The organism is Lyngbya sp. PCC 8106 (genome assembly GCF_000169095.1).
Lineage (GTDB): Bacteria > Cyanobacteriota > Cyanobacteriia > Cyanobacteriales > Microcoleaceae > Capilliphycus.
This window is the reverse complement of sequence record NZ_AAVU01000040.1, coordinates 1-57671: the sequence shown is the minus strand read 5'-3', so window position 1 is coordinate 57671 and position 57671 is coordinate 1. Positions and strand designations below refer to the sequence as shown.

Sequence of the window (57671 nt, the reverse complement as noted above, 5' to 3'; positions counted from 1 at the left end):
CGTCTTTAGAAATAGGGAAGCACTCCAGACAAAATAAAATGGGTAGATGAATTAAAACGATCTAAATATCCGCTTTAATTTCCCTCTCATCCGATTGATAATCTAGAACCCCTTGTATTCCCTATCTGCTTTGATAACAGCATCGCCAAACATCAGAACAATAGGTTGATAGCTTCATTAAACCCCCAAATCAAGGGTTACAAAATGGTTTAATCTTGACCCCGGCTAACTCCCACAGGTTGAACGTATTAAAGCTTGGAATTCCGTTAATAATTCACCAAAAAGATACCTACACTCCTTGCTTTTTCCGGGTTCACCTTCTAGATTATTCATCATATTATCCGGATTTTGACCTCCCTTCATCGGGAATAATAAATAATACACTAATGTAATTCCTATGACAACCGAAACCTTATTTGACTATCAACCCAAATATGTAACCACTGCCCCAGAGGTACATCATTCCACCGTCAGACGTTCCCGTTTCCACAAAGGGATTATTCTACTATTGGTAATTAGTGGTTTAATGAGTGTCTATGGGATTCAACTTGCCAAACTTCAAATTCTTCAAGGAGAATATAATCGACTTTGGGCAGAAACAAATCGTCTACGTCTGGCATCAGTTCCCGCTAAACGGGGTGAAATCATTGATCGCAAAGGAGAAGTTCTCGCCACCAGTCGTTTATCCCGTTCCGTTTTTTTATGGCCTCAAGAACAATCCCCCGAACAATGGCAAAAAACCGCTAAACAGTTAGGTGGAATACTCAAAATTCCCGAAACCAAAATTTTAGAACAACTCGAAAAAGCCGGATATCGTTCTCGGCTTCCTGTGCGAATTTATCAAGATATCAATCCTTCCATGTTCGTCGCCTTAGCAGAAGAAATGGGCAAATCAAGAGGGATTGAAATTCGCGGTGAGTCTAGACGTTCTTATCCCAATAATAATTTAGCCTCCCATCTTTTAGGATACATCGGAGAAGCTACACTGGATGAATTGAAGGCAAATTCCGATTATCCAATGGGAATGATTGTCGGGAAAAGCGGAGTTGAATACAAAGCTAATTCTGAGTTAGAAGGGGTTTGGGGAAATCGTTTAGTCGAAGTTGATGCCAAAGGAAATGAAATTCAAGAATTAGGCTTACAATCACCCGTTTCAGGAAAGTCTGTTCAACTGACTCTCGACTATAAATTACAGAAAATAGCCGAGGAAAAATTAGGCGATCGACGGGGGGCGGCTGTGGCAATTGATGTCAGAACCGGGGCGATTTTAGTGATGGCTAGTAGTCCAAATTACAATCCAAACCAGTTTACTCGTCAGTTAACAGCAAAAGAATGGAATCAACTGCAAGGGTCAGAAAATCCGCTTCTTAATCGCGCCATGCAAGGGTATCCGCCTGGAAGTACCTTTAAAGTTGTTACCGCCACTGCCGGGATCGAGTCGGGTAAGTTTAAACCCAATTCTACATTAATGACTTCGGCGGCGATTACTGTGGGGAATACTTCTTTCCACGAATACAATAATGCAGGGTATGGGGTAATTGGATTTCAAAAAGCATTAACCGTTAGTAGTAACACTTTTTTCTATCAAGTGGGGATGAAAGCAGGCCCCGAACAAATTTCAAAATGGGGTCGAGAATTAGGGATTGGCGGTTCAATTGATTTAGATCTTTTAGGACTTGATAGTGGAAATCACGGTCAAATTCCGACACCGGCTGAAAAGGAACAAAACTATGGTGAACCCTGGTATGTTGGGGATACGGTTTCGATGTCAATTGGTCAGGGATTAGTATTAGTAACGCCGTTAGAATTGGCGGTGATGACGGCAACAGTTGCTAATGGGGGATGGCGAGTTCAACCTCATTTACTGGCTTCTCAAACCAATACACCGGAAACCGAACGGGTAAAAACCTCGATTTCTCCGGCTACATTAAATGTGATTCGTCAAGGGTTAATTTCTGTGGTTAAAGAAGGAACCGGACGCCGTTTAAATGATGGTTCTATTCCTTTAACGGGCGGAAAAACAGGGACGGTAGAAATCCCTGGAAAACCCGATAATTCTATGTATATCGCGTTTGGGCCGGCGGATAAACCAGAAATTGCGATCGCGGTTGCCGTCGAAGCAGGGGGTTATGGTTCAGTGTCTGCCGCCCCCATTGCCCACGAGATTTTTAAAGGTTATTTCGGGCCGCCCAAACCCAAACCCGCAGCCCAGAAAAAATAGAAAAAATAAACGTTCTTCAACGAGAATACCTAGAAATAGTTTACGAAGCCCGGACAAAAAATGCTCAACTTAATTGTTGGGCGTTTTCCCATTTTCTAGATCATAATTCTGACAAGCTAAGAGTAATTTTTGCTGTATTCGTTGACGGATACTATCTGGAGAAATTACTTGACAATCTTCATAATACGGTGCAATTTCCCGAAGAAACCAAAAACTACTAAAAATATTTCTCACCACTTTTCTTGTTCGGGGTTTACCTTCAATTTCACTGACAAAAGTATCATCCAGTTTACGTTGGTAACTAAACGCTAATCCTTGATAGACTTGAAACTCAACAGCTAACCGTTCTAAGTCAGACATCCAAACTTTATCGATAGAAATGACTGCTGCATCTTGAATCCGATCTAATCGTAATGACCAATTATGCCGCAGTTCTTCAACATCCCGATTTCCCTCCGATTCCTGACAACGACAGACTAAATATTCGCGTTTTTCAATCGGCATAATTCGGGCGTGTAAAATGGTATAAGTCCACTGACGTTCTGCGGCATCCCGATAGGATAACTGAAAAGGTTGCTGACGGTGAATCAGATTATCTATCTTTTGTCGCCAAGCGGGTTGAGGGTTATTCAGAAAACGTTCAATTTCAGTCCGAAACGGAATCGTCAGTTCACTGCGATCGCACAACAATTGGGCAATTGCAACTGCTTCTTCCATTTTTCCCGCATCCATTAATGCTAACCTCGCAGTATCCAAAGCTTTGATCCGTTCGGGTGACCAATCGTTATTTGCGGTGATCAGCAGTTTGTGACGGGCGATCGCTTCCACTAACTTCGAGATATTTGGGCGTTCACCCCACGTCATCCCATACTCCAACGCCAGGGCTTCAAGTTCGGCTTTGTCTCGTTCTGAAACTGACAACGTAATTGATTGACCTTTACGACTCATATTTGTCCGTATACTTTTTCTGTATTTTTCTTGACACTCTTTTATTTTCACCGATATTATAGGCAATATCAACAACTTACGGACACAACTTATGGATAAGTCCGATGACAAAATTACCCTCAAACCCGTTTATTCCTGTCCGGCGGACGAGACTCCCTCAGATGTCAAACTTCCCCCCGGTTGGTGTTTAACGTGGCATCAAGTCGAAACTCTCAAAGCAATCCGTAATCCCAATATTGACGTGATTATGAATACTGCTTTTACCGGAGATGGCAAAAGTTTAGCGGCTTATTTAGAAACACTTTCAACCAATTTTTATGCAATTGGGTTGTATCCAACGAATGAACTTTCTCGCGACCAAGAGATTCAAATTCAAGGATATATTGAACAGTTTAAACCCAAATATGAACCCCGTGTCAACCGTTTAAGTAGTGCAGAGTTAGAAATTTATGCCGAGAATGAAAAGCTGAGAAAATCGGCGGCGATCGCTACTCGTTCAGGTCAATCTGAAATCCTCTTAACTAACCCAGATCTGTTTCACTACCTCCATCAAGGTTCCTATCTAATGCCAAAAGATAGTCCAGATAAACTCTGGGGAAAAATAGATAAAGATTTTGATGTTTTTATCTTTGATGAATTTCATGTATTCTCTGCGCCTCAAATTTCTAGCGTCATTAATACGATGCTGTTAATTAAAAACACCAACCGCAACAAAAAGTTTGTATTCCTCTCCGCTACTCCAGAATCTCAGTTAACCGAAAAATTAACTCTCGCCGGATTTCGGATTAAACAGATTAACCCTTTAGAAGAAAATAAGTATCAATTTCCCAATTCAATTGAGGAGTCTAAACAGTTAGAATCTCAAGGATGGCGTAATATATTACGAGAAACTGAACTTAACTTTATTTCCCTAGAATCAACCGCAGGCGCGTCAGAAACTTGGTTAAAAGAAAATAGCGATCGCATTCTGGATCACTTTTTACAGCATCCCGGTAGTAAAGGCGCAATTATTCTCAATTCCATTGCTGCTGTCAAACGATTAGTGCCATTTTTTCGCGATGTATTTGAACCCAAAGGGTTAACAGTGGGGGAAAATACCGGGTTATCTGGGAAAGCCGAAAAAATGCGATCGCTTGCCGCAGATTTAGTGTTGGGAACCAGTACAATTGATGTCGGGGTAGACTTCAAAATTAACCTCCTCATTTTTGAATCAGCCGATGCGGGGAACTTCATTCAACGCTTAGGAAGACTGGGAAGACATAGCGGCTATGAACGCCAGGTCGAAGAGATTAAATTTCAGCAATTTACAGCCTATGCTTTAATCCCGAACTTCCTCGTTGAACGCCTGTTTTCAGGGGATGAATCTCCCTTAAAACCCAATGATATTTATGATCGCTGTTTCTTCTATGACCAAATTCGAGAAAAGTATCGCCAAATTAATGACTTTCGAGGATATTATCAAAAATGGGGTGCAGTTCAGTCGGTGATGTTGTGTTGGAAATTAGGTCATAAAACCATTAAACAGCAGTATCAAGGCAGTCAGCAACAATTTAAGCAAGATTGTCAGCAAGTCTTTCAAACCAGTTTAGGAAAAGTCGCAGGAAGAATTAAAGCGTTAGGGGAAGAATGGCGAGATGATTTTGATCGCAAAACGGGGAATCCAATTGTTGACGAAGCGGCGAGTTTTCGAGGTTCGAGTGCCTTGCAATGCGGTTTATATGATTTAACAGAATCCAATGAAGTGGATCGGTTTAAAACCTATGATTTACCCGGAATTTTAAGTCATCTGGAGATTGAAACGATGACAGAAGTTGCATTTAAAAGATTACGTCAAGAAGTCGTCAATCGTACTGAAACACCCATTCCTAAAGGTAGATTTGAATATTGTTTAGGGTTTATGAAATTGTTGCGTTACCGTGAGGAACGATTGAACTGGAAATTTACTTATTCGGGTGATTTACAGGTGGTGGCTGACTCTTGGGATGTTCAGATATTAAAAGGGATAGAAGTTTGGCAACCTGAGAATTATTGGATCGGTGAAATTAACAAGCGACTGAAGCGAAAGGCGTTGGTTTGCTATGTGTTGCGGTTTCCGGTTGCTGAGGTAAGGATGCGGTTGCGTCTACCGATGCACTTTCAAATTTATCCCATTAGCGATCGCAACAGTATTCATGGTAGCGCACCCTATGCGATCGCCTTTGGACAGTCGGCTTTATTAATTGATACGTTAGCTAGTTGGCTGAAAAGCCAGGGAGGTGAAATATGGATGGCTTAGGGTTTCAATCCCTCATAGGGATTTTAGCGATATTACGCAGGGTAGAGCAACGAACGCCAGTAGGTTCACAAGGCATTGTTTCAATCCCTCATAGGGATTATTACAAAACTTTTTGTATTTCTACCCTTATATTTAAGGTTACAGAACGACTGTAAAAATTGCAAGAGTTATGTTCAAAAATCAGCAAAAACTTGTGAAAAAGTTACTACTTATGAAGTTTAATCAGATGGTTATGTCAGCTACCGGGTATACTGAAGTAGAGAACGCTCCACGATCTGGTGAGAAACGAGCGCGAGTAGGAACACAGAGCTGTACGCCTCGCCCTCCTTGATGGACGGTTTTTAGGCTTGTCTCTTATCTACAACCTCTCTTCTAGTGACCAAATTCGTGGGGTTTGTTCTCCTAACTGTTTAGAAGGACAAAAAAATGCCAAAAAAACGTAACTCTGAAAACTCAGAGCAGCTTCAGCTTTTCATCCCTTATTCTCAGAAGCCATTTTTAGAGTATAAGAAAAAGGTGCGTGGGAAAGACGCCAGGAAAGGCTTTGATTTAATCGAGGAAGGTGTGCGACTTCTTCAAGCCCAGCTTGATCAAGATGGGATTCACTCAGCAGAAGCTAAACCGGCAATTCAGCAGTTCTTAATCCTAACTCAAGGAGATAAAACAAGACTCCGCTAGAGCTAGACCATACTACGTTTAAGTTTGAATTAATGAGGCTCTACAGTTTTTTTATAGAGCTTATAGAGCCTCTTTTTCTGAATTTTCACTTGATTCAAATTTATTCAAAAGGCTTTAAAGCTGTATCCTTTGTATATTTATTCAACAAGTCACAGAATTTATCGATTCTATCAGGAAGTAAGTTATGGCTAAGAAACGTCACAAATCAGAACCCGAAGGACAACAACTCTCTCTGTTTGATCAACCGGAAGTTATCAATACAGAAATAGATGAGGATGATAGCTGGTTAGAAGATGAAGAATTTGGTCTAAACTTTGAGTCCTATGACCCCATCTTTGAACCAAAAATCTCTGAACTCTTAACCCTAAAGTTACTGCGAGAAGCGATTCATTCACAAAATCCTGATGATGCAGTGATGACAGATTTTGCCGAGTATGTTCTCCCTAATTTACTCAGAGTTGCAATTGGAGTAACCGCAAAAGGAGGTAAGTATTTCGATGAACTCGATGAAAAACGAGAAGCTGAGGGAAAAACAAAAGTTCGTCGGGATAATGCAGGTGATCAATCTTTAAATACACATCTCCTGAATGGTTTATTTCCAGCCAATTTAATCGAACAACGCTTAGAAAAACTAGATACAACAATTAAACGAGTTGTCGGAGAACAAGAGAGACGGTTAGTTATTGCTGGATTTATTCTCCATGACTTTGAAAAATTTCCCGATGCACCTGAAAACTGTCGTCAACTTCCAATAGAAGAACATCGCCAAATTATCACTGATAAAGTCCAACAGTTAGGATTAGACTATTTTATTAATCCAGACGATCCAAATGCTTATCAAGATTATATTGATGACTTACTTTGTGTGGCGTATAATGCACAACGACGTTGGGATACAAATTGGAATTTTTCAGTGTTTGGGTTGAATCCTCAGTTACGCGATCGCACATTGGTTTGTTTATCGGAGTTAACCTGTTTAGCTGATTCTCTGGCTTCAATTATTAAACATCCTCAAGATGCTGAAAATACTCGACTAAAAGAGTTAATTCATAGCCTCAGTGACGGACAAGTTCAGTTTACCTATCACAGTATTGCTGAAAATAGAGGAGTATTAACCAATATTGTCAATAACGCCTTAATGGAGGCGCATACAGCATTAAATACAGAAAATAAAACTTATTATGAACCCTTACTTTACTTACCCACAGGTGTTATCTATCTCACACAAAAAAACTCTCCTCAAATCTCAGCTTCAGAGATTCCTCAGCGAGTGATTGATAAAATAAAAAGTTTTTGTTCTCGGCGATTAGTTGACAGTCAAATGGGATTTGGTCGAGATGGTAAAGGCATGAAATATGCTGATTATTATGAACAGTTTTTTGATACAGTTGGCTTAATGAAGGTCGCATTAAAAGCAACATTACGTGTTCTCAACCCTAAAAAAAGTTCTGTCGCTAAAAGTCGCAGTGATAATTTAGTCAGATTTCAACAACAGAATGTATTACCTGCTGATTATAATTTTATCTTTGAAGACGATATTCGGATTGATCAGATAGCGGAATTTGGAGATGTTATCAGTCGAAAAATTTGGGGAGAACAAGTTAATAAAATAGAAAAAGAAAGGAAACAGAACAAAAAACTACCAGAATTACCTCATCTTGACTTAATTCACGAAGTCGCTAAATTCTGGAAGTTAGAACAATATTCCCCTCAAATTCGAGAGATTCAAAAGATTAATGAAAGTCTCAAAGCAAACAAACTTAAAGGAAATACAGGCGGAGTTCCCTATGAATGGTATTTTCTTGCGGCTAAATATATTCAGAATAATCCAGGTATTGAAGATGTTCGAGAACACTGTGAACAGGTTATTGATTACATTAATCAACTCATTGAACCGATTGTAAAACAGTACACTTTACCCGATGGTTGGGACGACTTGCGAGAGTGGGTGATGCGAGTCGTGATGTTACCCGGAAAACCCACAACTGATTCATTGTCAGCCGATATATTTCTAAAGGAGTTAAACCACTATCAACTTGCCAAAAAATCGGGACGAGGACGGCAATTAATTTGTTCAATTTCCCACTCTCCTTATAGCGTTACTGAACAAATGGAGTCAGCCGTTTTATTTACGCCGCAAGTGTATACAAATAAACAAATGTTGGGAGGTTCTAATGCCAAGCGTAATATTTCCAGTATTGCAGGAACAGAAATGATGTTGAGACAGATTTTAATGAATCAAACTCAAGCAGTCGGTAAGCGGTTTGAGGATGGAAAATACCGTTATCTGTATTTTTATCCGACCTATTACTTTACGCCAGAGACGAACAAATTTCTACAACAAGCTTATCAAAATATTGCACAAACCCGATTTGATACTAGCATTCGCAATCACTTTATTAGTAAAGATTTACAGGCAAATTTTGAACGCAGTCGTTATCAAAGTGTTGATAGTTTTTTAATCGATGAAGCCTTACAATATAAGAAAGAGTTGCCGGAAACCGACTCAAATCACAAAAAAGATCGCACCTTTAAGCTATCTTATCCAGAGGATCAACCGTTAACATTTTACTTCATGGCACTGCCACCGGGACGCGATCCAACTGATACAGAGTCTTGGGTAATGCCGACTTGGTTAGCGTTTGCATTTCCGATGATTTTAGATGTAAAAACAGTTGTTTCAGAGTCACCCATTCCCCCTTTTAATGATGGTGCAGAATTTGAAGAAAGTGTATTCTTAGATAGTGCGCCGCAAGCTTTTCGAGTGCTAACAAAACGGGATAGATTTCGGTTAGACTATATTTTAGAAGGATGGGAAGAAGCCGGGAAAAAATATTCCTCTCCTCTAAATGTTTTAACCGCAGCCTATGCCATTCATCTTGATGTTAACGCTAAACAAGGCAAGTCTGGCTATGATGCCAACTGGGGAAAATTATCCGAACTTGCTAATGATTTTGAAACCAGTCCTTTGTCCGTTTTTGCCTATTTGAATCAATGGGTGAGACGACAAAGTGTAGAAACCGCAAGAATAGAAAAAATTAGGCTTTATGCTTACTATTTTTATCCTTGCTTTGATCCCTATGTTGTGTATAATTTAAAAGAGGATAAATTGATTGTGGAAAAAGAATCTAGCCTAAACCATCCAAAAACATTAACCGAACTATACCGCCAGTTTTATCGGGCAAATAAGCGATACAATCCGAAAGCAAATGCAGTTTTAAAGCCGATTGATATTGCTTCAAAAACCATCCTTGAAGCCGATCCAAGTTTTCGAGGAGAAGCCTTAATTTCTGTAGTTGCGGCTGAGGTGTTTAAACTGATGGATCGGGTTCATGCTTCCACCGCAGAAGGACGCTGGATCTATAGTCATCGTGAAGAAGAACGTCAAGCTGTTTTAGTGTTTGCAAAGTATTTTGTTGAGGATGTTTTCTATGGTTCTTTTAAAGGTGATCGCGCCCGTTTAGCAGGTCGTCAAATCAACTTAATTCGAGATACCTGCGAATTTCTTTATCGTCTAGAAGATGACAAAGAGAATAGTAAATTAGAGGCTTCAAAACAATCAAAAAAAAATGAATAAGAATAAACCTAAGCTATTTTTTTTAGATTCTAGCTAGAAGTAAACTATCACCCTTTTAAGTTATGTATGGGTAGTGACCAAGATAGTCACACTGGAATGATTTTCCTTGAATAAATAAACAACTCACGTTACAACAATAAAGGACAATTATGGCAATTCTAAAAACCATTGATGCTAAACACTTTCATACTGAAATCCCCTACAAACCGATGGGGAAATATGTTCACTTTCTGACTATTCGTGTGACTGAATCCTATCCTCTATTTCAAACTGATGGCGAATTGAATAAAGCGCGAGTTCGTGCCGGAATTGAAGACCGTAACCCCATTAGCCGCCTTTCTATGTTCAAGCGGAAACAGTCTACTCCAGAACGCTTAGTAGGTCGAGAATTGCTGAGAAAATATGAATTTATGACGGCTGAAGACTGCGAATATAACGTTAAATTTGCGATGGATAATCCCGACTGTATTATTTATGGTTTTGCCATTGGCGACTCCGGTTCAGAAAAATCAAAAGTTGTTGTAGACACAGCATTTTCAATTACAGCGTTTGATGAATCTCACGAAAGTTTTACCCTGAATGCACCCTTTGAAAATGGAACAATGGCATCAAAAGGAGAAAATGGTTCAACACCTGGAGAAGTAACCAGTCGAATAAACCAGCAAGATCATATCAAACCTCAAGTTTTCTTTCCGAGTATTGTCACACTCAAAGATCCGACAGAAGCCAGTTTTTTATATGTGTTTAATAATATTCTCCGAACTCGTCACTATGGCGCCCAAACCACTCGCACAGGACGCTTAAGAAATGAACTGATTGGCGTTGTTTTTGCTGATGGAGAAATTGTTAGTAATCTGCGTTGGACTCAAGCCATTTATGATCAGTTAAAAACAGATAATAAATTAGGTGATCTCGATCCTTTAGATGAAGATGATGTAATTTCTGCTGCGACAACAACTATTGAAAAACTGATGGAAGACGAATTTATTGTTCACACTGACTTTTTGGGTGAAGGGTTTACACCGTTACTGAAAGAAGTGAAAGCTTTAACCCGAAGTGAAGAAGGAATTATACAGATTTTACAACAAGCGGATACTGAAGCGAAAGCTTACGCTAAAAAGCATATTAGTTCAAAGAAAAGTAAATCGAAAGGAAAAGCAACTACTGAAGCAAACTAATCATTATGGCAATCATTCAATCCTATCAATTAGAACTGCATGATAGTCTCTATTTTGCGACTCGTGAAATTGGGCGATTGTACGAAACTGAACCCATTTTACATAACTATGCCCTTTGTTACGCACTGGGTTTAATCGATAGTGAAACTCACGCAACAACGGTTTCTGAGGAACATTCCTATCGCTATTTTTGTGCTGAACAAGTTCCTCAATACGAGGCACATCTAACCTCCTTAAACCAACAGGGAATTTATGTCACTCCCGCCCGTGCAGTTTCTCATGCTGCGGTTCTCAATACTTGGAAATATGCGAACAATAACTATCATGTAGAAATGGAGAAAACCCAGAAAAATATTCCCAGTTTTGGACGAACAAAAGAAATTGCACCCGAAAGTATTTTTGAATTCTTCGTAATTTCTGAAAAACTTTTGCAATTACCAAAATGGATTCGGTTAGGAAAATGGATGAGTAAAGCTGAGGTGACAGTTTTAAATACCCAGGAGGTTAAATCTTCTACTTCCGAACAGCAATTTACTTTTCCTTATCCCTTGAACCCTTTAGATGTCATGTTTACTCATCAAGTTATTAGCTACGATGTGGTAAATATGCCGCCCGTTAGCCTCATTAAAAATGTGCAAATGAGAGGAGAATATTATCAGTTAAGTGAACCCCTGAAACTTAAAATTCCTGCTCGAATGAAATATCATTTTAGAAGCAATTAGGATGGAAAATGCGTTTCCTTGAACTAAATCAATCTTATACCTTTAGCAAAATCTTTGAACTCGAAATTTTAGCTAAAGATCTAGCAACACATTTTGGATATTCCCTAACACTCAAATGCCTTACAGCCTTGTCTTGAACCTCATTCCTTTGTCTTCGATTTCTCCAACTTATCTGAGTGGAAGACATTTACACGCCTTATTTCTAACGCTTGTTAGTTCTGTTGATAAACAATTAGGGGATTATTTACATGAACCAAAAACAGAAAAATCTTTCACCTTGAGTCCTCTACAAACTTGTTCAAAACACCGACGAGTTGAACAAACTTTACAGTGGGAACATTCTCAACCTATTTCTGTGGGAACACCCTGTTGGTGGCGTATTTCTTTACTGGATGAGGGTTTATTTAGCAAACTGACTCACCTTTGGTTAAATCTCAACCCTGATCAACCTTGGCATTTAGGTTCAGCTAATTTAAAGATTACCAGTGTTTTGGCAACGCCACAATCAACCCAACCCTGGGCGAATACTTGTTCCTACTCTCAATTATACCAGCAAGCCTCTAATAGCGATCGCTCAATGACGCTGATTTTTTGTACTCCTACTGCTTTTCGTCAAGGAAAATTTGACACATCTCTCCCGACTGCGGAAATAATTTTTAATAGCCTTTTAAATCGCTGGAATAAATACAGTGGGATTGAATTTAAACAACTTCCTCTTAATTCGATTTTTCCCAGTTTTTTCAATATCAAAACTGAAATGGTTGCTGACTCTCGCAGTAAATTTATTGGTTGTGTTGGTAAGGTGAATTATCGGTTATTGGGTAATGTTGAACCGGAGATCATTCAACAGGTGAATACTCTGGCTGATTTTGCCTTTTATTGTGGTGTTGGACGAAAAACACCGATGGGAATGGGAATGTTGAGGAGGTTACAGAAGGAGGGAACAGGGGACAGGGGACAGGGGACAGAAAGTTTAAGAAGGTTATAGGCGATAGATTTTAGGGGAGGAAATATGGCTCAAATTCAATCACATCGGGATTTAATTGTTTGGCAAAAGTCGATGGATATGGTTGTGCAAGTGTATCAATTATCAACACATTTTCCCAGTACAGAAATCTATCGACTCACCGCACAAATTACAAGGTCGGCAGCATCAGTTCCAGCAAATATTGCGGAAGGTCATGCGCGAGGATCGGGTAAAGATTATGCCCATTTTTTGGCAATTGCTAAAGGATCGCTTATGGAAACAGAAACTTTTTTGATGTTGGCTGTTCGGCTCAATTATTTATCTGAAAATCAAGCCCATCCAACCTTATATTTAATTACTGAAATCAGCAAAATGCTAACAACGCTTCGTAACCGGATACTTCAAAGTAAAAATTAATCAATCTATTAACTGCTATGAACAATTATCTGTCCCCTGTTCCCTGTAACCTGTCCCCTCAAGAATACATTCCAATTGCTGCATTAAACCAATATGCTTATTGTCCTCATCGTTGCTGGCGAATGTTTTGTGCAGGTGAATTTGAGGATAACGAATATACAATTGAGGGGACTCATTTACATGAACGAGTTCACACAGTTAGCCAAGAATTTCGAGCCGAACTTGAACAAATTCGAGCAATTTGGTTGAAATCAGAACGCTATAAACTCATCGGAAAATCAGATTTAATTGAATTAGAATCAGGTCAAATTTACCCAGTTGAATACAAACGTGGAAAACGAGGTGAATGGGATAATGATGAGTTACAAGTATGCGCCCAAGCTTTATGTTTGGAGGAAATGACAGGAAAAATAATAGAGGTTGGCTATCTTTATTATGCTCATTCTCATCAACGTCAACCAGTCGAAATTTCAGCCGCTTTACGAGAAAGTGCGATCGCAACAATAGAAGCAATTCAATTTTTATTTAATACGGGAATAATGCCAAAACCTGTTTATAAGCCACGTTGCAAAGGGTGTAGTCTTTATTCTCGCTGTTTACCCCAAGCTTCTAAAAAAGTTGGACGTTATCAAGAAAGTAACTAACTTTCACAAAATTACTGGTTTAAATCAAATTTAACACCAGTTAAACACTAGATAAAATATCACTCAACCTTCATAATCTAATCAGGAGTTAAAACAAATGGGAACTATTTACATCATTCAAGAAGACGCTTTTATTGGCAAAACTGACGAACGACTGATCGTTAAACTGGGCAAAGAAAAACTGATTGATGTTCCTTTGATTAAAGTAGAAGGAATTATCATTTTAGGTCGTGCAACGATTTCTCCTGCGGTTGTTATGGAACTTTTGGAACGTAAAATATCTTTAACATTTTTGAAAAAAACAGGTAAATATCTAGGACGTTTGGAACCCGAATTAACCAAAAATATTTTTGTGCGAAAATCTCAATGGGCGGCGGCTGGTGAGTCTTCCCAAGCTATTCATGCGGTTCAGGGTTTTGTACGCGGAAAGTTGAAGAACTATCGGAATACTTTGTTGCGCCGTAGTCGTAAATATACTGAACTGGATTTACAAGATAGTATCACAAAAATAGAACAGGTAATCGCTCCTATTGACTCCAAAAATTCGATTAATTCTTTACGAGGATTAGAAGGGGCTGGAAGTGCAGCTTACTTTGGTTGTTTCAATCAATTAATCAACAGTAATTCTGGCTTTAGTTTTCAATTTCGCAATCGTCGTCCGCCGACTGATCCGGTTAATTCTTTGCTCAGTTTTGGTTATGCTTTATTACGCCATGATATCCAAAGTGCAATTAATATTGTGGGTTTTGATCCTTATTTGGGTTATCTTCATGTAGAACGTTATGGTCGTCCATCACTAGCATTAGATTTAATGGAAGAATTTCGACCCATTATTGTTGATGCAGTTGTGTTGAGTGCGATTAATAATAAACTATTGTCTTGTAATGACTTTATCACTGAACCTCTGAGTAACGCTGTGTCTTTAACTCCAGAAGGACTTAAAATATTTTTACGGTTGTATGAACAAAAGAAACAATCAAAGTTCAAGCATCCTGTTCTCAAACGTCAGTGTACTTATCAAGAATCTTTTGAAATTCAGGCGCGACTTCTCGCTAAATATCTAATGGAAGAAACAGATAAATATCCGCCTTTGGTTTTGAAGTAAAACTTGAAAATCTAAAAGGGGTAGCGGTTTGTTTGTTACCCCTTGACTCAAAAGTTACATTGAGGAAAAGTTATGTTTGTTGTCATTAGCTACGATATTTCTGAAGATAAACGCCGCACCAAAATTCACAGTATTCTCAAATCCTATGGACAATGGATGCAATATAGTGTGTTTGAGTGCGATTTGACAAAAACTCAATACGCGAAGTTACGTCGTCGTTTGAGTAAACAAATTAACGCGGAGAAAGACAGTATTCGGTTTTATTTTCTCTGTGAGTGCTGTCATGGTAAGGTGGAACGGATTGGCGGTGAAATGCCTCGGGATTGTTCGATTTTTCTGGTATGATGCGCCCCCAGGTGGGTGTAGAAATCAGGCGTCGTGACAAAATGGCTGTAAGTCTTGTTCTGTGTAGATTTGAACGGTCTTGGTTGTCTAAGGGGTGGGCGCACCCCATCTGGTAAGGGTTTCAGCAGTTTTGACAGGAACGCGATGATCACCTATAATCTTAGAAAGCCTAACCGGGCGCAAACGAACCTTGAAAACTTAATCTGTTGTGCTTTTGAGGCGACCGCAGTTGAAATCATCTATAATCCCTATGAGGGATTGAAACAATAGAGTGCTTTTCCTGGATTAACTGGCAAAGTTCTCGCTGGTTGAAATCATCTATAATCCCTATGAGGGATTGAAACGATAGACAGCTAAGAACACAAACTGATTATATTTTAGAAGGTTGAAATCATCTATAATCCCTATGAGGGATTGAAACTATAATGATGTTGTAGTTTGATATCAACAAAATGATTAAGTATGGTTGAAATCATCTATAATCCCTATGAGGGATTGAAACACTTTAAAATCAATTTATTCACCATCTGGTGAATTTGTTGAAATCATCTATAATCCCTATGAGGGATTGAAACAGATCATCCCGTGATCCGTTATCTTTGATGGATGTTGAAATCATCTATAATCCCTATGAGGGATTGAAACAAGAAGCGCGATGGTGGCACGAAGGAAAAAATTTTTGTTGAAATCATCTATAATCCCTATGAGGGATTGAAACATTTTTTAACACCCTATGGAGGACACATGATATTAGTGATTGTTGAAATCATCTATAATCCCTATGAGGGATTGAAACCTCAAAAAAGTCTTTTCAGTAGATTAAATTATGGGTTGAAATCATCTATAATCCCTATGAGGGATTGAAACAATAAAACGGGGAGGGAGAATAGGTTAGACCTCCCCGTTGTTGAAATCATCTATAATCCCTATGAGGGATTGAAACTAGTTCAAAAGTGATAGCCGGATACGCTAGAAGTTGAAATCATCTATAATCCCTATGAGGGATTGAAACAAATTGGTTTTACCTTCTAGCTTTCTAGTCTTTATGTTGAAATCATCTATAATCCCTATGAGGGATTGAAACCACATTAAACGCATACCGAGATGACCTTATCAGAAGTTGAAATCATCTATAATCCCTATGAGGGATTGAAACTTAAGATCTTCTGTGAGTTTGTTTTTGCCACTTCGGTTGAAATCATCTATAATCCCTATGAGGGATTGAAACGACGGATTAAAGCTTGTTGAATCTAATTTCTGTCGGTTGAAATCATCTATAATCCCTATGAGGGATTGAAACAGGAAATGTTCTCAAAAGTCATCTAGAAGCTGAACAGGTTGAAATCATCTATAATCCCTATGAGGGATTGAAACACTTACGCAGGCGTAGCAGGGATTGATCCTAATTACAAAAAGTTGAAATCATCTATAATCCCTATGAGGGATTGAAACAAACACAAGAGCAAAAGTTTAGGATGAAGGGAAACGGGTTGAAATCATCTATAATCCCTATGAGGGATTGAAACTTCTTTAGGATTGTAGATGGTTGCTCCTCGACAGTGAGTTGAAATCATCTATAATCCCTATGAGGGATTGAAACTGTCGCAGGTCACGTTTTTGTCGCCAATGAGATAATTGTTGAAATCATCTATAATCCCTATGAGGGATTGAAACGAATCAAAATCAACAAAGGATTAATTCAACCAGCAGTTGAAATCATCTATAATCCCTATGAGGGATTGAAACTCAGAGCAACGACACCCTGACTTGGTTTATCAAGTTGAAATCATCTATAATCCCTATGAGGGATTGGGCGCAAAGCTTCGTCCATACAGGAGTCTAAGAAATTGCTAAAGCAGGTTTTGCAGTTAATAAAACCCAAAAGATAGCAAGAAGGATTAAGAGTATCGCATTGAAACCATATCGCAAAATATCTTTATTCCAATTTTTAATAATCATAATCTCTTTGTATTTTTAAGGTTAAAAATTATTCACCCAATCTGATCCAACTCTTAAAGTTAAATCTGAACCAATTTCCCCAGTCGAAGAAGCTTCTACTTCACCCCAACCTAACTTATTTTTTAAGGCTTCTGCACTGGATAAATTCCCTCGTTGAACGATAATCTGAGTTTGACGTTGTTTATCAGGCCAGTCGGGAACAATATAAACATTATAATAACCTTGATTGACTAAAGAATTCGCTATTTTTTCACCGACTTGTGAATTTCCCGACGCATTTTGAATCGCAATTTTGAGATCAAGAGGTAAAGTTTTTGAAGTTGAGTCTGAGTCTGCGGAGGAATCGGTGTCTAAATTTTGTTGAAAATATTCGGCTATTATGCGATCGCGTTGAACTTCATCAATTATCCAATAACTACTATAAGTTTCTTCTGTGGTGCTACTCCGTCCCGGTAATGTTACCATTTTAAACTGTTCAGATTCTAGATTCAAGCCCAGGTTAACTAAACTCAGGATCTCATTAAAACTTAAATCTGTATCAATGTATTTTTGCATCACCCGAATAATTTGAGGTAAATGAGGTAATATATTCGGATTTTGTAATCTTGTTTGAATCGCTTGCATTAAAGCTTGTTGTCGTTGAATCCGCCCAATATCCCCATAAGCATCACTCCGATAACGGGCGAATTGATCAGCTTGTTCACCATCAATTGTTTGCCATCCAGGGGATAAATCGATTTTTAACTGTTGGGTATTATCAATATAAGACATCGAATTCGGAACAAATACATCTACTCCTCCCAATAAATCAACTAACTCTTTAAACGCCCCACTACTGACACGCACATAGCGATGAATCGGAATTTGATTGAGGGTTTGACGAATCGTTTTTGTTGCTAATTCAGCCCCACCCCAATAGTTCGCTTCATTAATCTTCCCAATCCCAACACCGGAAATTTCAACTTCTGTATCCCGAGGAATCGATAACAAACTAACTGATTTTTCTGTAGGATCAAATTGTACTAATAATATTGTATCACTGCGTCCTTGAAAACTTTCGGGTGAGTTGGGTTCGGTGTTTTCTGTGCGATCAATTCCCATCACCAATATATTCACTGGACGAGTGAGTTTGTAGCCAAAGCGATCGCGCCAAAATTGGTTAAGGACGTTGGAAGCGGGATCGGGTGTATTTTCATCTGTGGGTAAAAACGCCGCCGTAACTGCGCCTAATATCGCCGATAACAAAGCTGCAAGGACGATCACAACACCCCAGGATATTCGACGCGCTGAGGGAGACGGTGACGCAGAGGAGAGGGGAGGAGTCATAACAGGCGAACCCAAAAACAAGGTGATTATCCAACTGAAGGAAAAGTTACCGCATTTGTCGCCAAAAGGCAACTGGATCGTCACCTGTTTGATCTGTTCTACTTTTAAAGTTAACAGCTTGTTACTGGTTCAATAAATTTAGAATTAGCCCGAACAAAAAACGCCCCACCTTGATAACTGATCACCAACCAAGGTTTACCCACTTGATCAAATTTGAGGGGATAATAGTAGTCTGGATGGGGAGAAAAAGTGGTTTCTGGTGTTAAACGCAGGTCAATTTTATACTCAAAACCAGGGCCACTCCGAGCGTTTAATTTCTTTGTTGTAATCACTCGCCATTCTAACCAATTTCCTTGGAGAAAATCTCCTGAATTATTGATTTGAGGCGGTTGAGGAATCGGAGATTTTTGAGAATTTGCCAGGAGTTCTAATTCAGCGATCGCTTGTTGTAATTTTAATTGAGTGATCTCTCCCACAACACCATCAACGGGGAGTCCCTGTTCAGCTTGAAATGCTTTGACTATATTTTCTAACTGTGTGTTGAAGGGTAATCCTAATCGTCCGACACTATATCCTAATCGTTCTAATTGTTGTTGTAAATTCTTAACCTGATGAGTGCTTTGACCTGATTTTAAGACCATTTTAATTCCTCAAAACAATGATTAAATTTAGACAAAATTATTCACTGATTCTCATCTCTTTGGAGAGTCGGGCAAAATCTCCTTCTAGATCTTGTCGTTAATGAACGCTCAAAACTATAATAAAGAAAGCCACCGTAGCCAATTGTTGATAACTGGTGTTTCTAGCTGGGGTGAAGACTATCAGGATATTTTCTCAAATTCCGAAATCAATATAGGATTAACAAGTTTAGGATTAATAAGTTATGGATAGACGCCAATTTTTAAAGGTTTTCGGGATTGTTGGAACCAGTGCGATCGCCACTGTCGGAACTCACGGTTGGTTTGCTAAAGGTCTCGCCGCCACTCAACACCCCAAACGTTTAGTTGTGATTTTTCTGCGAGGGGGAATTGATGGCTTAAATGTGGTGGTTCCCTATACTGAAACTGATTATTATGAAGCTAGACCGACTTTAGCAATTCCACAACCGGGAAAGGAAAAGGGGGCGTTAGATCTCGATGGAAATTTTGGTTTACATCCGGCTTTATCTTCGCTGATTCCATTGTGGAAAGATAAAACTTTAGCCTTTGTTCATGCTTGTGGTTCAACGGATGAAACTCGCTCTCATTTTGATGCTCAAAAATACATGGAGTCGGGTACACCTGGAAACAAAAAAACTGTAGAGGGTTGGATGAATCGAATGTTAGGGATTTTACCGGGAAAAACTCCAGTAGAAGCTGTCAGCGTGGGTTCAACCATACCTCTAATTTTAGCAGGTCACGAGTCGGCTAGCAATATCTCTTTACAAGGAAATTCTGCCCGAAAACTGCCGATTGATCAAGATAAAATTCAGTCTGCTTTTGATCAACTCTATGCGAGTAATGATCCCCTGAGTTTAGCTTACCAAGAAGGTCGCGCCGCCCGCGATACTTTATTAAAACAACTCGAAGCAGAAATGGAAGAAGCAAATAATGGCGCACCTCTTCCGAAAGGATTTGCGGGAGAAACTCGACAACTTGCGAGTTTAATGGTGCGAGATCCGAGTATTCAATTAGCATTTATGGATGTTGGCGGTTGGGATACTCATGCAAACCAAGGTTCAAGTCAAGGTCAACTTGCAAATCGTTTAAAAAGTTTAGGGGAAGGTTTAGTCACATTGGTGGATAGACTGGGTGAAATTTACGCCGATACTACAATTTTAGTTGTGTCAGAATTTGGTCGAACTGTGGAAGAAAATGGCAATCGAGGGACTGATCACGGACATGGAAATGTGATGTGGATTTTAAATGGGTCTTTGCGAGGCGGTCAAGTTTATGGTCAATGGCCGGGTTTATCGGAATCTGAACGTTATGAAGGTCGAGATTTAGCGATTACAACGGATTTTCGCTCAGTGGTTTCGACAGTTTTATTGAATCAATTTCAGGTTAAACCGAACCAAATTAATCAAATTTTCCCCGGCTATAAACCGACAGAAACCCTATCTTTATTTGCTTGATTCTTTAGGCGGTTAATGCTAAACTGGGTTTAACAATTGCCGGAACAATTCGCCCGGAAGCCATCCTAGCCCCGGCTAGATTGCGAGCGACCGGCCCCAGTTGCAAAGCCGCCAATCCTCCCATTACAAATAATTCGCAACCCGGAAGGCGCAAATGTCGATCTAAAACGGGGAAACCATCTACAATTTCTGTGGGATAAACGGGCAAAATCTTCTGAAGTAACGGGTGCTGACTGGCATCAAGTTTAGTTCCCGTTGCTAACACAATCCGGTCAAACTCAACCTCACCGCGATCGCATTTTACCCGCCAATTGTTCTCCCAAATTGCCGCTTTCACCTGACAATTTTCCAACAGAATTAATTTTCCTTGACGGATTGCCCGTCTAAGCTGTATCATCAGACTGGGAGTGATAGAACCGCCATCTCTTGCCTGTTGAATCATCTGCGATCGCACCCGCCAACAGGACTCCGCTTCAAACCCTTTGAGATACTTCGGCCCCAACCAGCCGGGTTCGGCGTCAAACAGCTTCTCCCGCAACTGCCGGCGCACCATCAACGTCACCGTTGCCCCCCGCGCCATCATCCCCAGCGCCAAGTGAGCGCTCGTTAAACCGCCCCCAACGACGAGAACCCGTTCCCCGGCCGGATAAAGCGATTGGCTTCGCCACTGACGCTGCCGCGTCAATCGCAAATCAACCTGTTGGCTGTGAACCAGGCGTTCCGGGGGAAAAGGCGAAGGAATCTTGCTCACCCAGTCGGGAAGCTGAACCTCACCTCCTCCCGTCGCCAAAACCACCCGTCTCGCCCGAACCGTCCGCCCGTCTGCCAAAAGCAACTCAAACCGACTTCCCCTCAACCCCCGCAACGGCAGAAGATCGACCACCTGCGCTGCACAAACCCTCGCCGCCAGTTGCCAACGTTGGATGACATCTGCACAAAAATCTTCAAACAGTTTAGTTCCCGGTAAGTCGTAGGGCGGAAACAACTCGTGAGAACGATTCTCAGCAAATTTTCGCAGCGCGAAGGGGTTGGGGTCGGGGTGATGAACCGCAGGCGATCGCAAATGGGGAATGTCCTGGGCTGCAAACTGATGATGCCACCGACTCAACCACACCCCACTGGGGTCAAAAACCCTGATTTTACGGTGTATTGGCTGTTTTTGCAGCAGGTGGGCGGCTAAGGTCAAGGCTTGAGGGCCAGCACCGATAATCGCGACGGAAACAAAGTCAGACATAAATCCGGCTAAATAATTTGATAATGGTTCTCATTCTTTGCTATATCTATAATAATGATTATTGTTACCAAAAGGAAGCGGCGATGATTACTGCGGTTACTGGCCCCCCAGGTGCGGGTAAAACCCACTGGATACGAGAACAAATTAGCAAAACCACAGAACCCGTTGGCTATTTCAACCCCGGAGAAGGTTCTGTTGTTATTGACGGGACTTGTATCGCCTGCGAATTTCCCCTGGTGCAAATTTTCACCTCGGGCGAGGAATTACAACGATTTAATCCCGAGTTAGTATCAACCACTTATATCGAGATTCCCTGGCATTTCGACCTATCTTCCGTAGAACCTTTACTAACCCGATTAAACACAAAACGCATTGCCATTATCCCCTCATCCTCTGAAAATACCGAATGGGAAAACTGGGCAGATTTGGCGATTTTAGGAAATAAAAATCTTGCCGAAGCTTTCAGTAAAATTAATCATTATTCCGGACAAATTCATCGCCACCTACTCACCGGAGAAATTATCGACTGGGCGAGTTTAACCCTGTTTTGGTTTGAACTTATTCAAGGAGCTTACGGGGAAGTAATTCGGGCGAAAGGAATTTTTGATATTGTTAGCGGAGAATCCATTTATGGGGATTTTGTAGCGGGAACAATCAATCAAGAATTTGTCGCTTTGGAGGTTCCCCTGTGGTTAACCGGAAGACCCGAACGGTTTAGCGGTTTGGAAATTGTCGGATTTAATTTACAACTCAAAGAAATCTCCCAAACCCTGAAATATTGCTTCATCCCCGAATCCCAAATTGATTATTATCAACAACAAATTCAAACCTCATTACAAACCGAGGAGGAAGTCACCCCATGAAAATAGCAGTCCTGTCTTGCATTCACGGAAACTATGAAGCGTTAAATGCTGTTTTATTAGATATCGACGAACAAAAGGCCGAAAAAATATATTGTTTGGGAGATTTAGTCGGTTACGGTCCCTTTCCTCATGCAGTGGTCGAACAAATTCGTTCCCTCGATATTCCCACCGTTCAAGGCTGTTGGGATGAAGATATTGTAGAAGGATTAAATGCTTGTGAATGCAGTTATCCGTCGCTGTTAGCCGAACGTCGGGGACGTTTCGCCCACGAGTGGACGCACAACAATATTTATCCCGAAACTCGCGAATTCTTAGCCCAACTTCCCCTAACTTTAAAAACAGAAAATCTCTGTTTTGTTCACGGTTCGCCCCACAGCAACCACGAATATTTAATGCCGAATATGGACGCATTTACCGCCCTAGAACGAGTCTTATCGGCCGAGGCGGATGTGTTATTTTGTGGTCATACTCATATCCCTTATATACGCAAGTTAGAAGGGGGTCAACTTCAAGTAAAAATTAATCAACCCCATTTAAACGATGAACAAAACCTCAGTTTTACCACCCCCTTAAAACACATTATTAACGTCGGTTCCGTCGGAGAACCCCGTCACGGTCGCCCCAATGCCACCTATGTTATTTATGATACCGAGACTCAGGGGGCAACGTTGCGAGAGGTTGAATATGATTATCAAAAAACCTGTGCCGCCATCATTGAGAAAGGTTTACCGCCCATTTTTGCTTGGCGTTTAGCCCAGGGGTTAGAATACGCCGAAAAAGCAGATGACCCCACTCACGTCTGTCAGCGCTAAAAACTTGCTTTCGATTTTGATAACTGTTATCATTCTTGCAGATCTTCCGGCTTAACAATGTCTATGGAAACTCTCCCCTCCTCCACTCTGGATATTCCCAAACGGGGAATGCCCGTGACCATTATTACAGGTTTTTTAGGAAGCGGAAAAACCACCCTGTTGAATGAAATTCTCGCCAACAAACAGGACTTAAAAGTAGCGGTTTTGGTGAATGAATTTGGCGATATTAACATTGATGCTCAACTGTTAATCTCCACAGAAGAAGATATGCTAGAGTTGAGTAACGGTTGTATTTGCTGCACAATTAATGAAGGTTTGGTCGATGCGGTTTATCGGGTTCTCGAACGAGAAGAACAAGTGGATTATATGGTCATTGAAACCACGGGAGTTGCGGACCCGTTACCGATTATTTTAACCTTTTTGGGGACGGAACTGCGAGAACTAACTCGCCTGGATTCTATTATTACCCTCGTCGATGCAGAAGCGTTTACTCCCGAACATTTTGACAGTGAAGCCGCCCTCAAACAAATTGTCTATGGGGATGTGGTTCTTTTAAATAAAACTGACCTAGCCGCCCCAGAACAAGTTGAAGAAGTAGAAGCTTATATTCAAACCGTTAAACCCGGTGCGAGAATTTTAAGAACCCAACAGGCAAAAGTTCCTTTACCGCTTGTTTTAGATGTTGGTTTAACCCCAGTTGAACTGTATCAAGCCTCAGAAGAACATCACCATCACGAACATCACCATCACCATTCCCCTCACTTAGATAATGATGGTTTTATCTCTGTTTCTTTCCAAAGTCATTCTCCCTTTGATATTGAAAAATTTGAGAAATTTTTAACGGAAGAAATGCCGATAGAAGTCTTTCGTGCAAAAGGAATTCTCTGGTTTGATAATAGCGAAATGCGCCACATTTTCCAACTCAGCGGCCCTCGATACGATATCCAAGTTGAGGAATGGATAAATTCACCGCAGAACCAGATTGTGTTTATTGGTCGTCACTTAGAAGCCCATAAAATCCGTCAACAGTTGCAAAACTGTTTAATCTTAGAACCGACTAAATTAGCACAAGCGATGGGTTTAAAATTATTTTAAATCTTGGTTTTTTGTCTAATTTAACTGTAAAAAATTGTCGTTTAGTTTAGGAACAAAACTCTAAATCTATGACCTTAGCCAACTCCTCGCCGAAAGGAAATCCAAACGGGAACTTACCGAATTTAAAAACTCAATCTGAACTCCCGGTTTCCGAAGAAGAAATGCGTCAAGCGGTGCGGACGTTGCTACTAGGACTCGGAGAAAATCCGGATCGCGAAGGCTTAAAAGATACCCCCAAACGGGTTGTTAAAGCCTGAAAATTTCTAACCTCGGGTTATCATCAATCCCTGGATGAATTGCTGAATGGAGCGATTTTTCACGAACAAACCGATGAAATGGTGTTGGTGCGAGATATCGATATTTTTAGTTCTTGCGAACATCATATTTTGCCGATTTTAGGTCGCGCTCATGTGGCTTACATTCCGGATGGAAAAGTGATAGGATTATCTAAAGTCGCTCGCATCTGTGAAATGTACGGTAGACGGTTACAAGTTCAAGAACGATTAACCGCTCAAATTGCTGATGCTTTACAAGGTTTATTGAAGCCTAAAGGTGTGGCTGTTGTTGTGGAAGCTAGCCATATGTGTATGGTCATGCGGGGCGTTCAGAAAGTCGGTTCTTGGACGTCTACCAGTGCGGTGCGGGGTGTCTTTGCTGAAGATGCAAAAACTCGCCAATAATTTATGAGTTTGATCCGTCATACTCCAAGTTGGGGCTAGTTTCAATTCTCCAATTTTAATTCTCGAACTTTTCGCGTGCTATTGATAGGGGTGGGATGTATTCCCATCTCTATTTTATCAAATTTATCAGGAAACAGCAAGTTAAAATGTGGGCAATTTTAAGTGGAATTGAGGGGAATCTCAAGGCTTATGAAGCGGTGATTAATGATTTGAAACAACATAATTTTCCTCTCGAAGAATTGTATATTTTAGGAGATTTAGTCGGACTTAATTCCCAAACAGAAGCGCTTGTCGAACGGGTGAGAGAACCCCGGAACGGAGAATTAACCCCGCAAGTTTGTATCGGTTGGTGGGAAGAACAATGTTTTAATTTGTACGGTTTGGGCGGCAATGTAGAGGCGACAGAATTAAAAGACAAATATGGAGCAGATGGGGTAAAATTATTGTGGGATTGTGTTTCGAGAGAAACGGTTCAATGGCTGAGACAGCAACATTTTGGCTTTTTTGAATTGGATTGTTTGTTGATTCACGGAAGCAGTGTTAATGTGGGCGATGAATTAACCCCCCAAACACCCCCTTGGACGTTGTTAGATCGACTTCAACGGGGCGAAGCCAACCGTTTATTTTGTGGTCGTTCCGGTTTAATCTTTCAGTACGAGTTACAAACCGGTTCAATTTCTAGTTCCGTTTTAACTCTTAATGAACAACAACCCACTCAAACTTTTACCCCTTCTAAAAAACAAGTGATTGGGGTGGGAAATGTAGGCCGAGAACCGGGAAAAGCCACCTATACTTTATATCATCCCGATACCTATTTTATTAAATTTCAGACGGTTTATTATTCTCCCTAAAAATACGGATAATTAATCGGGAATTATAACTCTTATTGTTTCCATTGTTTGAACTTTTGAAGAATAGATCGGGGACTGTTTGCTTCCGGACGGGTTAAAATCCCCTGAGAAGGACTGAACAGCAAAGCCAGAATAAATAACCCCGAAACCGTCAACACAATAGCCGCCCCGGAAGGAACATTCAGATAGTAGCTAATATACATCCCCGCCACGCTGCTAAAAATGCCAAAAATTGCCCCCAATCCCATCATTTGATGCAATTCTTTCACCAACAAATAAGCCGTAATTCCCGGACCAATTAACAGCGAAACCACCAACACAACCCCCACCGCCTGCATACTGGCAATAATCGTTAAGGTAATCGCAGAAACCAAGCCAATATTAATTAAATTTACAGGTAATCCCATCGCCTGCGCTCCCAAAGGATTGAACGTATAAAACAAAAGTTCCTTGTAAAACAGCCGAACGCAGAGTAAAATAAAGAGGGTAATCATTAACGTTCTGACAACATCCCGAGTGGTGACGCTCAAAATATCCCCAAACAGAAAACTGTGCAAATCGAGTTTGCTTTCAAGAACCGTAATCAGCAGAATTCCCAAGGCTAAAAACCCCGAAAATACTAAAGCCATAGCCACATCTATTTTGACCCGAGATTGGGATTGAATCCAAGCAATAATTAGCGTGCTGACTGTTCCCGAAATAAACGCTCCCAGAAAAATATCAATCCCCAAATAAAACGCAATTGCCAGTCCGGGTAAAACCGCATGGGCGATCACATCTCCCAACAATCCCATGCGCTGCACAATTAAATAACTGCCCACAACCGGACACAAAATCCCCATCAAAACCGCCACTAATACGGCGTGGCGCATAAATTCAAAACTTAGCGGATCGAGCAACCAATTCATTAATAATCACCCAGTTTAACCCCGCAATAAAATCACATTATCCCCGTAGGCTTTTTGTAGATTTTCTGCGGTCATTACTTGCGAACGGGTTCCCTCGGCGATGATGTGTTTGTTAATCAGCAAAAACCGATCGTACTGGCGGGAAACTTCCCCCAATTCGTGGCCGACAACCAACAAAGTTTTGCCCTGATGTTTCAACTCATCAAACACCTGAAAAATCACCGCTTCCGTCTTTTTATCCACTCCCACAAACGGTTCATCAAAAAAGAATAATTCCGCCTCTTGTGCCAAGGCTTGGGCTAAAAAAACGCGCTGCTGTTGACCGCCAGAAAGTTCGCCAATTTGTCGGTCTTTAAACTCCCACATTCCCACTCTCATTAACGCCGATTTTACCACTTCTTGAGAGTAACGAGAAGGTGATCGAAACCATCCCGTGTGACGGGTACGCGCCATCATTACCACATTTTTAACCGCGATCGGATAATCCCAATCAATTTGCGATCGCTGCGGAATATAAGCAACTTGGGAGAGTTGATCTTTTAAAGACCGTTGATGATAGCGGATCACCCCTTCAGACGCCGGAATTAACCCCAACATCGCCTTCAGCATCGTACTTTTACCCGCACCATTCGGCCCAATAATCCCCACCAGTTGACCCGCTTCCAGACGAAAGCTGACATCCTCGACCGCACAAACCCCCCGGTAGTTGACCGCCAGATGCAGAACTTCTAACATCGTTCATTTTGGTGTAACATAATGATAATCATTATCGTAACAGAGGTCAGCCATGTTAGGAAATGTCAACCTCAAGCCCCTGGTGGGGTTAACCTTGCTTTGGGCCTCGGTCGGGTGTAATTCGTCACCTCCAAACGTTACCAACCAGAGCGGCGCAACTGCTCCATCCGCCTTGGAAACTGGCGTAACTCTTCCCTCCGTTGTCGCCACTACGAGTATCATTTGTGACTTAACCCGGCAGGTTGCCCAAGAAACGGTTAACCTCAACTGTTTGGTGAAAGCGGGTGAAGACCCCCACGTTTATCAGCCCAAACCCGAGGACCGCAAGGCGATCGATACCGCCAATTTAATTTTATACGCGGGGTACGACTTCGATCCAAGTTTAATTCGATTGGTGGAAGCCACAAGCAACCCCGCCCCCAAAATTGCCGTCCACGAGGTCGCCGTCCCCCAACCGTTGATGGGAGAAGCCCACGATCACGGTCATGGGAATGATAATCACGACCACAGCCACGACCACGGCGAAGAATTAGCCCCCGATCCTCATGTTTGGCACGATCCGGAAAATGGGATTCAAATGGTCGAAGTTATTGCCGAATCTTTGGCAAATTTACAGCCAGAAAAGGCGGAACTTTATCAACAAAATGCCGAACAAATCGCGGCTGAACTTGCAGAAATTGATGGTTGGATTCAGTCTAAAATTTCCACCATTCCCCCCAATCAACAAAAGCTTGTCACCACCCACGATGCGCTGGGTTACTATGTGAATGCTTACGGTCTTTCCTACGAAGGGGCGTTGCAGGGATTTAGTACAGATGAAGCCCCAACTGCGTCGCGAGTCGGGGAACTGGTGCGGGAGATTCAAGCGGCAAATGTACCGACGATTTTTGCAGAATCAACGAGCAATCCTCAACTCCTCGAAACGGTTGCCAAAGAAGCAAATATTCAAGTTTCCGAGCAAGAATTATATGCAGATGGTTTGGGAGAAACCGGAAGCGATGCCGAAACCTATCAACAAATGCTCAAATCAAATACGCGCACAATTGTTGAAGGCTTGGGCGGAAATTATACGCCGTTTACCGCTCAAAAATAAACCGTTTTCGGCGAAAAATTCACCCCCGCACCGGGCTGAAAAATTGACCGCAGAATGAGCGAAAAAAACCCAGACGTTGTATAATAATTTCAGTGGAAATTTGAACGCCCATGACTGTCCTGACCAACACCGCCACAACCCCTCTTCGCCCCCAAATAGGCGGGGCGGTTGAAACATGGGTCTGGAATGGTGAACAGCCCGTTACCGTCGTTTACGAAACCCTCGGACAAGGCGATCCGGTTTTGCTGCTTCCGGCGATGAGTACCGTTTCCAGTCGTGGAGAAATGGCCGGACTCGCTCAAAGGCTAGCCCCCCAATTTCAAGCGATCGCCCCCGACTGGCCGGGTTTTGGCGACTCAGACCGTTTACCGCTACAATATCGGCCGGGGCTTTATCATCAATTTCTCAAAGATTTTGTCAACTCTGTCTGTCAGACCCCCCTCAAGGTGATCGCCGCCGGTCATAGTGCGGGTTATGTGATGAAGTTGGCGGCTTCTCAACCGGGTTTATTTGCTAAAATCGTCCTTGTCGCTCCCACTTGGCGGGGTCCCCTGCCCACGATGGGGGCGAGTTCGGCGGTATCTGGTACGGTGCGAAATTTGGTGCGATCGCCAATTTTCGGACAACTCCTCTACAAACTCAACACCACTCCGGCTTTCCTGCGGTTGATGTATCGCCGCCACGTTTACACCGACTCAACCCTGCTGACGCCCGAGTTTATGCGGGAAAAATGGAATATCACCCAACAACCGGGGGCGAGGTTTGCACCTGCGGCGTTTGTGACCGGTACCCTAGACCCCGCATCGGGGCGAGAGGAGTTTCTCAACTGGTTTCAACCGCTACCCGCTCCGATAATGGTTATCGTTAGCGACCAGGCACCGCCGGGATCGAAAGCGGAAATGCAGGCGATCGCGAACCTGGAAGGGGTGGAAGTTCGCCACCTGTCCGGTTCTTTGGGACTCCACGAAGAACATCCCTCAGCCGTCATGGAAGCGGTTCAACCCTTTTTACAGCAAGGCTAAACCGAATGTTAGGTCGGATGTAAAATCGGTCAGGCGCTCGGCGATCGCTAAAAACCCCATTCAGAAGGCAGAGGGCAGAGGGCAGAGGGCAGAGGGCAGAGGGTAAGATCTCCCCACCTCCCCAGGTGACAGTGACCAGTGACCAGTGACCAGTGACCAGTGTGACAGCGTTAACCTCGAAACCCAACCGTCAACCCATCCGTTTCTTAAAGCGTTAACCTCGAAACCCAACCGTCAACCCATCCGTTTACCATCCTCCCCATTCCCTAAAATAATCCCTTGCTTTTTGTGCGATAATGGTTATCATTTTATAAAAGCCGAGGTAGAGCTATGGTTAACGCTGTTGCAAAAGATACAGTTCCCGTCACCGTATTAACAGGATATTTGGGGGCGGGAAAAACAACATTGCTGAATCGAATTTTAACCCACGAACACGGTAAAAAAGTTGCGGTAATTGTGAATGAATTTGGAGAAGTTGGCATTGATAACCAGCTTGTGATCGATGCCGATGAAGAAATATTTGAGATGAATAACGGCTGTATTTGTTGCACCGTTCGGGGCGATTTAATCCGAATTATTGGCAACTTAATGAAACGCCGAGATAAATTCGATCATCTCGTGATAGAAACCACCGGACTCGCCGACCCTGCCCCCGTCATTCAAACCTTTTTTGTCGATGAGGATATGCAGGAAAAACTGTTACTCGATGCCGTTGTCACCGTTGTGGATGCCAAACATATTTGGCAACATTGGGAAGCCGACGAAGCCCAAGAACAAATGGCATTTGCTGATATTATTTTACTCAATAAAGTCGATTTAGTCAAGCCAGAAGAACTCGACGAACTGGAAAAACGCATTAAAAAAATGAACGCAATGGCGAAAATTTATCGCACCCAAAACGCCCAATTAGAAATGGAAGCGTTGCTGGGGGTTCGAGCCTTTGACGTGAAACGAGCCTTAGAAATTGACCCGGAATTTTTAAACGAAGACGCCCACGAACACGACGAAACCGTTAAATCTGTCGCTTTAGTTGAAAGCGGGGAATTAGACGGAGAAAAACTCAATCAATGGATCGGCGAACTCTTGCAAAATCAAGGCCCGGATATCTTCAGAATGAAAGGAATTGTGAATATTGCCGGCGAAGATCACCGCTACGTTTTTCAGGGGGTTCATATGCTGTTTAACGGTATCCCCGACCGCCCCTGGAAGCCCCAAGAAACCCGCAAAAATGAATTAGTATTTATCGGTCGCAACCTCAACGCAGAACAGTTAAAAGAGGGCTTTCGCCAGTGTTTGATTTAGGCAAAAACAAAAAAAATCGCACCCCTTCAACCCGATTAAAAACCCATGAAAACCTAACGCTATCCGATTATATTACCGCCGTTAAATGGTCGCCCGAAGGTTTACTAGCCGCCAGTTCCGCCTGTGGAGAAATTATCCTCTGGCATCAAAAAGAGCAGGTATTCGTATTACAATCGGAGACGGAAAAATCTATTGATTGTCTGTCCTTTTCTCGGGACGGTCAATATCTCGCCGCCGGGGGACAGGATGGCGTAGTGAAAATTTGGCACCTCCCCACCCAAACCCTCACCCCTCTCGACCCCACATCCGCCTGGGTTGACCAACTCGCCTGGAGTTCAACGACCAACCAACTCGCCTTTAGTCGGGGTCGGACGGTGCAAATTTGGGACGCCGAAACCCATCGGGAAGTCACACAGTTGAACTTTCACGACTCATCGGTGTTGTGTCTGGCTTGGCATCCCGTCCTTGATACATTGGCGGTTGGCGGCTATCAGGGGGTGAAAATTTGGCAGGGTTCCAACTGGGAGGATGACCCCCATGTATTACAAATTCCTTCCGCCAGCCAAGCCGTCGCCTGGTCCCCCGATGGCAAGTATATCGCCTGCGGGAACCTCGATAGAACCCTGGCGGTGGTCGAATGGGGAAACCCCCATCCCTGGGTGATGCGGGGTTTTCCGGGGAAAGTGCGGTCTTTGGCTTGGTCGGACTCGCCGACGGTGTTGGGGGCGCCGCTGTTGGCTGTCGCCAGTGCGGAAGGGGTTGTTATTTGGGAAAAACAAATTCAAGAAGAGGCGGGTTGGGAAGGTTGGGTGTTGGAAGGACACCGGGAAAATGTCACCGGAATTGAGTTTCAACCGGGTACGTTTCTGTTAGCTTCGGGAAGCGAAGAAGGAGCGGTTTGTTTGTGGCATTCGGCCGAAAAAATCATCCAAACCTTGGAAGATGGGGTTGATGGTTTTTCCTGTTTGTCGTGGCACCCTCGAGGAGAATTTCTCGCCGCAGGAGGACGGCGGGGAGAACTTATAATTTGGTCAAAGTCTACTTCGGGACGGGGGTTTGCTCGAAAATAAAAGCCGGGTTTTTTTATGAAAAAAAATCGTTATCGCTAGCCAATAGGCTCCCCCGGATCGAAAGCTGAAAGGTCGGCGATCGCCAAAACTAAGATTGGCTGATGTTGAGTGATTTATAATTGTTAATTCACCCAACATCAAATCTAGCTCGATTTAATTCACGGTTTTTTTTCGGGTAAAATACCAAATCAAGCTGACAATTCCCAATCCAAATATTGGGTCGGCTTCGGGAACTTTAGTGGCAATCATTCGCTGTCCAAAGTCATCTCCTGCTGTCGGATCGTTTAGCAATTGAGTGCTGGTTCGAGTGAAAAAAGCAACATCTTTGAGTATCAAAGTTGAAATTGAACTCCGAATAGGTAAGATGATTGTCAATAAATTATTTAATTAGATTTCCCTCCGGATCGTAAAATGCGATATTAAAGGAGTAGAAGCAAGTCTGAGTCTTCTTTTCTCAAATTTCAGACGATTTATTATTCTCCGTGATTTCTTGACGATTATCATTCTCAAATTTAATCCCCAACTTCAAGGCGGGGTTATTTTCCCAGCGATCGCCAACGTGGGCGTAAATACAAGTGGTTCGCGGATCGGCGTGTCCTAACAAATCTTGAACCTGACGCAACTCCGCCCCTGATCGCAAAGCTAAAGTTCCTGCCGTGTGTCTCAAGCTGTGAGTGGATAAAGTCCGCCCTGGCGTTTGTTTTAATTGGGCTTCTTTGAGATACCCATCGACAATTAAACGAATTCCCCGCCGAGAAATGCGTTTTCCTCCCGCCCGATTTCCGACGGCAACAAACAACGGACTTGAGGGTTTAAGCTGTCCTTCTGCGGCTTCTCGGCGTTCGAGATAAACCCTCAACAATTGAGCGATTTCGGGTGTTAGGGGTACGATGCGAATATTGCGCTTTCCTTCAACGCGAATCCCCCAATTTTTACCCTGCCTTACGATATCACAAATATTCGCCCGATGCAACTCTACCGTTCGCGGCCCTTCTAAGGTTAAAATCGCCAAAAGAGCTTTATCCCGTGCCGATTTCAGGCTACCATCATCTGGTATTGTTGCAAACAATTGTTCTACTTCCGAGGCTTCTAAGTAGGTAATTTTTTCAGCGGGATCGTGTTTTTCTTTAGGGGCTTTTACCCCGGTTGCGGGGTTAACAGTTAGGAGTCCTTTTTCCATTGCGGCTTGATAAAATCTTCGTACTACAGAAAGTTTTAAGGCAATGGTTGCGGGTTTAAATCCTTTTTTATCAATCATCCAACGACGGTATTTTTTGATGTCATTTTTATTAATTTCAGCCGGATGAAGCTGTCTCTGATCGCACCAGTCCAGAAATTGAATCAGTTGACGTTTGTAGGTGATCAGGGTGTCTGTCGCTGCATCTCCCGCCCCGACATCCAGATCGAGAAAATCAGCAAAGACTTCCAGAAGATGATCAACAGGAATCGGAGAATCAAGCGACTGTGTAACTAGAGAAGTGGGAACAGACATAAGGTATTGGGGAGGTTTATAGAGATTATATCATGTCTAATACTGATAATTACCCTTACCGGAATTAGTTACACCCCTTGAATTGAAACGTTTATAGCTACTGATCCGGAAAATGACCGAAAAAATTGGGATACAAGCCCCGTCCTTTAGGACGGCTTTATGTTAAACTTTCTTTTGTGGAAAGGGTAATCAACCACACTAAAAACCCAGTCGCCGAAAGGCAGCGCACCTTGACGCACTGAAGTCATGGGGTTCCGCACAGGAAAGCTTGTGCGCTTATTAGCGCGCAACGCAACAAGTACAGAGAAACCAAGATTTTAGGTTTTGAACTGTAGGGTAGGGCATACCCAAACAGGTTTCTGAAATGGAGCAAAACGCTTGAGGAGAATCCATCTCTGGTATAGATAGGTCGCCCTGTCTGTATTAAGTGGACTCGCTGAACCAAGAATCCCCGCCGTTTACGGCGCGGGAGTGTCAATCCGGTTTACAGAAGCTCTCCCGAAGCATAGACTAAAATAAGTTGAGAGCCTCAGATTCTAACTTCAGCAGTTGTCAGCACCCCGCCCTAAAGAGCAGGGGCCGAAGCGCCTCTCTTTTTAGGTAGCTAGTACCCGCCTAAGTCCCTTGAGGGCTACGTTATCGGTGAGAGTTAACGTTCCGAGCGGGAGATGCGTGGCCAGTCTCCGGCTCTAGAACCACAGCATTAAACAGTCCTACGAGGGGTAAGACAGTGTGTTGTGGAAAGTACCGACCGATAACATTGGCGAGGCAAACATTACCCCAGAAATGGGTGTTGGGGGCAACCATACCCCCATTAATTTTTTTATACAGGCGGTTAAAACCGCTCGTGTCGTTTTTCCTCCCCGGTCTAAAGACACGGGGCTTCCAAACTCCCGGAGGTTTCTCGTGATAATTATCACTCACTCATTTGATCGCTATCACACAATTAACGGACTTTAACCCATATTCTGCATTGATAGATCTCACATTGGATAAAGATCAAAGTCAATTCCTTTCAGCACCTCTATCACTGAAACTAGAGGAAATATGGACTATAGATAAGGTGGGGAGAGGAATAAAACTTATGCAAAAATGTACAACTTGTCCAAAAATACACTGTCCTTTTCAAAAGGCAGGAATTAAAATCTCAGGGTTCTCATTGTTTATCGTTGGGTGTAAAATTAGCTATCGAGGAGAACAGATATTTGATTTAAGCTGGTTAATTGGAGGTAAACCCTTTATGCGTTTGCGAAAATCTCAAGTCCAAAAAGCCCTCATCAAACCAGATAACAATCAAATGGCTAGTTAAGCAAACACACTTGAACTCACACTCACTCACGCCAAAATCCTTTAACACATTGTTTTTAAAACACTCAGTTCATTAACTTTCGATCCAGTTTCATCAGATAATCTCGACCATATCTTTCATTTTCTAGACCCTCAAATAAAACCGAGGGTAAATTTTGACCGAAATAAAAGCGGGATACAAGCCCCGTCCTTTAGGACGGTTAACCTAGATTGATTCACAGTTATTTAGGTGTACGTTGATTAGCTACATATCTAGGCTTTCACTTGTTAATATTTGTTTCCGGTACTTGACTACACAGACGAGCGTGAATCTTGAGGTCTGTAATGCTGTGTCTTCCTTTCCTTAACTCCATTGTCGTTGTTGCAGACCAATGGTACAATGATACCATGAAATCAAGATACCAGTACCGAATCTACCCAACAACTGAGCAACAAACCAAATTGGCTAAACTGTTTGGTTGTTGTCGGGTTGTGTGGAATGATGCCTTAGCGCATTGTATTGAACTCTATAAGGCAGGAGAGAAGAAACTGAGCAATTCTCAACTCCAGAAACGGTTCATCACCCAAGCCAAGAAAACGGTAGAACGGGAGTGGTTGCGCATAGGTCTCTAACATCCCTTTACAGCAATCGCTTAACGACTTAGAACAGGCTTATCATAACTTTTTTAAGTCGTGCAAAGGTAAGCGGAAGGGAAAGAAAGTTAGACCACCTAAGTTTAAAAAAAGAAACACTAAACAATCAGCTAGATTTAGAGTTGGTGGTTTCAAATTGAAGGAAGACAAGATATCTTTATCCAAAATTGGCAAACTAAAGATTATCTGGTCAAAACCTTTGACGAACCCGCCTTCATCGGTTACTGTAATTAAAGATGCAGCTAACAGATACTTTCTTAGTTTTGTTGTTGAAATCAATCAACAACTATTGCCTGAGTCACCTAACAGCGTAGGAATTGATTTAGGAATCAAGACATTTGCTGTACTAAGCACAGGAGAAAAAATAGACGCTCCCAAACCGTTGAAGAAACGAATTAAACACCTGCGGAAACTAGACCGCAATCTATCTCGAAAACAGAAAGGTTCCAATCGGTACGAACGAGCAAGAGTCAGGAAAGCCAAGCTCTATGCTCGGATGAAAGACACCCGTAAAGACTTCCTGCACAAATTGTCAACCCGAATAATTCACGAAAACCAAGTGATTGTTTTGGAGGATTTAAACGTTGCAGGGATGGTCAAGAATCACAAGCTATCTAAGGCTATTAGCGATTTAGGATGGAGACAGTTTAGAACTTTTCTTGAGGGTAAGGCTGAAAAATATGGTCGTGATTTTCGAGTAATTAGCCGTTGGGAACCCACAAGTCAAAAATGTTCTTGTTGCGGTTTTGTTGGTGGCAAATTAGATCTTTCTGTCAGGGAATGGACTTGTTTAAATTGCGGAACAGTTCACGACAGAGATAGTAACGCAGCAGTTAATATTTTGGTCGCCGGAGGACATTCGGAGACTCTAAATGGACGTGGAGGCAAGCGTCAGACTTTTGTTAAAGAAGCGGCAGCCGTTGAAGCGTCAACCCACCTAGAAAAACCTGTGCAGTTATCAATATTTGATATTTTGCAGTAGGTTTTCTGTTAGGAATCCTCTTCGTTCACGGAGAGGAGGATGTCAATGACTTCCGGGCTACAGGATACAGCCCTCAATGCGATCGCATGGGTTCAATCACTTTTTTTATCCCGTTGCATAATGGCCAAATTGACGTTTAAAAGCAGAATGAAAACCCAAGACAATATCTGAAGTCGGTACACCCCTCTCAACTAACTTTTCAGCTACAGCATCTTCAGTCCCATTATATTGAATCCAAATTTTGCCATCTTCAATATCAAAGTGCATGACCGGGCCAAATACTCGTTGATCTCCTTGCCATCCGACATAAGCAAGTTGATAATGATCATGTTCACGATCAAAAATGAGTTGTGCTTTCACTGTCTCAGTCTGGGTTGTAATTTGGCTGTGTTCAGTCAAAATTTGCTTAATCAATTGTCGATAGGATTCTAATTTATCCATTGCTTAATTTCCTCTCGTTTTGGGTCATAAACAATTAGCTTGACTTCATATAGTTTCGAGTGTTGTTTTTGCGGGAGTTCGCCCAAGTATGGGAGTGGAGTCCCCTACAGCCAACCCAAAAACCCGGTGAAGTGATCAGTGTATTGCAGCGACAACTATGAACGGAAAAAAAGGGTATTGTTTCATATACCCCAAAGACAAGTTATCAGGTATTTCACTCAAGAAGTATCATTTATTTTAAATGTTATCAGTATTTTCCACGAATTTTATAAAAATTCAGGTTATATTGAATTAAACATTCAGTATAACTATTGATGTGTAAATAGTTGGCTCCGGCTAAAATAGAAAAAGAACGTTACCTTTATTTATTTTTTTGATTGGAGCCTCGATATGTACAACCACGAAGTAAGCATCAGGTTTTCTATTTTCAACAATCAATACTCTACAATTTCTGCTGGCGAAAATGGTTTACAAAGAACAATCTTCTACTGCCGGGCATCAGAATTCCCAACCGAAGAAATAAAAAATTGGTTTGATGTCAATCCCCGAGAACCTAAAGTCAAAAAAACGGGTAAAGATCAAGGCAAACCTACGGGAAGCGTTGCACAAAAAGTTTTAGAAACTTTGGATATTGAACCCTATTCTTTTTGTTTGAAGAATCAAGGAATATCCCTGTCTGCTGAAAGTATACAAGAATATAAAGATGAAAATAATAATGTTTATGTTGATGTTAAATTCACGAATAAAAAATATCATGGTGTAGTTAATGGAGGACACACAACATACTGTATTGACTTTGCTCAAGTTAAAAAGAAAGAATCAAAAGGTGAACAATATTCTGATTTAAATGAGGCATTAGTTCCAATAGAAGTTAGAACAAATATTAAGTTAGATGACATTGTAGCAATGGCTGATGGGCTAAATAGTTCAATGTCAGTTGATCTTGAGTCTCTTTCTGACTTAAATGGAGATTTTGACAAAATAAAGGAAAGTTTAAAAAATAAAAAAGGTAATGACGAAGTAGCTTATCACCAAGGTGATAGTGGTAGTTTTGATATTAAAGATGTTTTACGAGTTTTAACTACTCTTAATATCGAAATTTGTCCAGATCCTGGTTCTGCTGTAGTTTATGGTGTTGGTAAACCAAGAGCAGCTCTAGAAGCTTTTAAAGAACGTAAAAGTGATCCCAACAATCAATCGTTTGAAGTCTTAGAGGCTCACACCTGGGAATTATTAGTTTTGCTTGAGAAAATTTGCCAGAAATTTTGGAAGAGTCAATCGGGAATGAAGATGGGTCGCACAAAAGAAAAAGGGAAAAAAACAGCAAAAGCTAACAAGAATGAAAGATACAGTAGCAAGGACTGTTGTTTTGCTGATGGAAAGCTTGAAGGAAAGCTATTATTAGGAGTATTTTTACCGGCTTTGTCTGCCTTCCGTTGCTTAATTGATAATGATGCTTTTAAACAAGGTCAATTGAAATGGAAAATAGACTATGAAAGTGTTCTTGAACCCTTCTGTGAACAGTACGCTACCTATGTATCAGAGAATAAAGGTGCTACAGAACCTGCAAACTTTGGCTCTCAGGCTAGTTCATATTCCAGTGCTTACTCTTTTTTGAAAGGAATAATGCAAGCTCGAGAAGTAGAAGAACTTCGCAAACGGATCGAGCAACTAGAAGAAACTCAAGACTCATAGAGATTTGATTTTTAAAATCATTAATTCCTCCTTGCTAACTGACCGACAGGTGTAAGGAGGAAATTGCAAATCTTAAAATTACAATATTTTGGGTAATTTAATCTCTCTAGGCTTCACAAACCGCCCCTCAAAACTAACGGCCCTATTCTCAAATGTCCTCGCCTCAGACAACCCTCGTCGCAACTCCGCCCGATCCATTGGTTCATCTATTCCCCCCAATATATAAACAAGCAACTTCGCCGCCAGATCTCGCCCGGCAACCCGAATACGCCGTTTATTGGGATCAAACAATACTCCATACCACAAAGACTCGGGGTATTCTATGCCATTAAACCCACCCACCGCATCAAAAGAACGCAACTTTTCCAACAAACTCATCAACGGTTTTTGCTGCTGAAACACCAACACTCCTAACCCCTGGGCGATCGCTACTTGACCCACAGGACGAAACAAAATATTACTTTCACCCCCCGGTTTCTCGAAGCTAAACCGTCTCAATACAGGCGTTTCTTCTCCTCTTTCCAGACGTTGATAACTCGGTAAACTAGCTAACGCATCCAACAACCGTCGCAACTCCTGCATCCCTTCCTCAAGTTCGTCATCATCGGGACGCATGGGAACTAACCCCGGTTTGGGCGAAAGCCAATGGGGAAAGCGATCGCCTAAATAGCGCTGTGTCATCTCTTTGAGGGCTTGTAAGGTGGTTAAAACCGTAGACTTAGAGGCTACTGTTGCACTATCCCAGTTTATTCTAGGGTTGCGATCGCGTTTTTCCATGAGTAAAGGATGAGTGACTGCCACCTGGCGCGTTACAATAGAGAACCCGTCATCTTCATCGAGTAGGGCTAACTGACCCTTACTCAGTTTCACCGCCATCAGGTTAACGTGAACAAAGATAGATCGGACTCGTTGACGGGCGATCGCGCGAGTTTCTCCAGCCACAACTGCGGGAATAAACTCTATCCCAACCGTTTCAGAGACTAAGTTTTCTATCTCCTCGGGAGTTAGCGCCGAAACCTCCTCTATATCATTGAGGGTTATGGCTTCCCCAACTGCTTTTTTGATTTTGGTGTAGGGTTGCAGTTTTCCTGTTCTTAGAAGTCGCATTAAGCCCTGTATCCCCATCAGGCGATGTTGTCCGTCTAAAGCAAACACAGCCACATCAGAGGTCAAATGCAACAGTCCGAGTTGTCCCTGACTATCCAACCCCTCAAATGCGATCGCCGACTCGGTAGCCCTTCCTTGATCATCCCACTGGGGCGCTTGGAGATCGTTCACCCAAGACGGACAGATCACCACCAACAAAGCGGGGAACTTGTGGGCTTTGTGAGTCGCGAGGTATTGGGCGAGGGGGAGTTGACGCGACCAGTCTAGGGGACGTTGTAAGATGTCTTCTACGGTGTCTGCCACTCGTTCGACGTTTCCGGTGTCTGGGTTGAGGTGACGTTTAAACAGGGGAAGTTGGGAAGCATAACCCACATTGCGATCCAACCAGTCCAGTGTCACCGAACCGATAAAGGCTTCTGTTCCTCCCATCTGGGTTTTGTGTACCAGGAGATGTTCAGGGGAGTTGAGGAGGGGTTCAAGAAACTTCGCGATCGCTTTTTGGTCTTGGGGGTTGGGTTCTGGGGTTGGATCAGTTGCAGAATTCATCACTAAAGTATTAAGCTATGAGAACAAGTTTTTAAAAACTCTCAGGTATGAGTTATTATAACTGAACAGGGTGCTAGTAAAAGGGCTACAAATATGAGTACCACAGAAAACTCGGAGGACAAACGGACGTTACTGGACTACTGTAGACGGTTTTCAGAATTGAAGGTCAGTAGCAACCGAAAGCGGGGTGATGCACCCTACAAGCCAATTTTGCTGTTATCTATTATTGATCTGATTGCCCAAGAAATTATTAAGAATAACTACATTTTAGTGTCAGATGAGTTGATAGACACATTTAATAAGTATTGGAAAATATTAGGAAATCCTTCTTATAAAGGGGGTTTACATTATCCATTCTTTTATTTACAAAGTGATCAATTCTGGCATTTAGAATTTAAGCCGGATTTTAAGGGTTTACAACCTAAAACTACAAACAAGTTAAAAGAGGCTGTGGAGTATGCAAAATTAGATGATGAACTCTTTGAGATTTTATTAGATAAAACTTCTAGAAATGAACTCACTGATACCTTAATAGCCGTTTGGTTTTTTGAGAGTCAGCGAGAATTATCAGAAATTTTAAATGTCAATCAATCTTTCCAAAGTCAGATAGAGGAAGATGTAGAGGAGGTTTCATTAAAAAAAATTAGACTACAAAAGTCCGTAGTTAGAAATGCTTTTTTTCGTAAAGCAATTGTACATACTTATGGATATCGATGTGCATTTTGTGGTTTAAAGGTAACTCGAAAAATCACTCAAAGTATAGTAGATGGCGCACATATTAAACCATTTTCGAGATTTTATGACAGCAGGATTGATAACGGAATATCATTCTGTAAAAATCATCACTGGGCATTTGATAGAGGTTGGTTCACTATTAATGATAACTATAAAATTGTAGTAGCTAATGATTTACAAGAAGTTTCGCCTAATGCTAAATCAATGCGAGAGTTTCACGGCGAACACATAGCTTTGCCAACTTTAGAACAATACTTTCCTAGACTAGATGCGCTTGAATGGCATCGAAAAAATATATTTAGAGTGTAAAAAAGGAGTAAAAAAATGGCAAAAACTAAAGCACCACTCATTCCAAATCGAACCGTAGCTGAATTTGTAGAATATCTAGAAAAGTTATCTTTAGAAATTCAAGAGTTATATTGTATTGATCAAATTCCTTGGGTAATTGGCTATTCAGGGGGAAAAGATAGCACCGCTACATTACAACTGATATGGAATGCGATCGCAGCACTTCCAGCAGAAAAGCTGATCAAACCCATTTATGTCATCAGTACAGATACACTTGTAGAAAATCCAATAGTTTCTGCTTGGGTTGAAAACTCTTTAAAAAGAATAAAAATTGCTGCTCAAGAGCAAAATCTTCCAATAGAACCGCATTTATTAAAACCACAAATGACCCATACTTATTGGGTTGGTTTAATTGGAAAAGGTTATCCCGCTCCTAGACATAGATTTCGCTGGTGTACACCTCGGTTGAAAATTGATCCTTCAAACCGTTTTATTCGTAATGTTGTACGATCAAACCGGGAAGCAGTCGTTGTGCTAGGAACTCGTAAAACAGAGAGTTCAAACCGTGCGAAAATTATGGAAAAGCGGGAAGCTAAACGACTACGAGAGCGCCTTTGTCCCCATCCCCATATACCAAACTCTTTACTTTACACTCCTATTGAAGAATGGCGAACAGATGAAGTTTGGCTTTATCTGATGCAATGGGAAAATCCTTGGGGACATAGTAATAAAGATTTATTTGCTATGTATCGAGGGGCAACCGCAGATAACGAATGTCCGTTAGTTGTTGATACCTCAACGCCTAGCTGTGGAAGTTCTCGTTTTGGCTGTTGGGTTTGTACATTAGTGGATAGTGATAAATCTCTGACTGCAATGATTCAAAATGATGAGGAAAAAGAATGGTTACAGCCTTTGGTTGATATTCGTCTCGAATTAGATATTAGAAATGATCGAGACAAGAGAGATTTTAGACGTATATTTGGAACAGTACAACTGTTTGAAAGGAATGTCAATGGAGAAGTTTCTGTAGAACCGATACCCGGCCCCTACGTTAAAAAATGGCGGGAACATTGGTTAAGACGAGTATTAGAAGCCCAAACGAAAATCCGTCAAACCGCCCCGGAAGAAATGCGGGATATTACCCTAATTCAACCGGAAGAACTCAGTGAAATTCGCCGAATTTGGTTAGAAGAAAAACACGAATTTGATGATAGTTTACCGAGGATATATAAAGAAGTGACAGGAGAAACTTTTATAGATGCCTATCGAGGAATGGAAAGCAGTCTATTAGGCAGTGATGAATGGACAACATTAGAAGAAATTTGTGGGGAAGACGCTATGCACCTAGAACTCATGGCAAAACTATTAGATACCGAACGACAATATTACACCAAAGCCCGTCGTGTAGGACTGTTTGAAGACCTCGAAAAATGCTTTGAAACCAGTTCACGAACCAAAGAAGAAGCAATAGAAAATGCCCACCTCAGACGGAACTTAAAGTTAGCCGCAGAAGAAGGAGATGTTGAAACCATTAAACAACTCACTTGGGCAAACATGAAATTCTCAAACAACTCAGAAACCAACGATGAGGAGGGATAACATCAAAAAAACCCCACTGGTAACGGATTAAACTTCGGCGGAGATAATTCAAGCAATGCCAAGAGTAAAACGGATAGATAATTTCAACCCACCCAAAGTTAACCCATCCGTTTCCAAAAGCATAAACCTCAAAAACCCAAAGTTAACCCATCCGTTACCATATCCGTTACCATATCCGTTTCCAAAAGCATAAACCTCAAAAACCCAAAGTTAACCCATCCGTTACCATATCCGTTACCATATCCGTTTCCAAAAGCATAAACCTCAAAAACCCAAAGTTAACCCATCCGTTACCATATCCGTTACCATATCCGTTTCCAAAAGCATAAACCTCAAAAACCCAAAGTTAACCCATCCGTTACCATATCCGTTACCATACCCCCACCATGATTTTCCTCGAACTCGTCCTACAAAACTTCGGCCCCTACCAAGGAAGACAAGTCATCAATCTTCGCCCTGAAAATAACGGCAACCTACGCCCTATTATCTTATTTGGGGGGATGAATGGTGGCGGAAAAACAACTATGATGGATGCTATTCGTCTCGCCCTCTACGGACAACGCGCCCAATGTTCTACCCGAGGAAATTTCAGCTACAATGACTTTTTAACCCAATGTGTAAATAGTAATACCTCACCCATAGAAAAAACTCGGGTTGAACTGGTATTTGAACACGTCAAAGAGGGGAAAATGGCAGAATGGCGAATTGTGAGAACCTGGACAAAAAACCCCAAAGATGGTAAAGATGAATTAGGGATTGTAATTGGAGAATGGCCGGATAAATCAATTGCGAGGATTTGGGATGAATACATTGAAAATATACTGCCTTTAGGGATTTCTAATTTATTCTTGTTTGACGGCGAACAAGTTAAAGAACTAGCAGAATTAGAGAAGCCTCCTCAAGCTGTTATCGATGCGATTTCTAACTTGCTTGGACTCGAACTAGCAACCCGTTTATCAATGGATTTGAATATTCTAAATCAACGGAAACTAAAAGACCTAGCAGGTGTCGAAGAACGGGCAGAAATTGAACAGATAGAACAACGTCTCGCCCAACAGCAGGAAGAAAAACAAGTTTCAGAACAAAAACTCCAAACCCTCAAACAACAACTAGAGTTAGCCGAAAAGCATCAAAAGAAAGCCTCCGAAAAATTTGTTTCAGAAGGGGGAAAAATTGCCCAAGAACGTTCTCAGCTAGAAACGAAAATTAAAGAGTTAGAAGTCACCATTGAAACTCAACGTAAAAGCTTACGAGACTTAGCCGGTGAAACCCTTCCTTTAAACTTAATTTCTCCGTTGCTTCATCAAGCAGAAACTCAAGCCGAAAAAGAACTGAAACGTCAACAATCAATGGCAGCCCGTGAAGTTTTACAAGAACGAGATAGCCGTTTAATTAATTATATTAATCAACTTTCCCTTGATTCCCAATCTGTTAATCAAATTCAATCTTTCCTGCAAGAAGAAAATCAAGTTTTAGAACAAGAAATTGAAACCGGAATTCAACCCTATTTAGAAATGGAGACTGAAGCATTCAATCAATTAAAAGTAATCCTTAACTCTCAGTTACCCACTCAAACCCAACAAGCAAAAGTTTATTTAGAACAACTTAAAACCCTAAAAAATGAAATTGATGCCATTGATACCCAACTGCAAACCGCCGCAGCGCCCGAAGTTTATCAAAAATTAGAAGCCCAACTAAAACTCTCTCAAACAGAACTCCTAAAAGCCCAAGTCGCCCACGAAGAAGGACAACGCCAGACCGATCAAATTAAAAGTGTGATCGCCAAAACCAAAAAAGAGTTAGATACCTACAGTGATAATACAGTTAAATATAAGAGTAGTGATCATATTGTGAAATCAATTGAAAAAGTTCAAGAAACGCTGAAAGTTTTTAAAGAACAACTTACTCTCAAAAAACTTAATAAACTCGAAGTTGAAGTTGCAGAATGCTTTCGTTATCTATTACATAAATCAGATTTAGTTCATCGAGTTGGGATTGATACCCATGACTTTAGCCTCTCTCTCTACAACCTAGAAGGAAAACCTGTTCCCAAACATCGCCTTTCTGCTGGAGAAAAGCAACTCCTGGCGATCGCTTTTCTGTGGGGGTTAGCAAGAGTATCAGGACGCAACCTCCCCGTTGCCATTGACACCCCTCTCGGACGCCTCGACTCCTCCCACCGCCAAAACCTGATTGAACGTTATTTTCCCTCCGCTAGCCATCAGGTGATTTTGCTGTCAACCGACACCGAAATTGGTGAAAGTGAAGTTCACAACCTACGTGAACAAGAAGCGATCGCCCATGAGTATCTACTGAAATACGATTCTAGTCAGCGTCAAACTGTTGTGGAACCGGGTTACTTCTTTTCTTAACTTCAGGAAGCTGTCCATCGGTAGAAGTCAAATATTGATCTTTTTATTGAGAAAGACTTTTATTAAAATCATATTAAACAGAAATAATTGTTAATAGCTTATTAAAAGTTAATTCTAATAGTTAGAATCGCTCAATTTTTTGCTAAACTTTTTATATCTAACAGTTGAAAAAATTAGGGTAAAATCGTTGGTAGAGCGATCAAACAAACAAGAGGTGAACGAACAAACCCTAGCAAGCTTTAAAATTAGCCAGGAATTATGGCAACGTTTTCAAGCTAGGTGCATTGAACAAGACAGCACAACACCAAAAGTTTTAAGTCAATTAATCATTAATTATCTAGAACAAACCGACAAAAATCCTACGGCAAATTCTCAATCTTCTCCAATAAACTTAGAGCAAATTCTCACCGAAAAAATGGCAGAAATTGTTGAAGATTATATTCAAAAAAATCTAGAAAATTATCTATCAAATCAAGTTGAAAATCGACTCGATAAATTAATTCAACAAGTGTTTGAACGTCATCTTAAATTCAATATTAATGAGCAGGCAAGAAGTGAACCTTCAGCCCCAACCTCAACCCCAGAAAAGCCTCAACCTAAAGCACCTCAACGAAAAAATAATGTTCTTACCCTAAAAACGGCTAAAGAGTTAGGTGAGATTTTAGGAGTTTCTGCACCTTATATTACCACTCTCAATCGCATTGGGGAATTACAACAAAGAGGTTGGGAAGACTCAGGAAAGCGACGGGGAAAAACGATTTTATACAAACCGATTGATTAGACCCGATTTCCCCTTAGAAATTGATCGCAATACTCGGTCAAATTAGGGCAAAATATAAATAGAAGTCAACTCTACACAATATTAATCTGATGACCACCTATGACTGGATTATCGTTGGTGCAGGAATTACCGGAACAAGCCTCAGTTATGAACTCGCGAAAAAGGGGCTGAATGTTCTTCTCATTGAAGAAAATTCGACCTTGGAAAATGCCACTCGTTACAGTTACGGTGGACTAGCGTATTGGTCGGGAAGTACCCCCCTAACTCGTCAACTCTGTGAAGACGGAAAACAACGTCATCAAATCTTATCTGAGGAATTAGAAGCCGATACCGAGTTTCGAGAAGTTGACCTGATTTTAACCGTTTCCCCCCAACAAAATCCCGAACATATTGCTGAAAGTTATACTAAATTTATCACGCCACCTCGGTTATTAACCCCAGAAGAAGCGTGTGAAATTGAACCGCTTCTCAACCCCAACGGTATCGCCGCAGCCTTTACGGTTCGTCATGGTCATATTTCCCCCGAAAAAACGAATTTTGCTTATTTAGATGCTTTTCAACGGCTAGGTGGAACGTTAGAAATTGCCACTGTTACAGAATTAGTTAAACAGGGAAATAAAATTACAGGTGTTAAAACTAAAAATCAGACTTATTTAGCCGAAAATACTGCGATTTGTGCAGGAGGTTTAAGTCGGAGTTTGTTAAGTTCGGCGGGAATTTCTATTCGCTTACATTTTACTCATACCGAAGTCTTAGAAACGCCACCTGTTGAGACGAATTTAAGAACCGTTGTCATGTCTGCGGGAATGGAACGCTTTCAACTCGAAGCCGACGCCGCCAAGCCCGAATTTGAACCGCTTTGGGATGAACCTGGACACGAATTTGTGCCTTTAATTATTGATGCCAGTGCGGTACAATTATTAAATAATAAAATGCGAATTGGTCAACCGTCTCGCGTATTAAGTGATCTGAATGCTAAGATTAATCCCGTTGAAAGTGAAGCCCAAATTCGCAACGCCATCGGTAAAATTTTACCTACTTTACAAGATTTACCCGCCCATTGGTATCATTGTTTAGTCGCGTTTACTGCTGATAGTTTACCCTTGGTTGGTACCATTCCCAATTTAACCGGAATTCATATTTTTTCAGGATTTAGTAACCCCTTGGTTTTTGTTCCTCCCCTCGCCCAACGATACGCTAATCACGTTACCGGACAAGCCGATGAAATCGTTAAACAGTTATCGCCCCTGCGTTCAACCCTTTAATTATCGAACGAAACAGCCCTGGTGTAGCTTTCCAAATCCCTCATTTCTATCGAATAGTTCTCTAAAAAATAACCAAAATCCTATTTTTTGAGTATATCTTGAGCAATTTTAATGGCTGTTGATGCTCCCTTCTGATTTCCGGCTGCAAAGCAAAGTAGGTATAAGGGTGTATTTCTAGAATTACATAGAACAAGAGGATTTTTGGCTACACCTTCAAAAACTGTCTTTAGTCTTTCCGTAAAATATTGACCGATCAACTTACAGTTTGCAATTTTATCTGTTGTAGAATATGTGTCTCCAAATAAGTTTGTTTGTTCTGTAATTCTGTAAAATGTGTCATACCAGCCTGTTGTCCCAAATACTTCATTGAGTCGGGCTTTTCTTGATTCACTAATATTGCCATCTTTGGTTAGTAATCGATTAATTGCTATTCCTAATGGAAAAAGATACCATAAGTCAATAGCTTTTGTTTGAGCAATTAATTCAATAGTTTCCCAGGGAATTTGCATACCAAAGGGATCAAGAAAAAGAACAGCACGCCGTGTTTTCCAGTCTTTGCGACATAGATCTTTAAGATAAACATTTGCATCAGAATGGACAATACTAATTCGTTCAGATAAATTAGGAAAATCAATTTTAAGCTTTTCTAATTCATTGACTTTGTTTTCATCTTTTTCAATGAATATATATTTTTTGAACTCCGGCTTGATTTGAAGGGCAATTCGTGCCGATCCATCTAAAAACTTTTTCGATTCTTGCTCCACCAGTTCTGGTAACAGTAAAGTATTCGGTTCCTCTTCATCCTTAAGTGTTCTATATCCGGTTCCAGCAAAAGCATCTATATAAGCATAGGTGAAATTATACTCCTTCATAATTGTTGAATAAGCTTTTAAATATTTACTGACTCGGTTTAACTTTTCTTCAGTCCAATCTCCACCGAAAGTTTGTTTCTCCATACTTCAAAATCTAAATATTAAAGATCAGAAATTTAATATTGATTATTTTTTCTATTTATGATAAAATAAAAAGTCTAAAGCAAGAAAGTTGTTATCAACAAGCCGATAACTTTTTAAGTCATCAAACGTAGTCAATAGCCATGTCTACTGTTACAGGAACTGAACCCATTGTCAATCCGCTTCAGAACAGTAATCTGAATAAAAAGGGATTGTGCGACTATGTAATTAATATAGCATCTGGCTGTTTGCATGGATGTACTTTTTGCCTTGTTCCCGAAACTTTAATTCTTTACTCAGATTTAACTTGGCGAAAATTAGAACACGCAAAAGTCGGTGATGTACTTTTGGGGTTTGACGAAAATCCTACCAGTCATGTTTACCGATTTTTCCGTAAAAGCACCATAGAGGCGATCCAATGGAGCAAGCAAGAAGCGACAAAAATTGTTACAGATGCAGGAGAAGTAATTGCAACGTCAAATCATGGATGGTTAAATTGTCGGGGGAAATGGTTATCAACCCAAAATTTGACAACTGTTTCGCAAGACAGAAAAGATGGATTTTCTACAATCAAGAGTATTGGATTGGCTAACCATTTTGCTGTCACGGATGACTATAAACTGGGTTACATTGCAGGGATGACAGAAGGGGACGGAACATTCAGGTTTGACCCTAACGAGATTTACAAGGGAGATTACACGCCATATTGGAGGGTTGCTCTTTGCGACTTTGAACCTTTGGAAAGATTGGTAGAGTACCTCTTAGAATTCGATATATCTGTTAGTGTTCGTCCTTATTACAAAGGCAATGACAACCATCGAGAAGCCAAAAAAGTGGAAACTCGATCTCAAGCCCAGTGTGAAAAGTTGTTTAACTTGCTTGCTGCCCCCTTGGATACGGTTGAGTATCACAGGGGATTCATATCGGGATTTTTTGATGCAGAAGGTTCTTTCAATCAATCGCTTCGGCTTTCTCAAAAAATATTACCCGTTTTACATCGAGTTCAGAAGTATGCAAAGTCATTTGGATTTAGTTTCCAACTTGAAAAGTATGAAAATTGCTGTTTTAGTCTTCGGCTTCTTGGGGGTTTTTCGGAAGTTGTCCGATTTTTCTCAACCTTTTGCCCTGCCATAACTAGGAAGTCAGAAAAGATGATAGGGGGCGCGTTAAAAGGGATCAAGGCGGCAAAAGTTATTGATAAAATTCCAATGGGATTAGTTGATGTAGTAGACATCCAAACATCAACACACACATTTTTTGCCAATGGATTAGCAACTCATAACTGCTATGTTCCTTCAACACCCGCCATTCGGACAAGACAGGCGCAGCTTCAGAAAAAAGGAGTCAATAACCCTCAAATGGATTGGGGACAATATCTTTTAATTCGTGAAGATATTCCAGAGAAATTAAATAAAATTTTAGAGCGGAAAAGAACTTGGAATGTAACACCGTCAGGGAAAGGCGTGGTTTTATTATGTTCTGGTACCGATCCCTATCAAAACAAACAAACGGCTGAAATTACCCGTCGTGTTGTTCAGATTTTATCAGAAAAAGGTAAAAGAGTCCGAATTTTAACCCGCAGCCCTTTATGGATTAACGATCTTGATATTTTGATTAATCCTAATATTACAGTTGGGATGAGTTTACCTTATTTAGACGATCAACTCAGCCGTCAAATTGAACCTCAAGCGCCCCCTCCTTCTAAACGTTACGAAGCATTATTGAAAGGTAGACAAGCCGGATGTCGTCTCTATGTTGCAATGGCGCCGACTCCACCCAGTTTGACCCGAGATGACTTTGAGAAATATCTAGAAAAAATGATGCAGCTTGAACCCGAAGTAATTTTTTGGGAACCCATCAACGCCAGGGGTACAAATGGAAAACGAATGCTTGCAGCCGGGTTAGAATGGGTAAACTCGGTAATGACAAAACGTTCATGGGCGGAAGATTTTTTGAGACAATGGGACGACATGGAAGCCGCCGCGATCGCAGTCGGGTGTAAGGATAGACTACATATCTGGCCAGATCCAGGGCTAAAAAAATATGTTGATGATCCCAACAAAGTCGGAAACTGGCTATATCATCCGACGGTTGAGAAATGGGATTGATCTTGATTTAAGCCAAAGCTGAACCCCCAAAATCAGGCGGAATATCCTGCAAACGTCCCCAACCCACAGCTTGAATGGCTTCTTTCAAGTCAACATCACCTGTGTATAAAGCGCGACCCACAATCGCCCCCGTTACCCCCAAAGGTTCCAGGGATAACAAACTCAATAAATCCGTCACCGAACTAATTCCCCCCGACGCAATCACCGGAATAGCAACCTCCGAAGCAACTTCTCGCAACGCCGCTTTATTTGGCCCTTGCAAAGTACCATCCCGATGAATATCAGTATAAATAATCGCACTAGCACCCAACTGTGCCATCTGATGGGCGAGTTCTGTGGCTAAGACTTCTGAGGTTTCTAGCCATCCTCGGGTTGCAACTTTCCCATCACGGGCGTCAATTCCGACGACAATTTGTTTGGGGAACTCCTGACACAACTCAGCCACCAGTTGGGGGTTTTCCACCGCAACAGTCCCTAAAATTGCCCGGTTTACGCCCAGATTTAACAAAGTTGTCACAGTCTCTCGACTGCGTAACCCGCCACCCACTTGTACAGGAATATTAACAGCGTTGACGATCGCTTCTATAATTTTATGATTCGTCGGTTGACCTGTTTTCGCCCCATCGAGATCAACCAAATGTAACCAAGTAGCGCCCTGATCTTCCCACTGTTGGGCGACGGCAACGGGATCGTCGTTGAAGGTTTCAGCTTGGTCGTAGTCACCTTGATATAATCTTACACAACGTCCTTCAAGTAAATCAATCGCAGGAATGACATCCATGAGTTATTTCGGTAATTGTTTGAACACGATTTTAGGACTTTCTGGCGATCGCATCATCAACTTGTTGCCAGAGTTCCTCTAAAGTCGAGGAGTTGTCTAAAACCACATCTGCCATTTTACACTTTTGCTCAAGCGGCATCTGACTGTCAATTCTCGCTTGGGCTTGTTCGGGAGTCAGAGAACCGTTACTGCGTTGAATCAAACGCAACTGCTGTTGTTGAGGAGAACAAGAAATCACCCAAATTTCTGTCACTAAATCAGTCATTTTGGCTTCAAACAACAGAGGAATCACCAAAATCGCAGTCGCATCTTTACCCTCTTGATCCCGAAGCTGTTGAATATTTTCACAAAAGCGATCGCGGACAACCGGATGAATTTGCTGCTCGACCCAGTGACGTTCTGTTAAGCTACTAAAAATTATAGTACCGAGTTGCTGGCGATTTAAGCTACCATCAGAGAGTAAAATACCAGTACCATAGCGACGAACAAGGGTCTGCAAGACAGGGGAGTTGGGCTGTACGGCTTCACGAGAATAAACATCTGCATCCCAAATGGGAAACGGGTACATCTCGGCTAGGTAGTTGGACACGGTTGTTTTTCCGGTGCTAATGCCCCCAGTTAAGCCAATCAAACGCATAATGATATTTTTGATAGATTTGCGTTGTTATTGTCTGTAATCTACTATACTTGACGACTGCTTCCTTTGGACGAATATTGATCTACATTTAAAGTTTTTGCCGCTTGACTCTATGGAGATCAAGTGTAAAAATTAAACCCATTTAAGAGATTGGATTCTGTGAGATTTAAGACAAGATATCAGGGGTAGACTCGTGACCTTTTACAACAACTGTTAAACTGGTTGATACGGGAGTTTCCCAGGAGAATTTTTGATGAATATCAGCAGTTACTTGAAGTCAGTGGTCTTCTCCATACCGCTACTGACACTACTTTTGGGTTTTGAAACTGACGAATTTCCCGATAGCTGGCGATGTAGAATCTTCTATACCTTCAAATCAAAAAAAGTTATTGCTCAACCCATTGTTCCTGAACCCAACAGTACCAACACGGTGACTCATCAACAAGGAAATCGTATTGATATAGAAGGCGGGAAGTTATCCTCAGACGGGGCAAATTTATTTCATAGTTTTACCGATTTTAATGTTGAGTCTGGACAGGTTGCTAACTTTTTATCCAATAATTCCATTCAAAATATTTTAACTCGGGTCGTTGGGGGAAATGCTTCTGTTATTAATGGTTTAATTCAGATGACAGGAGGGAATGCGAATTTATTTTTGATGAACCCTGCGGGAGTGATTTTTGGATCAAATGCAAGTTTAAATGTTCCCGCTTCCTTTACCGTGACGACAGCAACCGGAGTGGGATTGGGTTCAAGTTGGTTTAATGCGATTGGAAATAATGATTATGCTAGCTTGGTGGAGACTCCTAACGCTTTTCGCTTCTCCGCAACTTCATCGGGCAGTATCATTAATGCAGGTAGACTTGCTGTAGCCTCTGGAGAAAATATCAGCTTATTAGGAAGTAATGTCATTAATACCGGGGAATTGATCGCACCGGAGGGCCAAATTACCATTGCTGCCATTCCCGGTGAACAAATTCTCCGCATCAGCCAAGCTGGACATTTGCTGAATTTAGAAGTGGCGACAGCAGACATGGGGAGTTATTCGCCAGAAATTGCCCCCTTATCCTTACCGCAACTGTTAACCGGAGGCGATCGCAACCATGCAACAGGAGTGACGGTACTCGCCGATGGTCGGGTAGAATTAACCAATTCGGGGGCTGAAATTCCCACCTCTAGCGGTGTCGCCGTCGTTTCAGGAAATGTCACCGCAGCAGCCGGAAGCGTCAATATTGTCGGGGAAACGGTGGGGTTAGTCGATGGTCATGTTGATGTTTCTGGAGTTAATGGTGGAGGTACCGTCAGAATTGGCGGAGATCAGCGAGGAAGTGGGTTAATTCCAAATGCAAATTCTACTTTTATTAATCGTAACTCTTCGATTTTAGCGAATGCAGACGTGGAGGGAAATGCCGGACAGATTATTATTTGGTCAGACCTAAACACTCGATTTTTTGGGAAGATTAACGCCCAGAGTATTACCGGAAACGGTGGATTTGCAGAAATTTCTAGTTATGGGAATTTAACCGTCGAAGGGGATGTTGATTTGCGAGGGGCAAATGGAACTGTTGGGACTTTATTATTAGATCCTCTTAATATTACCATTGTTGATGGCAATGAAGCAATAGAAAATGAAAATTCTCTGCGAGATAATCAGATTTTAGCCGAGAATAATCCTTCAGAGTTTACGATTTCTGAGACTCGTTTAGAACAGATTGGAGAAACAGCCGATATTGTTTTAGAAGCGCGAGATAATATTACAATTAATGATCTCGAAGATAATCAACTCAATTTTCAAGCCTCTAGCGGATCAGTCACGTTTACAGCAGATGCAGATGGAGATGGAAAAGGATCATTTCTAATGAGTTCTGACGATACTTTGCAAACCGCAGGTGGAAACATTGTGATTACAGGAATTGATCTGACCATTGGTGATCTGTCTACAAAAGGCGGTAATATTTCTTTGAGTTCAACTTTGAATGGAGAGATTGAAACAGGTCAACTTTCAACCGCTAATTCTTCGGGTGAGGGTGGAAATATTACGATTACCACCAATCAAGGTGAAATTTTAACCGCAGATTTACAAACGAGTGGTTTAAACAAGAGTGGGAATATTGACCTTAATAGTGGTGAGAATATTATTACAGGTGAACTTTCGACTCAAGCTTTGAATTCAACTTCGGGTCAAGCGGGTGAGGTGACAGTGAATGCAGTTGAAAATATTGAAATTGATTTAATTAATAGTTCGGGTTCACAACAAGCCGGAAATATTAGGATTAATAGTGAAGAAGGGAATATTAATTTTTTATCAGATTCTTATAGTTTAGATGCGACTTCTGCGGGGGGAAGTGGAGGAAATATTGAAATTCAAACTTCTCAACGACTGAGTTTGAATTCAGTCAACGCTAAGGGAAAAACCGTAGGGGGTGATATTAATTTAGAAGCCGAAGTTGAAATCGAAGCAGAGACTATTCGCACAGGTGGCTTTGAGAATAGCAACTCAACTTCAGGGGAAACAAAAGCCAGTTCAACTGGAGATATTACACTTACCAGTGATGAGATTAATCTGACAAGTTTAGTAGAAGGAACCGGAAATTTAATTCTTCAACCCTCAACAAATGCCCAAAATATTGTGATTGGTAATTCTAGCAATAATTCGGGATTGTCGATGGATTTAACAACCGATGAAATCACAACGCTGCAAGATGGTTTTACTCAAATTATTATCGGAAGACCTGATAGTAAAGGCAGTATTTATATTAATGGAAATTCAACGTTTCAAGACCCGACGTTGATTCAATCTCCTTTTGGTCGGATTAATATGGGAACGACTTCATCGGGTAGTCCTTATACATTGACAGGTGTAGATAATGCTAGTTTGACTTTAAATGCTTTGAATGATATTACTTTAGGAAATCTCAGAACTAATGGTCAAGATATTACTATTACCAGTCAGTCAGGGCGCATTACTTCTCAACAAATTCAAAATACAGGAAACCCACAAGCAACAATACAATTAACCGCAGATGAGATCGATTTAGTGGGAGGAAATAACTCAATTATTGGCAATGGGTTTCTACTATTACAGCCCTACAATAACCGTCAAGCGATTACACTTGGAAATGATGCTAATACTGAAGCTTTAGAATTGAGTGGATCAGATTTGAATGCCCTCGGAAATGGGTTTGAATTAATTACTATTGGTCGGTCAAATACCAGTAGTCCCCTAACTGTCGCAGGAGATATTACGTTTCGAGATCCAGTCCTGTTGCGATCGCCAAATTTTCCAGGTTTTGTGGTTGCACAAGGAACAATTACAGGGGTTGATAATGCAGCGATTCAAATCGAAGCAGATGGCAATTTATTCTTAGGTAATATTAACACAACAGGTCAAACTTTACAACTGACTAGCATGACCCGTCAAATTACCACCGGAAATTTACAATCTAGTGGTGAAATTAATTTGCAAGCCGGAGAAGCAATTGAAACCGGAAATATCCGCATCTCCTCAAACTCTGTCTCCAATTCATCTTTACAAAATCCTCAAGTGAATCTCGTGAGTCAAGGAAGTGATGTGATTGTTACAGGAAATATTATCACTAATCAAAATAGTAATTTAGTCGGAGTTAATATTCAAGCGCAGAATAAAATTCAAACCAATAATATTACTTCTAGTCAAGAGATTAGCCTCACCACTCAACAGGGTGAAATTGTCACCCAAAATCTGAGTTCATCAGCCACAGAAGATGCAGGAAATATTACGATTCAGTCTGGAGATCGGATTACAACTGGAACTCTAAACGCGAGTTCATTAGAGGGAAATGGAGGAAATATCCGCTTAGTTTCTCCGAATGATATTGAAGTCACTTCGATTAATACAGAAGCCGCCCAAACTGGAGGAAATATTGAAATTAGTACCCAGCAATTTTTTCGGGCGACGGGAACATTTCAAGCTGTAAATCAAGTTGAAGCGAGTTTATCTGCGGTTGGTTCTAGCGAAGGCGGAAACATCATTATTCCCTCATCTACAAGCAGTAGTTTTGAAATCGGAGATGCAACTTTAAATGGTACAGCAGGGGCGATTACCAATGGAGAAATTACCACTTTTCCCCCTGCTAGCAACTCTGCAAATCCGCCTCAAAAACCAGAGTCTAATGAAGACAATCTAGAAACCGAAAATCCAAATCAATCCCCCGATAATCAAGAACCCGTGATTCAAGATAATGTGCTAGAAAACACAACTGAAAATCCATCTACACCTTCAGAAGTTGCTGAAGTTCCAGTGAGTGAAAATCAGGATAATTTAGGGAATAATGAAGAATTATCCCAAGACATTGAAAATATTCCCATTCAACTCGAAGGAACAACCATTTCCAACGATCAAGTCGCGACTTCTACATTCTCCTCATCCGTCTTACAAATTGATTTATTTCGAGGTCAAGAATTTATTAAATATTTTGGTGACAATATCAACAAAAATCCAGTCAGTGATCAAAGTATTCGTCAGACGCTCAGTGATATTACTAAACTTACAGGATACAAACCAGCGATTGTTTATGTTTCAGTGCAAGCAAATCAAGTCGAAATTCGGTTGATTTTACCCGATGGTCAACCTTTATTTAAAAGTACCCAAATCAAACGAGAAGACCTATTAAAAGTCGTTCGAGAGTTTAGCAATCAAATTCGCACTCCCAGTAGTCTGAGTGATACTGAATATAAAGTGAGTGGGAAGAAACTCTATGATTGGTTAATTTTACCCTTAAAAGCAGAGTTGGAAAAACATCAAGTCAAGACTCTAATTTTTTCTATGGATACGGGCTTAAGAACTTTACCCATTGCAGCATTGTACGACGGCGAAAAATTTCTCTTAGAAGACTATAGTTTAGCGTTAATTCCTAGTTTGAGTTTAACTGATACCAGTTATGTTAATCTCAAAAATTCTAAAGTTCTAGCAATGGGCGCCTCCAAATTTTCTGACCCCGCTCAAGAACCTTTACCTGCGGTTCCCATCGAACTCAATTTAATTATGCAGGAAGATCAATGGTCAGGTCAATCTTTTCTCAATGAAGAATTTACAATTAATAACCTCACCACTCAACGCAAGCAAAAACAATTTGAGATTATTCATTTAGCCACTCACGGGGAGTTTTTAGCCGGAGGTGCAAACCGTTCTTATATTCAATTTTGGGATCAAAAATTATGGTTAAATGAACTGCGTCAGTTACGCTTAGATCAACCCCCCGTCGAACTTTTAGTTTTGAGCGCTTGTACAACCGCAGTCGGAGATGAAGATGCAGAGTTGGGTTTTGCAGGACTCGCCATCCAAGCCGGGGTGAAGTCAGCCCTCGCCAGTTTGTGGTACGTTAGTGATGCCGGAACGTTGGGGTTGATGAGTACGTTTTATGATGCGTTGTTACATAGTCCCATCAAAGCAGAAGCCCTCAGACAAGCTCAACTCGCTATGTTACAGGGTAAAGTTCGTTTAGAAGGGGGAAATTTAGTCTATGAGAAAAAGACAATTACCGGAGAAGTGGAGTTACCCCCAGAAATTGCAGTCAGGGGTGATGTTAGCCTAAATCATCCCTTTTATTGGGCGGGTTTTACTCTCATTGGTAGCCCTTGGTAATCTTCAGTCTGGGCGGGTTAACAGAGATTTATTCACTTATATTAATCCGGCGATCGCCCTGTTCCCAATTGACTTTCCGCAATCAACCTCGCCGCCGCCTGTTTAGCCTGCATAGCTGCTTTGGAATTGCGTTTCATCATCGCCACCACCGTCGCACCTACAGCTAAGATCACCAACTGTTCGGT

The 57671-nt window shown here is 41.4% G+C and carries 44 protein-coding genes, 1 pseudogene and 1 CRISPR repeat array; of the genes and pseudogenes, 32 read left to right on the top strand and 13 right to left on the bottom strand.

Annotated elements, in window-relative coordinates; genetic code table 11:
* Nucleotides 1-397 precede the first annotated feature (397 nt).
* Entirely contained in the window at nt 398-2221 is a 1824-nt protein-coding gene (gene mrdA / locus L8106_RS22350) for a penicillin-binding protein 2 (protein WP_009786742.1), read from the top strand.
* A gap of 69 nt (nt 2222-2290) precedes the next feature.
* Here mrdA and L8106_RS22345 read toward each other — a convergent pair whose 3' ends face one another.
* On the bottom strand, nt 2291-3169 hold the full coding sequence (locus L8106_RS22345) for a WYL domain-containing protein (protein WP_009786741.1): 879 nt from the start codon (nt 3167-3169) through the stop codon (nt 2291-2293).
* A gap of 91 nt (nt 3170-3260) precedes the next feature.
* Between L8106_RS22345 and cas3 the strand changes: the two genes are divergently transcribed.
* The 10 genes from cas3 (at nt 3261) to cas2 (ending at nt 15077) form a co-directional block, all read left to right on the top strand.
* Nucleotides 3261-5444, top strand: a complete 2184-nt coding sequence (cas3, locus tag L8106_RS22340; protein WP_009786740.1) for a type I-D CRISPR-associated helicase Cas3' — start codon at nt 3261-3263, stop codon at nt 5442-5444.
* A gap of 426 nt (nt 5445-5870) precedes the next feature.
* The gene (locus L8106_RS22335) at nt 5871-6122 is read left to right on the top strand and encodes a hypothetical protein (protein WP_009786739.1); all 252 of its coding nucleotides are present in this window, start codon (nt 5871-5873) and stop codon (nt 6120-6122) included.
* A 184-nt stretch (nt 6123-6306) separates the two neighbouring features.
* Nucleotides 6307-9699 (top strand): type I-D CRISPR-associated protein Cas10d/Csc3, encoded by a 3393-nt coding sequence (gene cas10d / locus L8106_RS22330; protein WP_009786738.1) that lies wholly within the window; start codon nt 6307-6309, stop codon nt 9697-9699.
* Between the two features lie 149 nt (nt 9700-9848).
* A complete protein-coding gene (cas7d, locus tag L8106_RS22325) occupies nt 9849-10877 on the top strand; it encodes a type I-D CRISPR-associated protein Cas7/Csc2 (protein WP_009786737.1) in 1029 nt (342 codons plus the stop codon).
* Between the two features lie 5 nt (nt 10878-10882).
* Nucleotides 10883-11599, top strand: coding sequence for a type I-D CRISPR-associated protein Cas5/Csc1 (gene cas5d / locus L8106_RS22320; protein ID WP_009786736.1), 717 nt, complete (start codon nt 10883-10885; stop codon nt 11597-11599).
* A gap of 115 nt (nt 11600-11714) precedes the next feature.
* A complete protein-coding gene (gene cas6, locus L8106_RS22315; RefSeq protein ID WP_009786735.1) occupies nt 11715-12587 on the top strand; it encodes a CRISPR-associated endoribonuclease Cas6 in 873 nt (290 codons plus the stop codon).
* Nucleotides 12588-12611: 24 nt separating this feature from the next.
* Nucleotides 12612-12983 (top strand): four helix bundle protein, encoded by a 372-nt coding sequence (locus L8106_RS22310; RefSeq protein ID WP_009786734.1) that lies wholly within the window; start codon nt 12612-12614, stop codon nt 12981-12983.
* A gap of 17 nt (nt 12984-13000) precedes the next feature.
* Nucleotides 13001-13627: a CRISPR-associated protein Cas4 gene (gene cas4 / locus L8106_RS22305; RefSeq protein WP_009786733.1), complete on the top strand. Its 627-nt coding sequence runs from the start codon at nt 13001-13003 to the stop codon at nt 13625-13627.
* 97 nt (nt 13628-13724) lie between these two features.
* Nucleotides 13725-14732 (top strand): type I-D CRISPR-associated endonuclease Cas1d, encoded by a 1008-nt coding sequence (cas1d, locus tag L8106_RS22300; RefSeq protein WP_009786732.1) that lies wholly within the window; start codon nt 13725-13727, stop codon nt 14730-14732.
* Between the two features lie 72 nt (nt 14733-14804).
* Nucleotides 14805-15077 (top strand): CRISPR-associated endonuclease Cas2, encoded by a 273-nt coding sequence (cas2, locus tag L8106_RS22295; RefSeq protein ID WP_009786731.1) that lies wholly within the window; start codon nt 14805-14807, stop codon nt 15075-15077.
* A 228-nt stretch (nt 15078-15305) separates the two neighbouring features.
* A CRISPR array of direct repeats spans nt 15306-16893; the repeat unit is 37 nt; unit sequence GTTGAAATCATCTATAATCCCTATGAGGGATTGAAAC.
* A 164-nt stretch (nt 16894-17057) separates the two neighbouring features.
* Here the strand turns inward: cas2 and L8106_RS22290 are convergent.
* Complete coding sequence (locus L8106_RS22290; protein WP_009786728.1) at nt 17058-18362, bottom strand: LCP family protein; 1305 nt, start codon at nt 18360-18362, stop codon at nt 17058-17060.
* A 110-nt stretch (nt 18363-18472) separates the two neighbouring features.
* The gene (locus tag L8106_RS22285) at nt 18473-19003 is read right to left on the bottom strand and encodes a peptidoglycan-binding protein (RefSeq protein WP_009786727.1); all 531 of its coding nucleotides are present in this window, start codon (nt 19001-19003) and stop codon (nt 18473-18475) included.
* Between the two features lie 242 nt (nt 19004-19245).
* Between L8106_RS22285 and L8106_RS22280 the strand changes: the two genes are divergently transcribed.
* A complete protein-coding gene (locus L8106_RS22280) occupies nt 19246-20475 on the top strand; it encodes a DUF1501 domain-containing protein (RefSeq protein ID WP_009786725.1) in 1230 nt (409 codons plus the stop codon).
* Nucleotides 20476-20479: 4 nt separating this feature from the next.
* On the opposite strand, the gene L8106_RS22275 is transcribed toward L8106_RS22280, so the two are convergent.
* Nucleotides 20480-21709, bottom strand: coding sequence for an FAD/NAD(P)-binding protein (locus L8106_RS22275; RefSeq protein ID WP_009786724.1), 1230 nt, complete (start codon nt 21707-21709; stop codon nt 20480-20482).
* Between the two features lie 23 nt (nt 21710-21732).
* Between L8106_RS22275 and L8106_RS22270 the strand changes: the two genes are divergently transcribed.
* From L8106_RS22270 to L8106_RS22250, 5 genes and pseudogenes are all read left to right on the top strand, one after another.
* On the top strand, nt 21733-22572 hold the full coding sequence (locus L8106_RS22270) for a hypothetical protein (protein WP_009786723.1): 840 nt from the start codon (nt 21733-21735) through the stop codon (nt 22570-22572).
* Nucleotides 22569-23384, top strand: coding sequence for a metallophosphoesterase (locus tag L8106_RS22265; RefSeq protein WP_009786722.1), 816 nt, complete (start codon nt 22569-22571; stop codon nt 23382-23384). The genes L8106_RS22270 and L8106_RS22265 overlap by 4 nt, the downstream gene beginning before the upstream one ends.
* A 57-nt stretch (nt 23385-23441) precedes the next feature.
* Entirely contained in the window at nt 23442-24479 is a 1038-nt protein-coding gene (locus tag L8106_RS22260) for a GTP-binding protein (RefSeq protein WP_050779162.1), read from the top strand.
* A 68-nt stretch (nt 24480-24547) separates the two neighbouring features.
* Nucleotides 24548-25159 (top strand): annotated as a pseudogene (gene folE / locus L8106_RS22255) (GTP cyclohydrolase I FolE).
* A gap of 146 nt (nt 25160-25305) precedes the next feature.
* On the top strand, nt 25306-26010 hold the full coding sequence (locus tag L8106_RS22250) for a hypothetical protein (protein WP_039896966.1): 705 nt from the start codon (nt 25306-25308) through the stop codon (nt 26008-26010).
* 32 nt (nt 26011-26042) lie between these two features.
* On the opposite strand, the gene L8106_RS22245 is transcribed toward L8106_RS22250, so the two are convergent.
* Complete coding sequence (locus L8106_RS22245) at nt 26043-26918, bottom strand: metal ABC transporter permease (protein ID WP_009786717.1); 876 nt, start codon at nt 26916-26918, stop codon at nt 26043-26045.
* A 15-nt stretch (nt 26919-26933) separates the two neighbouring features.
* Nucleotides 26934-27653, bottom strand: a complete 720-nt coding sequence (locus L8106_RS22240) for a metal ABC transporter ATP-binding protein (protein WP_009786716.1) — start codon at nt 27651-27653, stop codon at nt 26934-26936.
* A gap of 52 nt (nt 27654-27705) precedes the next feature.
* Between L8106_RS22240 and L8106_RS22235 the strand changes: the two genes are divergently transcribed.
* From L8106_RS22235 to L8106_RS22220, 4 genes are all read left to right on the top strand, one after another.
* Nucleotides 27706-28746, top strand: a complete 1041-nt coding sequence (locus L8106_RS22235) for a metal ABC transporter solute-binding protein, Zn/Mn family (RefSeq protein WP_009786715.1) — start codon at nt 27706-27708, stop codon at nt 28744-28746.
* A 110-nt stretch (nt 28747-28856) separates the two neighbouring features.
* Nucleotides 28857-29768 (top strand): alpha/beta fold hydrolase, encoded by a 912-nt coding sequence (locus L8106_RS22230; protein WP_009786714.1) that lies wholly within the window; start codon nt 28857-28859, stop codon nt 29766-29768.
* Between the two features lie 330 nt (nt 29769-30098).
* Entirely contained in the window at nt 30099-31070 is a 972-nt protein-coding gene (locus tag L8106_RS22225) for a GTP-binding protein (RefSeq protein WP_009786713.1), read from the top strand.
* Nucleotides 31058-32140: a WD40 repeat domain-containing protein gene (locus tag L8106_RS22220; protein ID WP_009786712.1), complete on the top strand. Its 1083-nt coding sequence runs from the start codon at nt 31058-31060 to the stop codon at nt 32138-32140. The genes L8106_RS22225 and L8106_RS22220 overlap by 13 nt, the downstream gene beginning before the upstream one ends.
* 153 nt (nt 32141-32293) lie before the next feature.
* Here the strand turns inward: L8106_RS22220 and L8106_RS22215 are convergent, their stop codons facing one another.
* The gene (locus tag L8106_RS22215) at nt 32294-32515 is read right to left on the bottom strand and encodes a hypothetical protein (protein ID WP_009786711.1); all 222 of its coding nucleotides are present in this window, start codon (nt 32513-32515) and stop codon (nt 32294-32296) included.
* Between the two features lie 79 nt (nt 32516-32594).
* Nucleotides 32595-33632 (bottom strand): tyrosine-type recombinase/integrase, encoded by a 1038-nt coding sequence (locus L8106_RS22210; RefSeq protein WP_009786710.1) that lies wholly within the window; start codon nt 33630-33632, stop codon nt 32595-32597.
* Nucleotides 33633-34716: 1084 nt separating this feature from the next.
* Here L8106_RS22210 and L8106_RS32510 point away from each other — a divergent pair.
* The 3 genes from L8106_RS32510 to L8106_RS22195 all read left to right on the top strand — a co-directional run bounded on the left by L8106_RS32510 (nt 34717) and on the right by L8106_RS22195 (nt 36555).
* Complete coding sequence (locus L8106_RS32510) at nt 34717-34941, top strand: hypothetical protein (protein ID WP_009786709.1); 225 nt, start codon at nt 34717-34719, stop codon at nt 34939-34941.
* Nucleotides 34942-35264: 323 nt separating this feature from the next.
* Entirely contained in the window at nt 35265-35552 is a 288-nt protein-coding gene (locus L8106_RS34585) for a helix-turn-helix domain-containing protein (RefSeq protein ID WP_009786708.1), read from the top strand.
* A gap of 1 nt (nt 35553) precedes the next feature.
* Complete coding sequence (locus L8106_RS22195) at nt 35554-36555, top strand: RNA-guided endonuclease InsQ/TnpB family protein (protein WP_369749448.1); 1002 nt, start codon at nt 35554-35556, stop codon at nt 36553-36555.
* Nucleotides 36556-36660: 105 nt separating this feature from the next.
* Here L8106_RS22195 and L8106_RS22190 read toward each other — a convergent pair whose 3' ends face one another.
* Nucleotides 36661-36996: a XisI protein gene (locus tag L8106_RS22190; RefSeq protein ID WP_009786706.1), complete on the bottom strand. Its 336-nt coding sequence runs from the start codon at nt 36994-36996 to the stop codon at nt 36661-36663.
* Between the two features lie 390 nt (nt 36997-37386).
* On the opposite strand from L8106_RS22190, the gene L8106_RS22185 reads away from it, so the two are divergent.
* A complete protein-coding gene (locus L8106_RS22185; RefSeq protein WP_009786705.1) occupies nt 37387-38691 on the top strand; it encodes an AIPR family protein in 1305 nt (434 codons plus the stop codon).
* 78 nt (nt 38692-38769) lie between these two features.
* On the opposite strand, the gene L8106_RS22180 is transcribed toward L8106_RS22185, so the two are convergent.
* Complete coding sequence (locus L8106_RS22180) at nt 38770-40344, bottom strand: DGQHR domain-containing protein (protein ID WP_009786704.1); 1575 nt, start codon at nt 40342-40344, stop codon at nt 38770-38772.
* A gap of 210 nt (nt 40345-40554) precedes the next feature.
* On the opposite strand from L8106_RS22180, the gene L8106_RS22175 reads away from it, so the two are divergent.
* The 5 genes from L8106_RS22175 (at nt 40555) to L8106_RS22155 (ending at nt 47384) form a co-directional block, all read left to right on the top strand.
* On the top strand, nt 40555-41388 hold the full coding sequence (locus tag L8106_RS22175; protein ID WP_232228553.1) for an HNH endonuclease: 834 nt from the start codon (nt 40555-40557) through the stop codon (nt 41386-41388).
* A gap of 15 nt (nt 41389-41403) precedes the next feature.
* Nucleotides 41404-42966 carry a DNA phosphorothioation system sulfurtransferase DndC gene (dndC, locus tag L8106_RS22170; RefSeq protein ID WP_009786702.1) on the top strand — a complete coding sequence of 521 codons (1563 nt, stop codon included), beginning with the start codon at nt 41404-41406 and terminating at the stop codon, nt 42964-42966.
* 386 nt (nt 42967-43352) lie between these two features.
* Nucleotides 43353-45338: a DNA sulfur modification protein DndD gene (gene dndD / locus L8106_RS22165; RefSeq protein WP_009786701.1), complete on the top strand. Its 1986-nt coding sequence runs from the start codon at nt 43353-43355 to the stop codon at nt 45336-45338.
* 187 nt (nt 45339-45525) lie between these two features.
* Nucleotides 45526-46119 carry a hypothetical protein gene (locus tag L8106_RS22160; protein ID WP_009786700.1) on the top strand — a complete coding sequence of 198 codons (594 nt, stop codon included), beginning with the start codon at nt 45526-45528 and terminating at the stop codon, nt 46117-46119.
* Nucleotides 46120-46208: 89 nt separating this feature from the next.
* Nucleotides 46209-47384, top strand: a complete 1176-nt coding sequence (locus L8106_RS22155; protein WP_009786699.1) for an FAD-binding oxidoreductase — start codon at nt 46209-46211, stop codon at nt 47382-47384.
* An 80-nt stretch (nt 47385-47464) separates the two neighbouring features.
* On the opposite strand, the gene L8106_RS22150 is transcribed toward L8106_RS22155, so the two are convergent.
* Nucleotides 47465-48340 (bottom strand): three-Cys-motif partner protein TcmP, encoded by an 876-nt coding sequence (locus tag L8106_RS22150; RefSeq protein ID WP_009786698.1) that lies wholly within the window; start codon nt 48338-48340, stop codon nt 47465-47467.
* Nucleotides 48341-48480: 140 nt separating this feature from the next.
* Here L8106_RS22150 and L8106_RS33155 point away from each other — a divergent pair, with 140 nt between their 5' ends.
* Nucleotides 48481-50445: an LAGLIDADG family homing endonuclease gene (locus tag L8106_RS33155; RefSeq protein WP_009786697.1), complete on the top strand. Its 1965-nt coding sequence runs from the start codon at nt 48481-48483 to the stop codon at nt 50443-50445.
* 7 nt (nt 50446-50452) lie between these two features.
* Here the strand turns inward: L8106_RS33155 and hisA are convergent, their stop codons facing one another.
* The gene (gene hisA / locus L8106_RS22140; RefSeq protein WP_009786696.1) at nt 50453-51226 is read right to left on the bottom strand and encodes a 1-(5-phosphoribosyl)-5-[(5-phosphoribosylamino)methylideneamino]imidazole-4-carboxamide isomerase; all 774 of its coding nucleotides are present in this window, start codon (nt 51224-51226) and stop codon (nt 50453-50455) included.
* Nucleotides 51227-51257: 31 nt separating this feature from the next.
* The gene (gene coaE, locus L8106_RS22135) at nt 51258-51863 is read right to left on the bottom strand and encodes a dephospho-CoA kinase (RefSeq protein ID WP_009786695.1); all 606 of its coding nucleotides are present in this window, start codon (nt 51861-51863) and stop codon (nt 51258-51260) included.
* A gap of 253 nt (nt 51864-52116) precedes the next feature.
* Between coaE and L8106_RS22130 the strand changes: the two genes are divergently transcribed.
* Entirely contained in the window at nt 52117-57486 is a 5370-nt protein-coding gene (locus L8106_RS22130) for a CHAT domain-containing protein (protein WP_009786694.1), read from the top strand.
* Nucleotides 57487-57671: the final 185 nt, after the last annotated feature.

Coding starts and splice junctions, on each gene's coding strand:
- mrdA (WP_009786742.1), top strand. CDS start 398: ATGACAACCGAAACCTTATTTGACTATCAACCCAAATATGTAACCACT.
- L8106_RS22345 (WP_009786741.1), bottom strand. CDS start 3,169: ATGAGTCGTAAAGGTCAATCAATTACGTTGTCAGTTTCAGAACGAGAC.
- cas3 (WP_009786740.1), top strand. CDS start 3,261: ATGGATAAGTCCGATGACAAAATTACCCTCAAACCCGTTTATTCCTGT.
- L8106_RS22335 (WP_009786739.1), top strand. CDS start 5,871: ATGCCAAAAAAACGTAACTCTGAAAACTCAGAGCAGCTTCAGCTTTTC.
- cas10d (WP_009786738.1), top strand. CDS start 6,307: ATGGCTAAGAAACGTCACAAATCAGAACCCGAAGGACAACAACTCTCT.
- cas7d (WP_009786737.1), top strand. CDS start 9,849: ATGGCAATTCTAAAAACCATTGATGCTAAACACTTTCATACTGAAATC.
- cas5d (WP_009786736.1), top strand. CDS start 10,883: ATGGCAATCATTCAATCCTATCAATTAGAACTGCATGATAGTCTCTAT.
- cas6 (WP_009786735.1), top strand. CDS start 11,715: ATGCCTTACAGCCTTGTCTTGAACCTCATTCCTTTGTCTTCGATTTCT.
- L8106_RS22310 (WP_009786734.1), top strand. CDS start 12,612: ATGGCTCAAATTCAATCACATCGGGATTTAATTGTTTGGCAAAAGTCG.
- cas4 (WP_009786733.1), top strand. CDS start 13,001: ATGAACAATTATCTGTCCCCTGTTCCCTGTAACCTGTCCCCTCAAGAA.
- cas1d (WP_009786732.1), top strand. CDS start 13,725: ATGGGAACTATTTACATCATTCAAGAAGACGCTTTTATTGGCAAAACT.
- cas2 (WP_009786731.1), top strand. CDS start 14,805: ATGTTTGTTGTCATTAGCTACGATATTTCTGAAGATAAACGCCGCACC.
- L8106_RS22290 (WP_009786728.1), bottom strand. CDS start 18,362: ATGACTCCTCCCCTCTCCTCTGCGTCACCGTCTCCCTCAGCGCGTCGA.
- L8106_RS22285 (WP_009786727.1), bottom strand. CDS start 19,003: ATGGTCTTAAAATCAGGTCAAAGCACTCATCAGGTTAAGAATTTACAA.
- L8106_RS22280 (WP_009786725.1), top strand. CDS start 19,246: ATGGATAGACGCCAATTTTTAAAGGTTTTCGGGATTGTTGGAACCAGT.
- L8106_RS22275 (WP_009786724.1), bottom strand. CDS start 21,709: ATGTCTGACTTTGTTTCCGTCGCGATTATCGGTGCTGGCCCTCAAGCC.
- L8106_RS22270 (WP_009786723.1), top strand. CDS start 21,733: ATGGTTCTCATTCTTTGCTATATCTATAATAATGATTATTGTTACCAA.
- L8106_RS22265 (WP_009786722.1), top strand. CDS start 22,569: ATGAAAATAGCAGTCCTGTCTTGCATTCACGGAAACTATGAAGCGTTA.
- L8106_RS22260 (WP_050779162.1), top strand. CDS start 23,442: ATGTCTATGGAAACTCTCCCCTCCTCCACTCTGGATATTCCCAAACGG.
- L8106_RS22250 (WP_039896966.1), top strand. CDS start 25,306: ATGTGGGCAATTTTAAGTGGAATTGAGGGGAATCTCAAGGCTTATGAA.
- L8106_RS22245 (WP_009786717.1), bottom strand. CDS start 26,918: ATGAATTGGTTGCTCGATCCGCTAAGTTTTGAATTTATGCGCCACGCC.
- L8106_RS22240 (WP_009786716.1), bottom strand. CDS start 27,653: ATGTTAGAAGTTCTGCATCTGGCGGTCAACTACCGGGGGGTTTGTGCG.
- L8106_RS22235 (WP_009786715.1), top strand. CDS start 27,706: ATGTTAGGAAATGTCAACCTCAAGCCCCTGGTGGGGTTAACCTTGCTT.
- L8106_RS22230 (WP_009786714.1), top strand. CDS start 28,857: ATGACTGTCCTGACCAACACCGCCACAACCCCTCTTCGCCCCCAAATA.
- L8106_RS22225 (WP_009786713.1), top strand. CDS start 30,099: ATGGTTAACGCTGTTGCAAAAGATACAGTTCCCGTCACCGTATTAACA.
- L8106_RS22210 (WP_009786710.1), bottom strand. CDS start 33,632: ATGTCTGTTCCCACTTCTCTAGTTACACAGTCGCTTGATTCTCCGATT.
- L8106_RS32510 (WP_009786709.1), top strand. CDS start 34,717: ATGCAAAAATGTACAACTTGTCCAAAAATACACTGTCCTTTTCAAAAG.
- L8106_RS34585 (WP_009786708.1), top strand. CDS start 35,265: ATGCTGTGTCTTCCTTTCCTTAACTCCATTGTCGTTGTTGCAGACCAA.
- L8106_RS22190 (WP_009786706.1), bottom strand. CDS start 36,996: ATGGATAAATTAGAATCCTATCGACAATTGATTAAGCAAATTTTGACT.
- L8106_RS22185 (WP_009786705.1), top strand. CDS start 37,387: ATGTACAACCACGAAGTAAGCATCAGGTTTTCTATTTTCAACAATCAA.
- L8106_RS22180 (WP_009786704.1), bottom strand. CDS start 40,344: ATGAATTCTGCAACTGATCCAACCCCAGAACCCAACCCCCAAGACCAA.
- dndC (WP_009786702.1), top strand. CDS start 41,404: ATGGCAAAAACTAAAGCACCACTCATTCCAAATCGAACCGTAGCTGAA.
- dndD (WP_009786701.1), top strand. CDS start 43,353: ATGATTTTCCTCGAACTCGTCCTACAAAACTTCGGCCCCTACCAAGGA.
- L8106_RS22155 (WP_009786699.1), top strand. CDS start 46,209: ATGACCACCTATGACTGGATTATCGTTGGTGCAGGAATTACCGGAACA.
- L8106_RS22150 (WP_009786698.1), bottom strand. CDS start 48,340: ATGGAGAAACAAACTTTCGGTGGAGATTGGACTGAAGAAAAGTTAAAC.
- L8106_RS33155 (WP_009786697.1), top strand. CDS start 48,481: ATGTCTACTGTTACAGGAACTGAACCCATTGTCAATCCGCTTCAGAAC.
- hisA (WP_009786696.1), bottom strand. CDS start 51,226: ATGGATGTCATTCCTGCGATTGATTTACTTGAAGGACGTTGTGTAAGA.
- coaE (WP_009786695.1), bottom strand. CDS start 51,863: ATGCGTTTGATTGGCTTAACTGGGGGCATTAGCACCGGAAAAACAACC.
- L8106_RS22130 (WP_009786694.1), top strand. CDS start 52,117: ATGAATATCAGCAGTTACTTGAAGTCAGTGGTCTTCTCCATACCGCTA.